Raw genomic sequence first — 55,539 nt, 5'->3', positions numbered from 1 at the left:
GTCGGGCGGCCGTGCAGGAACGTCGCGAGGCTGCTCGAGCAGAGCGCCACCAGCCCGTTGGCGGACGCGAACGCGGCGATCAGCAGCGAGCCGAGAAACAGCGACTGGCCGAACACGCTACCTTGCCCGTAATCGATGAACTGCGGCAGCAGCGACACGAACAGCATCGCGAGCTTCGGGTTCAGCACGCTGGTCGTCGCGCCCATCGCGAGCAGCCGCAGCGGTTGCTCGGTGGGCAGCGCCTTCACCTCGAACGGCGAGCGGCCGCCGGGCCGCACCGCCTGCCATGCGAGGTACAGCAGATAGGTTGCCCCGACCGCGCCCAGCACGCTGCCTGCATAGGGCACGCTCATGAACAGCGTCGTGATGCCGAATGCGGCGGCGAACATGTAGAACAGGTAGCCGATCATCACGCCGGCGAGCGAAATGAGCCCGGCCGCCCGCCCCTGTGCGATCGAGCGCGACATCACGTAGACCATGTTCGGCCCCGGCGTGACCGCGAGCATGCCGCCGATGACGAGAAACCCGTAGAGCGATCCGGACGTGTGCATGTTTTCCGCTTCCTGCATCGAATGAGTGCTGATGGCGTCGATTGTCCGGCGATGGAGGTGAACAGTAAAACGGGATAAACTGAATCGATTGATCAGTTTTTCTGAATCGACATGAAGAAGCTCGACCTCGATGTGCTCGCGATGGTGGTGGCCGTCGCGGAATCCGGATCGTTCGCGCAGGGCGCGCAGGCCGTGCACCGGTCGCCGTCGGCGGTGAGCATGCAGATCAAAACGCTGGAAGATGCGCTCGGCAAGCCGCTGTTCATCCGCGACACGCGTAACGTGACGGCGACCGACGACGGCAGGATGCTCGCCGATTACGGCCGCCGGATGCTCGCGATGCGCGACGAGGCGTGGGCGTCGGTCGTGCGTCCGGAGATGCGTGGCCGCGTGACGATCGGCGTGCCCGACGACTACATCTCGTCGCTGCTGCCGCAGGTGCTCGGCAAGTTCGCCGCGATGCATCCGCGCGTGGAAGTGCGCGTGATCGGCCAGCCGAGCAGCGCGCTCGTGCCGATGCTGAAGGACAACACGGTCGACCTCGCATGCCTCACGCGAATCAAGGGCGTGACGGGCGAGCTGATCCGGATGGAGCCGCTCGTCTGGGCCGGCTCGGCGAAACGCGACGTGTGGGAAGAGCGGCCGCTGCCGGTGGCGTTTTTTACGCACGGCGGCAGCATGGCCCGCGATCACGCGGTCAGGGCGCTGAACCGGCGGAAGATTCCGTACCGGATGTCATACGAAAGCCCGAGCTTTCTCGGCCTGCTCAGCATGGTCGAGGCCGGCCTCGCCGTCGCGCCGCTCGCACGCTGCTGCGTGCCCGATCACCTGTTGCAGCTGACGGAGAGCCACGGGCTGCCGTCGCTCGGCGAACTCGAGGTCGTGCTCGCCCGCAGCGCGCAGTCCGCGCGCCCGCCGTGCGATTATCTCGCCGAGCAGATTCTCGGCGAATGGCGCACCTGACCGGCCCGTCGCCCGCGGCGCGTCAGCACGACGTCAGCAGCCATTCGCGGAAGGCGACGAGCGACGGCAGCGTTTCGTTGCCCGGCGGGTAGACGAGGTAATAGCTGCGCTGGCTGGTAATCGCGTCGCCGATCGAGTCGAGCTCGCCACGGCCCAATTCGTCCTCCACGAGCACCTTCGGCACCAGCCCGATCCCCATTCCGGCATGCACGGCCTGGATCAGATGCGACGTCAGCTCGAAACTCGGGCCGATGCGCATCTTGCGATGATCGAGCCGATAGTGCGAGAACCACTCGGCCCAGGCCTGCTGATTGCTCGTCACGCCCAGCAGCGTCTGCTTCGCGGCCCAGGCCGGCGTGCGCGCGTCGGCCTTGCGGCCGCTGCCCGTGGCGGGCGGCGCGATCGCGATCAGGAACTCGTTGTACAGCCGGTGCGCATGCAGGCCCGGCCAGTCGCCGGCGCCGACGGTGATCGCCGCGTCGAGGTCGTCGTTGAGGAAATCGATCGCGCCGATTCGCGAATGAAGGTGCACGGTCACGCCCGGGTGCGCGGCATAGAAGCCGTGCAGGTGCGGCAGCAGCCATTTCGATCCGAAGGTCGGCAAGGTGGCCAGCCGGAGCGAGCCGGCGCCCGCCCGATGCGACATCGCCTGCAACGTCGCGCCGCGGATGCGCCCGAGCGCGCCGGTCAGCTCGCCGAAGTAGCGGCGGCCGACGTCGGTCAGCTTGACCGAGCGGCCCTCGCGCCGGAACAGCGGCACGCCGAGCTGATCCTCGAGCGTCTGGACCTGCCGGCTGATCGCGCTCTGGCTCAGCGACAGCTCCTCGGCCGCGCGCGTATAGCTTTCATGCCGCGCGGCGGCCTCGAACACGAGCAGCAGCGACATCGAGGGGGTGAGGCGGCGGTAATTCATGAGTTTTATGCAAGATTCGCCGAGGGAGAATTCGTTTGTTTATGACGGATTATCGAAAGATACTGGAATTCCCGGTTGCACGGAAACTTGCCAAAAAATCATGTTTCGGTGCACGCGAACCGGCCTGCTCCACCCACATTGCGTTTGTGCCCCATGTCGATCGTCCCGTTGCCTCGCCCCGCCAGCCCGTCCGCGAACGTTTACAGCGATTTTCTCGCCGCGCTGCAGGCGGCCGGCTTCGCCGGCGAAATCCGTACGGATCACGCGAACCGCACCGTGCAGGCCACCGACAACTCGATCTACCAGCGCCTGCCGCAGGCGGTGATCTGCCCCGTGCATACGGACGACGTCCAGCTGCTGGCCCGGCTGCTGGCCGAGCCCGCGCACCGCGACGTCGCGGTGGCCGCGCGCGGCGGCGGCACCGGCACCAACGGGCAGTCGCTGACCGACGGCATCGTCGTCGACCTGTCTCGGAACATGAACCGGATCCTCGAAATCGACGTCGCGCAGCGCTGGGTGCGCGTGGAGGTGGGCGTCGTCAAGGATCAGCTCAATGCGGCGCTGAAGCCGCACGGGTTGTTCTTCGCGCCGGAGCTGTCCACGTCGAATCGTGCGACCGTCGGCGGGATGATCAACACCGACGCCAGCGGGCAGGGTAGCTGCACGTACGGCAAGACGCGCGATCACGTGCTCGAGCTCGATTTCGTGCTGATGGGCGGCGAACGGCTGCACAGCGGCGCGCTCGACGATGCGGAGCTGGAACGCCGCTGTGCGCGGCAGGACCGCGTCGGCAACGTGTATCGCACCGCGCGGCGCATCCGCGACGACAAGGCGGCGCTGATCGACGCGAAGTTTCCGAAGCTCAACCGCTGCCTGACCGGCTACGACCTCGCGCACCTGCGCGAACCGGACGGCCGTTTCAACCTGAACAGCGTACTGTGCGGCGCGGAAGGGTCGCTCGGCTTCGTCGTCGAGGCGAAGCTCAACGTGCTGCCGATCCCGAAGTTCTCGGTGCTGGTCAACGTGCGTTATGCGGGCTTCATGGACGCGCTGCGCGACGCGCGCGCGCTGCTCGAACACCGGCCGCTGTCGATCGAGACGGTCGACTCGAAGGTGCTGATGCTCGCGATGAAGGACTTCGTGTGGAGCAGCGTGGCCGAGTATTTTCCGCAGGACGACGCGCGCCCGACGCTCGGCATCAACCTGATCGAATTCAGCGGCGACGACGAACACGATGTCGATGCGCGCGTGCGCGCGTTCGTCGAGCATCTGCGCACCGATACGAGCGTGGAGCGTCTCGGCCATACGCTGGCGGCCGGCGACGATGCGGTGAAGCGCGTGTATGCGATGCGCAAGCGCGCGGTCGGCCTGCTCGGCAACGTGCAGGGCGAGGCGCGCCCGCAACCGTTCGTCGAGGACACCGCGGTGCCGCCCGAGAACCTCGCCGCGTACATCGCCGAATTCCGCGCGCTGCTCGACGGCCACGGGCTGCAGTACGGGATGTTCGGCCACGTCGATGCGGGCGTGCTGCACGTGCGCCCGGCGCTCGACATGAAGGATCCGAAGCAGGCGGCGCTGGTGCGGCCCGTGTCGGACGCGGTGGCCGAACTTACGCAGCGTCACGGCGGCTTGCTGTGGGGCGAGCACGGCAAGGGCGTGCGCTCCGAATATGCGCCGGCGTTTTTCGGCGAGCTGTATCCGTCGCTGCAGCAGTTGAAGGCCGCATTCGATCCGCACAACCAGTTCAACCCGGGCAAGATCGCGACGCCGCCGGATCGCACGCTGCGATTGCTGAAGATCGACGAGGTGCCGACGCGCGGCGATCACGACCGGCAGATCGACGAGCGCGTGTGGCAGAGCTACGGCACCGCGATGCATTGCAACGGCAACGGCGCGTGCTACAACTTCGATCCGGACGACGCGATGTGCCCGTCGTGGAAGGCGACGCGCGAACGCGTACAGTCGCCGAAAGGGCGTGCGTCGCTGATGCGCGAATGGTTGCGCCTGCAAGGGCAGGCCGGCGTCGACGTCGTCGCGGCGGCGCGCACGCGGCAACCGGTCCTGCGCGGCCTGGTCGAGCGCTGGCGCAATAGCCGCAACGCCCGTCGTGGCGACACGGATTTCTCGCACGAGGTGTACGACGCGATGGCCGGATGCCTCGCATGCAAGTCGTGCGCGGGACAGTGTCCGGTCAAGGTCAACGTGCCCGAGTTCCGCTCGCGCTTTCTCGAGCTGTATCACCAGCGCTACCTGCGACCGCTGCGCGACTACCTGATCGGCTCGCTCGAATTCACGATGCCGTGGATGGCGCGCGTGCCCGCGTTGTACAACGGGCTGATGGGATCCGGCTGGGTGCGGGCGCTGCTCGAGCGTCAGGTCGGCATGGTCGACAGCCCGCTGCTGAGCCGTTTCGATCTCGCGGCCGTGATCCGCGCGTGGCGCGTGAAGCCGGCCGACCCGCATGCGCTCGCCGCGCTGAGCGATGCGCAGCGCGCGCGCAGCGTCGTCGTCGTGCAGGATACGTTCACGCGCTATTTCGATACCGAGCAACTGGCGACGCTGATCGAGCTGGCGGCGCGCCTGGGCTATCAGGTGTGGCTCGCGCCGCTCGCGCCGAACGGCAAGGCGCTGCACGTGCAGGGCTTTCTGCAAGCCTTCGCGAAGGCGGCGATCCGAAACGCGACGCAACTGGCCGCGCTGGCGCGCTCGGGCGTCGCGCTGGTCGGCCTCGATCCGGCGATGACGCTCACGTATCGGCAGGAATATCTGAAGGTGACGGGGCTCGCCGACGTGCCGAAGGTCGCGCTGCCGCAGGAGTGGCTGCTGGATGCGCTACCGCAAGCCGGTGCGGGTGGGGCGACGGTTTCATATCGGTTGTTGCCGCATTGCACCGAGAAAACCAATGCGCCGGACAGCGGCAAGCAATGGGCGCAGGTGTTCGCGCGTCGCGGGCTGCGCCTGCAGGTTCAGGCGGCCGGGTGTTGCGGGATGTCGGGCACGTACGGGCACGAGGCGCGTAATCTCGCGACGTCGAGGACGATCTATGCGCAGTCGTGGGCCGCGCACGTCGATGCACCGGACGAGGAGGGTGAAGCGCTGGCGACCGGGTATTCGTGCCGCAGCCAGGTGAAACGCCTGTCGTCGAAACAGGTGCGCCATCCGTTGCAGGCGCTGCTCGACCATGTGCGGGCGGTGGGGTGACGACGGGGCGGTGCGGGCCGAGCGGCCCTTGAGGCGGCGACGATCGAGCGTCGAGCGGCAATCCCCGTGCCGCTGTCGACCTTCGCCGGCGCTGGTCAGGCGTCGGCTTTCGCCGCTTTCCGCGACCGCGATTTGTCCGCTGCGGGAAGCACGCCGACGCCGCGCGGCCGTTTCGGCTCGATCCGCATTTGCCGGATCACGCGCCGGAAGTCGATCTCGTGCGCGGCCAGCGTACCGATCAGTTTCGCGATGACCGCGAGGTGGGAAGGGACGGTGCCCTTGCTCGAATAGTTCGTGATGGAGCTTTCGTTCATCCGGATCAGGCGGGCGAACTCGCGCGCCGTCAACTGCGCCTTCTTCAACTCCTGCTGGAATTCCGCATACGCCATTGCACACATGATGCTTCGTCTCCGTGAATCAGAATTCGTCCCGCGCGGCGCCGGCGCCGACGGGTGGCGTTCCCGTCGTGCCGGCGCCGCGTCGGGTTACATCTTCACCTGGTCGAGGAAGGTCTTCTTGCCGCTCTTGTAACCGTAGATCGAGATGACCCCGTGCGTCAGGTCGCCCTTCGAGTCGAACGTCGTCGTGCCGATCACGCCGTCGTACTTCGTCGCCGGCATCGCCGCGAGGATCTTCGCCGGGTCGGTCGAGTTCGCACGCTTCATCGCGTCGACCGCGATATAGACCGCGTCATACGCGAACGGCGCGTCGAACTTGATGCCCTGGTTGAAGCGCTTCTGGTACTTCGCGAGGAAGCTCGCGCCGCCCGGCATCTTCTCGAGCGCAGCGCCTGCTTGCGAGCACAGCACGTTGTCGGCCGCCGGGCCGGCCAGTTCGGCCAGCGAGTCGGTGCACACGCCGTCGCCGGACAGGATCTTCGCGCGCAGGCCCAGCTGCTTCGCCTGCTTGGCGAGCGGGCCGCCGGTGGCGTCCATGCCGCCGTACATGATCGCGTCGGGGTTTTCGCCCTTGACCTTCGTCAGGATCGCGCGGAAGTCGACCGCCTTGTCGTTGGTCGCGTCGTGCGACAGCACCTTCAGGCCGAGCGCCTTCGCCTTCTTCTCGAACTCGTTCGCAAGGCCCTGGCCGTATGCGGTCGAATCGTCGATCACCGCGACGCTCTTCACGCCCTTCGACTGCGCATAGCTCGCGAGCGCCGGGCCCTGCTGCGCATCGGTTGCGACGACGCGGTAGGTCGTCTTGAAACCCTGCTGCGTGTAGGTCGGGTTCGTGGCCGACGGCGAGATCTGCACGATGCCCGCATCGCTGTAGATTTTCGATGCCGGGATCGACGTGCCCGAATTCAGGTGGCCGATGACGGCGACGACCTTGTCGTCGACGAGCTTCTGCGCAACCTGCGTCGCCTGGCGCGGGTCGGCCGCGTCATCCTGCGCGTCGAGTTGCAGCGTGATCTTCTTGCCGCCGATCGTCAGGCCCTTCGCATTGATTTCCTCGACCGCGAGGCGCGCGCCGTTCTCGTTGTCCTTGCCGAGGTGCGAGATGCCGCCCGTCGTCGGTTCGACGCTGCCGATCTTCACGACCTGGTCGGCCATCGCGCTCGACGCGGCCGCGAATGCGGCGGCAGCCAGTGCAACGGTGATCAGGGGTTTGCAGCGCATGCCGACAGTGCTTCGTTCCATCTGCCATCTCCGAATTGAATGTCTTTCTATTGACGTCTCGACCGGCCGGCCGCGGGCCGGGGCGATCGGACGATTTTCCATACCCGTCACGGGCGTCGCTTGCATGGTGTCCGGCCGGGTGACCTGCCGCCCGGGCGAGCGGGCGGGTGCCGCACGCCATGCAATTCGTATGAATATATCGGAACCCGCTTCTGCGTGCTGCGGCGCACCGCATGGCGGACCGTTGCGGCATGCGCCGGCGCGCGGATGTCGAGGCTTCCGGATACCGGAAATCATGCGCCGCAGCGGCCCCCGGATTGCGGTTCGCTGTCGTCGGCCTTACGGCCGCATCCATTATTCGGCCGGTCGCCACGGCGAAGCCATGGACACTGGCGCACGGTCAATCGGGAACTGTTCGGTCGATTTGTCTGCACAGTTTGGTCAATGGCGAATGCCGTATCCGGTTTCATGGTCGTCTCGATCGAGTGCGATCGCCGTCGTTATGCAACTAACGGTCAAGTTCGGCCGCGCCGGCGAGTGGGTGCCGATTACACCGACCGAACCGTCCATCGAGATCGGCAGAAACCGGGGCGTTTTGGGGCCGGCGTCGCGGCAAATCCGGACCGTCGCGTCGGCCGCGCGCAATTCGCCGCACGCGCAACCTTACGACCGTCCGCGCAATGCGACGACGATCACGCCTGCAATCGCCAGCAGGCCGCCGCACGCCGTCGCGATGCCCGGCCGCTCGCCGGTCAGCACCACCGACAGCAGCGTCGCGACCGCCGGCGTCAGGTAGAGAAAGTTGGCCGCGCGCGCCGCGCCGAAGTAGCCGAGCGCGAAGGTCCAGGTCGCGTAACCGAGCGCGGCGGGAAAGACGCCGAGTACGACGACGGCCAGCGCCGTGTCGCGCGACCCGCCGCCGAGCGACACGAGCGCGCCGGGCAGCCAGGGCACGAGCAGGATCGCGCCGGCCAGCAGCGTGTAAGCGGTGCACGGCAGCGCGCCGTACACGGGAATCAACCGCCGCTGCAACACGAAATAGCTGGCCGAACACAGCGCCGCGCCGAGGATCAGCGTGCTCCCCGAGCCGAGGACGAGGCCGCCGGGCTGCCCTTGCGCGATCACCGCGATGCCGGCGAGGCTGACGAGCGAACCGAGCCAGCCCCAGCGATTGAAGCGCTCGCGCAGAAACACGGCGGCCAGCAATGCGGTGAAGATCGGCAGCGTGTTCACGATGAAACTTGCCGCGCCGGCCGACACGGTCTGTTCGCCGGTATTGAGCAGCGCGTTGTAGAGGGCGATGCCGAGCAGGCCGCACGCGAGAAAGCGCCACGCATCGCCTTTCGCCGGCAGCGGCGGCCGTCGCCATGCGAGCCACGCGATCACGAGCAACGCGGCGGTCGCGAAGCGCGCGGCCGCGAGCTGCAGCGGCGCGAGGCCGTGCAGGCCGATCCGGATGAACGGGAACGCGGACGCCCACGAAACGATCGTGAACGCGACCGCGGCTGCCGCGACGAGCGGTTGTCGCGCGCCGCGCGACGTCGGTGACGAAAGGGTATTCATGCGGCAATGATGCGGCGTGGCGAGATGTTAAGCTAGCGCACAGATCAACACCCGGATATGAATATGGCTCACAGCTCGGGGCCGCGGCGGCCCGACGGCTCGGCGCGTGCGCGTCAGGCGGCCGGCGGGCTGTCGGTCGCCGCGCCGATGCCGGGCCTGCGGCCGCCGCTCGCGAGCCTGGAGACGGTCTGCACGGTGGCGCGCGAGGGTTCGTTTCTCGCGGCGGCCAACGTCTCCGGCGTCACGCACGGCGCGATCAGCCGACGGGTAGCCGCCGTGGAAAACTGGCTCGGGATGGCGCTGTTCGAACGGCATGCGCGCGGCGTGCGCCTGACGCCGGACGGGCAGCGCTTCGTCGGCCGCATCGAGCAGGCATTCGCGATCATCGACGGCGCGGCCGATCAGTGGCGCACGCCGCGCACGCCGCGGCTGGTGCGAATGAGCGTGGTGCCCGCATTCGCGCAGCTGTGGCTGCTGGAGCGGCAGCAGGCGCTCGAGAGCGAAGCGCCCGCGTTGCGCATCGAGCTCGGCATCGAACTGCGCAACGTGGATATCGCGGGCGGCGAAGCGGATCTGTCGATCCGGTACGGGCGCGGCAACTGGCGTCGGCTCGACACCCGCCCGTTCATGCCGGAGCGGCTCTATCCGGTCGCGCATCCGCGGCTCGCCGCGCAACTGGCCAGGATGCGCCGCGCAACGGGCGACGCCGCGCTGCTCGACATGCCGTTGCTGCACGATTCCGACGTGACCGGCTGGCGCACGTGGTTCGATGCGCTCGGCGTTCCGTTCAAGCCGCGTGCGCAGGATCGCCGGTTCGAGGATTACAACCTCGTGCTGGCGGCGGCCGAAGCGGGGCTGGGCGTGGCGCTTGCGCGAACGCCGCTGGCGGATGCGTATCTGCAGCGCAGCGCGCTCGTGCGCGTGAGCCGTCACGAGGTCGATTCGCCGCTCAGCTATCACTTCGTGCATGCGAAAGGCGAGAATCGGCCGGAGGTCCTCGCGTTGATGGAACGGATGGTGAAGGCGCTGCGGTAGCGCGCACCCGGCGGTTCGCGGAGGCGGCCGCCCGTTCCGTTCGTTCGGCCCCGGACGCCGAATCGTTACAATGCAGCCGCGGAAAACGGCGAGATCGCCGCAGTGAAGCGGAATCGCGCCTTTGCCCGACGGCAGGGCAATCACCAACCATTGCAGTACGGGTTCAAATTTGCACAAAAGGGAACCGATGAATAGACCAGACAAATCGTCGAAAGCGCGTGCGGCGCTGGATCAACTTTTTTCCGGCCTGGCGCCCGCGGACGCGAAGCGCGCATCGCCGCGTCCGGGCAATCCGTTCGAAGCGGACGACGAGGTGTCGAGTGCATCCGGCGGTCGCGGCGGAGTGGAAGTCACGCTGTCGACCCGCATCCAGCTGCGCGGTTATCCGAGCGCCGACGCGTTCATGAAACGCATGGCCGAAGCGTGGGGCCTCGAGTGGGGCACCTACGACAGCGTCCGCGCGGTGGCGACGCTGCCTGCCGGATGGCGCTCCCGCCGGCTTCCGGAAGTCACGCAGATCGTCGACGAACGCGACGTGCTGCGCGCCGAGAGCAGCCTGCAGGGCGGCGAGATGTCGTATCTGAAGGTGTATCCGCGCTACTACATCGATGCGCGCAAGCGTTTCGGCTGGACGAAGTCGTCGAAAGCATCCGACGATCCGGATCTCGACGGCCCCGACTGGAACTGCTTCGTGGTCGATCGGGAAAAGTCCGTCGAAGTGCATGAGCTGACGACGTCGTCGTTGAAGGCCGACATGGACAATGCCAGGGCGACGCTGCTGAAATGGCTCGACGAGCACTATCCGAAACATCGCGACCCGTTTGCGTACTGGTCGGACTGCGAAGGGGCGTCGTAAACCGCTGCACGGCGGCTCGTTCGACGCATCGACGGGGCCGCCACGAGGACGACCATTGAAACAAGCGAGTGTGATCCGGATGCTCTGGGCAGCGTTCGGCGCAGCGATCGGATCGACCGTCGTCGAGTTGCTGCTCTGGGCAATCGCCGGCGATGACGCCGTCCGGAATCTGTTGCGCGACGCGCGCCTCACGGCCGCGATCGTGATGGGGCGAAGCGTGCTCGGTACGTCCGGCGGTTTCGATCCGCTGGTCATGGGCGTGGCGACGCTCGTGCACGCGGCGCTTTCGCTCGTCTATGCGGGCGCGCTGGTACGGCTGGTCCACGGGCTGTCGTGCGTGGCCGCCGTGTTCGCGGGCGGCGCGTTCGGGCTCCTGCTGTACGGCGTGAACCTGTACGGCTTCACGGCGATCTTTCCGTGGTTCATCCCGGTTCGCGGCGCGATCACGCTGATCGCACATCTGGTATTCGGGATCACGGCCGCAGTTGTCTACTGCGTTGCCGGACGCCACGCTACACGCTGATCCCGGCATCGATCGCCGCGGGCACTGCCACCGTCGTCCGTCTTGTGATCCCTGGAATGACCTGCGGCGATCGTCCTGCGACGTGACGATCAGAACTTGTGGCGAATGCCGACGATCGCGAGTTCCTGTGTATCGGTGCCGGCGTTCACGCCGTACGAGCCGACCGATGCGGCCGCCTTCACGGTCGCCCCGCTCGCGTTGAGCGTGTCGCCGCTCGCCTTCTGATAGCCGAACAGCGCATACAGGTCGGTGCGCTTCGACAGGGCGTAATCCGCGCCGAGGTTGACCTGGTTGTAGTGCGCGGAAGCCGGGCCCGTCAGCGACGTGTAGTTGTAGCCGACGCCCGCGCGCAATGCCGGCGTGAACTGCCAGTTGAAGAATGCCGAACCGTTGTTGAACTTCGCGTTCTGGCTGAATGCCGATAGCGTGTCCGCGCCGTACTGCGTATTCGAATACGCGAGGCCGAAGGTCGCCGGCCCGACCACGTACTGGCCGGCCACGCGCACGATCTGGATCGACTTCGCACTCGAGAAGCCCTGGTTGATCACGGTATTGAACAGCGTGTCCGAACTGCTCGACCACGTGCGCACGCCACCCGCAACCGTCGTGCCGCCGTTCGCGTAGAAGTAGCCGGCGCCGAGCGACAGCGGGCCGTTCGCGTAGCTCGCGCCGAAGCTGTACGTACGGCCGCTGCCGGTCGCGCCCGCGACGCCGCCGAAGCCGTACAGGGCCGCGAACTGGAAGCCGGAGATCAGCGGGCTCGTGTATTTCACCGAGTTGCTGACGCGCAGGCTGTTGTCGTAGTTGTCGAGATCGCCCGGCGTCGCAAATACGCCGCCGAAGTAGTTGTCTTGCGTGAGGCCCTGCACGAGATCCACGACCGGGTCGTACTGGCGGCCGAGCGTCACGGTGCCGTACGTGCTGCTCGCGAGGCCGACGACGGCCTTGCGGCCGAATTCGCGCTGGCCCTGGCCGAGCGCGCCGGTGCCGATGTTGAAGCCGTTCTCGAGCTGGAACAGTGCGGACAGGCCGCTGCCGAGATCCTCGACGCCGCGCAGCCCCCAGCGGCTGCCCGACAGGTTGCCGCTGCTGAACTTCACGAGGCTCGCCGCGTTGCTGCCGTTCGCGTTCTGCGCGTTGTGGACGTACGCGATGCCCGCGTCGGCGATGCCGTACAGCGTGACGCTGCTTTGTGCGTGGGCGCCCGCGGCGACGAGCGCGGCCGGCAGCGCGAGCAGTGCGAATGACCGGATCTGTTTCATGGTTGGATTCCCCCGTTGGTCGATTGGTCTGACGAGTCGGTGCACGATACGGACGGCACGGCGTCAAGGGAACCAATAAATTGTCGGATCGTTATGAGGCGGCGCGGCGATGGATGCGCGCGCAACGGATCGACGAGCGGCTCGCGGATAGCGTGTGCATCGCACACGTGCCGCGCGATCCGGCGCGCCAGATCAGTGGTGCGCGTCGCCCGGTGCGAACAGGCGCGGCTGCGCCGCGTTCAATGCGTCGTCCGCCTCTGGCTGCCACGGAAAAATTCCGTTGCGGTCGGGCCACAGCAACTGCACGCACGGGAAGTCGTCGTTGCCGTAGAACCAGCGGTTCCAGCCGAGATGGGCTTCGTAGTGTTTCTTCTCGACCGGCATCAGCAGCGCGTTCGCGTTGCCGTAGACGGCGGCCGTGACTTCGCCGACCGGCGGCGGCGTGCCGGCCGCGACCTTCCGGTAGACGTCCCACAGCACGTCATGGACGATGCGTGGCGGCAACGAGAAAACGATGATTTCGGGGAAACCGTGGTTGACCCACAGTCCGGTCGTGAACGAGAAACCCGGCGCGTCGCCTTCTGCAAATACTTCCGTACGGAACCATCCGTGCTCGCGAATCTGATGCACGAAGCGCTGCTCGTCTTCCTCGAGCACCGAATCGGGCGCATCGAGCGCGGTCGCGATATCCGGTCGCGTGGTCATGGGAGCTCCTTGGGCCGGTCTATTGCACCACGTCTTCCGCTTCCGCCGTTTCGCCGAGGAACCCGCCGCTCTGGTGCGCCCACAGCGCCGCGTAAATGCCGCCCGCCTGCAGCAACTGCTGGTGCGTGCCTTCCTCGACGATGCGGCCTTCGTCGAGCACGATCAGCCGGTCCATCGCGGCGATCGTCGACAGCCGGTGCGCGATCGCGATCACCGTCTTGCCGCGCATCAGACTGTCGAGGCTGCGCTGGATCGCGACTTCGACCTCGGAGTCGAGCGCGCTGGTCGCTTCGTCGAGCACGAGGATCGGCGCGTCCTTGAGCATCACGCGCGCGATCGCGACGCGCTGCCGCTGGCCGCCCGACAGCTTCACGCCGCGCTCGCCGACTTCGACGTCGTAGCCGCTGCGGCCATGGCGGTCGCGCAGCCGGCCGATGAACTCGGCCGCTTCCGCGCGCACGGCCGCATCCTGCATTTCGCGTTCGGTTGCGTCGGGGCGGCCGTACAGCAGGTTTTCGCGCATCGTCCGGTGCAGCAGCGACGTATCCTGCGTGACCATCCCGATCGCGCCGCGCAGGCTGTCTTGCGTCACGTGTGCGATGTCCTGCCCGTCGATCCGGATCGTGCCGCCGCCGACGTCGTAGAAGCGCAGCAGCAGGTTCACGAGCGTCGACTTGCCGGCGCCCGAGCGACCGATCAATCCGATCCGCTCGCCGGGCCGGATCGTCAGGTTCAGCCCGTCGAATACCGCGCGATCGTTGTCCTCGTGTGCGAACTGCACGTTGTCGAACACGATTTCGCCGCGCTGCACCGCGAGCGGCTTCGCATCGGGCGCGTCGACCACGCTGCGCACCTTCGTCAACGTGTTGATGCCGTCCTGGATCGTGCCGACATTCTCGAACAGCTCGGTCATTTCCCACATGATCCAGTGCGAGTAGCTCGACAGGCGCAGCGCCATCGCGATCACGGCGGCGACCACGCCCGCGCTCGCCTCGCCGTGCATCCACAACGCGAGTGCGAGCCCGGCCGAGCCGACCAGCAGCAGCGTCGACAGCAGGTGGTTGACGATCTCGAACGCGCTGACGAGCCGCATCTGCGCGTCGCCGGTCGCCTTGAACGCTTCCATCGCGCGCCGCGCGTGGTCGGCTTCGCGCCGCGTATGCGAGAACAGCTTCACGGTCGTGATGTTCGAATACGCGTCGGTGATGCGGCCCGTCATCAGCGCGCGCGCGTCGGCTTGCCGGCTGCCGACCGCGCCCAGGCGCGGCACGAAATACGCGCACGCCGCGCCGTAGCCGAGTGCCCACAGCGCGAGGGGAATCATCAGCCGCCAGTCGAAGCTGGCGGCGAGCACGAGAATGCCGATCAGGTAGGCCGTGACGCCGATCACGACGTCGACCGACATGAACAGCGCGTCGCGCACCGCGAGCGCGGTCTGCATGATCTTGGTCGTCACGCGGCCCGCGAACTCGTTCGCGTAGAACGACAGGCTCTGGTCGAGCATCAGCCGGTGAAACAGCCAGCGCAGCCGCATCGGGAAGTTGATCGCGAGCACCTGGTGCTTGACCATCGTATGCAGCGCGATCAGCAGCGCGCTGCCGACGAGGATCGCCGCGAAACCGGCGAGCGTGGCGAAGTGACGGCCGCCGAATTCGGTCGGTGTCGACGACGACAGCCAGTCGACCACGTGCCCCATCATCGCGAACAGCGCGGCTTCGTACGCGGCCAGCGCGGCCGACGTCAGCGCGATCAGCAGGATCCAGCCGCGCGCGCCTTTCGTGCACGCCCAGACGAACGAGAAGAATCCCTTCGGCGGCGTGACGGGATCTTCGAGCGGGAAAGTCGGCAGGCGCCGTTCAAACCACGAATACATCGACTTGTTCTCCTGATGCGGCCCGACGCGACGGGCGGGCCGATGGTGCCGGACCGGATGCGATGCGGTCATCGTGTGCCGATACGTTCCTTTCGGCCGACGGACGTTATGCCGCGATCGCGTGGCCCGGCTCGAAGTGTCGCATTGATTCGACCGCGCTGCAGGCGGGTTGTAAGCCGCCGCCGGCCGCGCGAACGGCGCCGTACTCGCGCATCGGGTCCTCAGGAATGGACATCGCGCCCCTAAAAAAACCGCTTGACTATCTATCTATTAGTAGATAAAGTTCGATCCATGGAAACGAAACCGACCGTCCGCGAACAGATTCTCGACCACGCGATCACGCTGATGATGCAGCGCGGTTACAACGGCTTCAGCTATCGAGACCTGTCCGACCTGGTGGGCGTGAAGACGTCGAGCATCCACTACTACTTCCCGTCGAAGGACGATCTCGTGCTGGAAGCGGTGGCGGCGTACAGCGACGAAGTGCTCGCGGCCGTGCGGGCGATCGATGCGGCCTTGCCGGCCGACGTGAAGCTGAGCCTGTACACGAAGATGTTCGGTCGCACGCTCGGTGACGGCAATCTGATCTGCCTCTGCGGGATGCTCGCGGCCGACATCGAAACGTTGCCGGAGAACGTGCGGCAGGCCGTGCAGGCATTCTTCACGGCCAACGAACGCTGGCTGGCGGAATTGCTCGCGCAAGGCGCGAAGGAAGGCACGCTGCAGTTCAGCGGCGAGCCCGACACGGCGGCGCGCACGTTGTACGCGGCGTTTCAGGGCAGCGTGCTGGCCAGCCGGCTGTTTCACACGCGGGCGCGTCTCGAGGACGTCGAGGCCGTCTGGAAAACGCGGCCCTGACGGGCGGCGCAAGCAGTGGGGCGGTTCGCCGCCCTTTTAATGAATCTCGCTATCTATCATGTAGTAGATAGATGGCTCGCGCAGATGGATCGACCATCTGCATTTTTTGGGGAAGTTTATCTATCTATGAGTAGATAAATTGATGCGATGCCGGCGGAGAAGCCGCCGGCACGCGGTCCCCGGTTCGAAGGCTGTTTCATTCATTTGCTGAAAAGGAGTCTGTCATGTCGATCGAAAAAGTGCTGTACCGCGCTCATGCAAAAGCCACCGGCGGCCGCGACGGCCGTGCGACGGTGCCCGAAAGCGGTCTCGACCTGAAGCTGACCACGCCGCGCGAGCTCGGCGGCGCGGGCGGTGCGGGCGCGAACCCCGAGCAACTGTTCGCCGCCGGCTACAGCGCGTGTTTCATCGGTGCGATGAAGTTCGTCGCGGCGCGCGACAAGATCGCGATGCCCACGGACGCCGCGATCGAAGGCAGCGTCGGTATCGGCGCGATCCCGAACGGGTTCGGCATCGAAGTGGAACTGAAGATCTCGCTGCCCGGCCTCGATCGCGACATCGCGCAAACGCTGATCGACCGCGCGCACGTCGTCTGCCCGTACTCGAACGCGACGCGCGGCAATATCGACGTCACGCTCACGCTCGTCTGATCGATCGCACTGCAAAACATTCATCGCCATTCGTAGAATCAACCAAGGAGTCGCACCATGAAGATCGTCAAGCCGCTGCTGATCGCCGCCGCCGTTGCAGCCGCGTTGTCCACCGCACCTGCCGCGTTCGCCGCCGGCGCCGACACCGTCCGTCCCGATGCGAAGACGAGCGCGTTCCTCGCCGCGCTGAACGGCCAGAAGGGCCCGGGCCTCGAAACGCTGAGCCCCGCGAAGGCGCGCCAGGTGCTCGTCGACGCGCAGAATGGCGTGAAGGTCGATCTGTCCGGCATCGACGTGTCGAACCGCACGATCGAGCAGGACGGCCTGTCGGTGCCGGTCACGATCGTGCGTCCGCAAGGCGCGACGGGCACGCTGCCGGTATTCGTGTTCATCCACGGCGGCGGTTGGGTGCTCGGCGATTTCCCGACGCACGAGCGCCTCGTGCGCGATCTCGTCGTGCAGTCGGGCGCCGTCGCGGTGTTCGTGAACTACACGCCGTCGCCGGAAGCGCGTTACCCGGTCGCGATCAACCAGGCGTATGCGGCGACCAAATGGGTGGCCGCGCACGGCGCGGAGATCGGCGTCGACGGCAGCCGCCTCGCGGTGGTCGGCAACAGCGTCGGCGGGAACATGTCGGCCGTCGTCGCGTTGATGGCAAAGGACAAGGGCGGCCCCGCGATCCGTTTCCAGGGGCTGATGTGGCCGGTCACGGATCACGACTTCGACACGGGCTCGTACCGCGCGTATCAGCAGGGCCACTTCCTGACGCGGCCGATGATGAAGTGGTTCTGGGACGCCTATACGAAGAACGAAGCGCAACGCAACGAGATCTACGCGTCGCCGCTGCGCGCGAGCCTTGCGCAGTTGAAGGGGTTGCCGCCCGCGCTGATCCAGGTCGCGCAGTTCGACGTGTTGCGTGACGAAGGCGAAGCGTACGGTCGCAAGCTCGACGCGGCCGGCGTGGACGCGACGACCACGCGCTACGACGGCACGATCCACGATTTCGGTTTGCTGAACGCGTTGGCCGACGATGCACCGACGAAGGCCGCGATCAAGGCGATGGCCAATGAAATCGCGACGCGGCTGAAGTAACGCGATCGAGGTCGTTCGAACCTGAACGGCAGGACGGCGGGCACATGCCCGCCGTTCTTGCGTGCGGGCGTTTCGTTCATGCCCGGCCGTGCGCCGAGGGAAACGGTCGAATGGCGAGCGCGAAATCGCACGATCGCGCCCGGCCGCCGGCATTGTTGGTACGATCGCGCGTATCGTTCACGCCGGCGTCGCAAGCCGCCGGCTCATCGGCCGTGCGGCTGCACGGCAGCGCGGCCACGTTCGGGAGAAGCGGTTCATGTTGCAGGCGTTCGCGGTCTTGCTGATCTTCCAGTGTCTCGGGGAAGGGGTGTCCTATTTGTTCGGCCTGCCGGTGCCGGGCCCGGTGATCGGCATGCTGCTGCTGTTCGGCTTCGTGATGCTGCGCCCGCAGGTGGCCGATGCGATCGAGCCGACCGCGCTCGAGCTGCTGCGTCACCTGTCGCTGCTGTTCGTGCCGGCCGGCGTCGGCATCATGGTGTCGGCCGACCGCGTGCGCGGCGACGCGGTCGCGGTCGTCGTCGCGCTGGCCGTCAGCACCACGCTCGCGATCGCGGTGACGGCGCTCGTCACGCGTGCGTTGCTGCGACGCCAGCGCCGCGCGGGCGGCACTGCGGAGGGCGCGCAATGACGGCCTTCCCGAAGCTCGGCGCGATCTGGGTCTATCTCGCCGCGAGCCCGCTGCTCGGCCTGACCATCACGCTGGTCGCGTATCTGTTCGCCCAGGCCGTCTATGCGCGGGCACGCTTCAACCCGCTCGCGAATCCGGTGCTGATCGCGGTCGCGGTGATCGTCGTGCTGCTGACGCTCACGCATACGCCGTATCCGACGTATTTCGAAGGCGCGCAGTTCGTCCATTTCCTGCTCGGCCCCGCGACCGTCGCGCTCGCGCTGCCGCTGTACCGCCAGTGGTCGAAGCTGCGGCGCACCGCGCTGCCGTTGCTCGTCGGCCTGCTCGCGGGGTCGCTGACCGCGATCGTGTCGGCGGTCGGTATCGCCGCGCTGTTCGGGGCGTCGCACCAGACGATCGCATCGCTTGCGCCGAAATCGGCGACGACGCCGATCGCGATGGCCGTCGCCGCCGAGATCGGCGGCATTCCGTCGCTCACGGCCGTGCTCGTGATCTCGACCGGGATCTTCGGCGCGGTGTGCGCGCGTGGGATCCTCAATCTGCTGCGGGTCGACGAGCCGGCCGTGCGCGGCTTCGCGCTCGGCGTCGCGTCGCACGGCATCGGCACCGCGCGTGCGTTCCAGGTCAGCGAGGAAGCCGGTGCGTTTGCCGGGCTCGGGATGGGGTTGAACGGCGTGCTGACGGCGTTCGTCGTGCCGATCCTGCTGCCGGTGCTGTCGCGCTGGATCTGAGCGCGCGGCCGCCGGGGTATCGGTTTCCCCGATGGTGCGGACGACAGGCCGACAGGATGGCGCTCACGGCGCGCATGTATCGTCGGCGTTATCAGGAGAATTCAGGAACGCCCAAGGACATTTGCGCAGCGATCGGCTAACGTTGCATCGGCGCCGTTGTCGCAAGCCGTCGCGTGCACGCCGGTGTCCGACCCACACTCAACAATCGACAAGGAGATCGGCCATGAAGCAGTCTCGCGTGGTTTCGGTGGCAGTAGCGGTAGCGGCGTCGTTCGGTCTGTTGTTGACCGTCGCGCCGACGGCATACGCGCAGGACCCGGCATCCGCGCCGGCGCAAAAGCAGCTCGACAAGGCACAGAAGAAGGCGGCGCGCAAGGCGGCCCGCGCGCGGCACGCGTCGGACCTGAAGGCGATCGGCACCGGCAGCGGCTACCGGTTGACCAACGACCAGAGCAACTATCCGCAGAACGCCGTGCAGAAGGCGCCCGCGACGAAGGCGGCGCCGGCCGCACCGGCTTCGGGCCAGTAACGGTCGAACGCGTTGCACAAGACGAACGGCGCCGGTCGACCCGGCGCCGTTCGTTCATGTGCGGAACTGCGGGGCCGCGGAGCCGCCGCGTTACGACGCGAGCTTGCTCGCGAGTTCCGCCACGTGCTTGCCCTGGTAGCGCGCGATGTCGAGCTCGTTCGCGCTCGGCTGGCGGCTGCCGTCCGCGCCCGCGAGCGTGGTCGCGCCGTACGGCGTGCCGCCGGTGATTTCGTTCATGTTGACGAGCCCGCTGCACGCATACGGGACGCCCACGATCACCATCCCGTGATGCAGCAGCGTCGTGTGGAACGACGTGATCGTCGTTTCCTGGCCGCCGTGCTGGGTGCCGGTCGACGCGAACACGCTGCCGATCTTGCCGACGAGTGCGCCTTTCATCCACAGGCCGCCGGTCTGGTCGAGGAACGTGCGCATCTGGCCGGCCATGTTGCCGAAGCGGGTCGGCGTGCCGAAGATGATCGCATCGTAGTCGGCGAGTTCGTCCACCGTGGCGACCGGCGCGGCCTGGTCGACCTTCACGCCGATCGCGCGGGCCTGGTCGACGGGGATCGTTTCCGGCACGCGCTTGAGCGTGACCTCGACGCCGGGCACCGATTTCGCGCCCTCCACGATGTGCTGCGCCATCGTTTCGACGTGCCCGTAGGACGAGTAGTAAAGAACGAGAACCTTGGCCATGTTGCGAATCTCCGATTAAAGGGGCCCCGCGGTCAGCGGAGCCCGGTTTCCCGAACGGGCGTCACGCCCATTCGGCCGTCACTTCGACCGGACGCAGGTCGAACACCAGCACTTCGGCATCCTTGCCGTCCGCGATCGTCAGCGCCTGTTCGCCGCGGATGCGCGCGCCGTCGCCTTCGCCGAGCGTCACGCCGTTGACCGTCACGCTGCCGCGCGCCACATGCACGTAAGCAAAGCGGTTCGGATCGAGTTCCAGCGTAGTGCTTTCGTCGCCGTCGAACAGGCCCGCGTAAATCCGGGTGTCCTGCCGGATCTTCAGCGAACCGGCGTCGCCGTTCGGCGACACGACGAGGGCGAGCTTGCCGCGCTTGTCGTCGGCCGCGACATTCGTCTGCTGATAACGCGGCTCGGCACCCTTTTCGGCCGGCCCGACCCAGATCTGCAGGAAGTGGACCGGCGCGTCCGGCGAGTGGTTGAACTCGCTGTGGCGCACGCCCGTGCCCGCGCTCATCAGTTGCACGTCGCCCGGCACGATCACCGAACCGGTGCCCATCGAGTCCTTGTGTTCGAGCGCGCCTTCGAGCACGTACGACAGGATTTCCATGTCGCGGTGCGGGTGCGTGCCGAAGCCGCGGCCCGGGGCGACGCGGTCGTCGTTGATCACGAGCAGATCGGAGAAGCCGACTTGCTTCGGATCGTAGTAATTGGCGAACGAAAACGTATGACGGGAGCTGAGCCAGCCATGCTCCGCACGGCCACGTTGGTTTGCTGCACGGATGTTGATCATGATTTTTTCCTCAAGTCGCCGGACCTCGGAAGTGGGCCCGGCCGTTCGTTGAGATGAATCTTAGGTCAATCGATTTGACAAATAAATCGCTGTAGAGATAATGACTGTCGCTCTGGAGTGGACAATATGGAACTCAACGACCTGAGGATCTTCGTCGCGACCGTCGACGCAGGCAGCTTCACCGCGGCGGCCGACCAGTTGATGCTGTCCAAGCAGTTCGTCAGTCGGCGCACGATGGCGCTGGAGGCGTCGCTCGGCGTGCGGCTGCTGCATCGCAATACCCGCAATCTCGCGGTGACCGAATCGGGGCAGGAGTTTTATGTGCGCGCGCAGCGCATCCTCGCGGAGATCGCCGACGCCGAGCAGGCGATGTCGGTGCGCAGCACCGAGCTGCATGGCTCGCTGAAGATCAGCGCGCCGCTGTCGTTCGGGATCACGCACGTGTCGCCGCTGATCGCCGAATTCCTGTCCGCGCACCCGGCCGTGCGGCTGAACCTCGACCTGACCGACCGGCGCGTCGACCTGATCGGCGAGGGCTTCGACCTCGTGCTGCGGATCGGCTCGCTCGAGGACTCGACGCTGATCGCGCGACCGCTCGGCGCGTGGCGGATGATCGCGTGCGCGAGCCCTGCTTACCTGAAGCGGCATGGCGCGCCGCAGACGCCGACCGATCTGGCCGGCCATACGTGCGTGCTGTACGGGCGCGAGCGGCGGGTGGGCTGGGAATTTCGCGTCGACGGCGCGGCGCGCACGTTCGACGTGCAGGGACCGCTCGTCGCGAACAACGGCGAAGTGGTGCGCGACGCCGCGATCGCGGGGCTCGGTATCGCGCTGCTGCCGCACTTCATCGTCGGCGCGGCGCTCGACAGCGGTGCGCTCGTGCCGGTGCTCGACGCGTACGCGCCGCCGCCGATCATGCTCAATGCCGTGTTTCCGCAGCACCGGGAGGGGTTCGTCACGCTGCGCACGTTCATCGGGTTTCTCGCGGAGCGGCTCGGGCAGCCGGCGCCGACGGACGCGAGCGGGGCAGGCCGGGTACGGTAGCCGGCCGCTTTGCGGTGAATGAGGTGATTAATCTCCGCAGAATTTGCGGAGATTGTTGAGGCATGCGGCGTATCGGTGGATAATCTCCGCATCATGAGCGGAGATTACACCTTTATCTGGGAATCGGCCGACTGGCCGGCATGGCGCTTCGATCTTCCGACCCTCGCCACGCCGCTCGCCGACGTCAGCCGTGCGCAAGGCATGCTGGCCGGGCGATTGGCGGATCTCGGCCTGGCGTTGCGCGACGAAGCGAGCCTGGCCGCGCTGACCGATGACGTCGTCAAGACCAGCGCGATCGAAGGCGAGAACCTCAATGTCGCGTCGGTCCGGTCGTCGATTGCGCGCCGGCTCGGCGTCGACATCGGCGCGCTCGCGTCGGTCGATCGCCACGTCGAAGGCGTTGTCGACATGGTGCTGGATGCGACGACCCATGCGGCCGCACCGGTCACCGAAGCGCGGTTGTTCGGGTGGCATGCCGCCCTGTTCCCGACCGGCTATTCGGGGCTGTCGCGGATCACGGTCGGCGGGTGGCGCTCGGACGCGAGCGGGCCGATGCAGGTGGTCTCCGGGCCGATCGGCCGGCAGCACGTGCATTTCGAGGCGCCGCCGGCCACACGCCTGACGTACGAGATCGAGCGCTTTCTCGCGTGGTTCAACGCGCCGCCGGCCGAGCCCTTGCTGATCCGGGCCGGCCTGGCCCACCTGTGGTTCGTTACGCTGCACCCGTTCGACGACGGCAACGGTCGCATCGCGCGCGCGCTCGGCGATCTGGTTCTGGCACGCGCGGACCGAAGCCCGCAGCGTTTCTACAGCGTGTCCGCGCAGATCCAGCGCGAGCGCAACGCGTATTACGACGTGCTGGAACGTACGCAGCGCGGTTCGCTCGACGTCACGGAGTGGCTCGCGTGGTTTCTGAACACGCTGGGCCGGGCCATCGATCATGCGCACACGACACTCGATGCGGTGCTGATCAAGGCGCGCTTCTGGCAGCGATGCGCGGGCGTCGCGATGAACGAACGCCAGGTCAAGGTCATGAATCGCCTGCTCGACGGCTTCGAAGGGAAGCTGACGACCACCAAGTGGGCCGCCCTTGCGAAATGCTCGCAAGACACGGCGCTACGCGATATCACGGAGCTCGTCGAGCAGGGCATGTTGCGTCGCTCGGCGTCCGGCGGGCGGAGCACGAGTTACGAGCTGGTGCCGTTCGACGGCTGACGTCATTGCCGGCTCGTCTCGTCCCGCGCGCGAAGGCGCCGTGTGCATGTCCGATGCGGCGGATGCGATTGCGACACGCGTGGGGCAGGTCGCCGCGCGGCGCATCCGGCTCCGGTCGATGAAAGACGACGGGCCGACCAGGCGTGACGGCGCTCGGGCGATCGTGTTCATCGGGATCGTCGATGCAGTAAGCGGGGCGCTGGCCCGCTATTTCTTGCGCGTCGCGTGCGCCTGCGTCCGCGCGGGCGGCGCCGCCGATTCCCGTATGCGCAGCTCGGGCAGGACGGCATGGCCGGGCCCCGTGGCGCCGTTCTCGAGCGCGTCGAGCAACGCGCGCGCGGCCTGGCGGCCGATCGCGTCGGTGTCGACCCACATCGTCGTCAGCGACGGCCGGATCTCGCGCGCGAGCGCGACGTCGTCGAAGCCGGTGATCGACAGCTGCGCTGGCACGTCGATGCCGAGCGCCTGCGCTTCGAGCAACGCGCCGAGCGCGAGCGCGTCGTTGCCGCAGATCACGGCGGTCGGCCGCGTCGCCGCATCGCTGCCGACGATCGCGCGCAGGCTTACTCGCCCGAACGCGATCGTGGCCGCGCCTTCGTGCTGATGCACGGGGCGCACCGCGAGCCCGTGCGCGGCCAGCGTGTCGTGAATGCCGCGCAGCCGGGCCTGCACGCGGTCGTTGTCCGTCGACGGCTGCATGACGATCGCGAAATCGCGGTGGCCGAGGTCGAGCAGGTGCGTGGTGAGCCGGGCGAACGCCGCGCGGTTGTCGAAGCCGATGCAGCAATGCGGGCTGTCGTCGCGGTACGCATACGTGACGACGTACGGCACGCGATGCATCGCGAGGAGTTCGAACAATTCCGGCGGATACGCTTCGCCGACCAGCGACACGGCTTCCACGCCGCGCGACAGCATCGCGCGCACCTGCGCGAGCGCTTGCGCGGGGTCGTAGTTCGAGCAGCCGAGGAACAGCGTGATGCCGTGCTCGGCCATGACCGTCTGCATGCCGGCGACCTGCGACGCGAACACCTGGTCGTCGAGGGTCGGAATGATCGCGCCCGTGATGTGGGTGCGCGTGGATGCGAGTGCGCGGCCGGCCGCATTCGGGATCCAGTTCAGTGCGAGCGCCGCGTCGCGCACGCGCTTCTGCACGTCGGCCGACACCTTGCCGGGATCGTTGTACACGCGCGAGACGGTCGCGGTCGATACGCCGGCCAGTTTCGCGACGTCGCCGAGCACCGAGCGGCCGCTGCCGCGGCGTGCCCGAGGCGTGCTCATCGGCCGTCTCCGTGCGTGGCGGCCCCGTCGCTACCGTGTGCCGTCAAAAGCGTCATTGTTTACCCTCGATTCGTGATGGCCCCGCTTGCATTCTCGAGCGAGCCTGCGAGAATGTAAGCGCTATCTTGCTACCGCTTCTTATTATGTCAGACACCTGCTCGATCCGTATGGCGAAATTTTCCGAGACGACGACCTTTCCGGTCATTTTGTCGACCGAAAATGTAAGCGATTACATCAAGCAATGAACGGTCTCCGGTCACCGCGTATCGCCGTCGTCGGCAGCGTCAACATCGATCTCGTCACGCGCACGCCGCGCCTGCCGGTGCCGGGCGAGACGCTGCTCGGTACGACGTTCGAGACCGTTCACGGCGGCAAGGGCGCGAACCAGGCGGTCGCGGCCGCGCGCCTCGGCGCATCGGTCGCGATGATCGGCTGCGTCGGCGACGACGCGTTCGGTACGCGCCTGCACGGCGCGCTGGCGGCAGAGCGCATCGACGTGACGCACCTGCACCGGATCGGCGGCACGACGACCGGCGTCGCGACGATCACGGTCGACGACGGCGGCGCGAACAGCATCGTCGTCGTGCCCGGCGCGAATGCGTGCGTCGACGCCGACCGGATCGACGCGGCGCGTGACGCGATCGTCGGAGCCGCGCTGCTCGTGTGCCAGCTCGAAATACCGGTCGCCAGCGTGGCGCGCGCGATTGCCTGCGCCAGCGCGCACCACACGCCGGTGTTGCTCAATCCCGCACCCGCGCAGCCGCTCTTCGATGCGTTGTTGGCGCGGGTCGACTATCTCGTCGTCAACGAAACCGAGGCCGAGTCGCTGACCGGCATCGCCGTGGGCGACGATGCATCGGCCGCGCGCGCCGCCGATGCGCTGTGCGCGAAAGGCGTCGGCAACGTGCTGGTCACGCTCGGCGCGCGCGGCGTCTGCTGGCGCGGTAGCGCAGGAAGCGGCCGTCATCGTGCGATGGCGGTGGTGGCCGTCGATACGACCGCGGCCGGCGACACGTTCGTCGGCGGGTTCGCGGCCGCGCGGGCCGGCGGCGCGTCGATGGACGACGCGATCGGCTTCGGCCAGCGTGCGGCCGCGATCAGCGTCACGCGTCACGGCGCGCAGACGTCGATTCCGACGCTCGACGAAGTAAACCGTATGGATACCTGAATTCCGCACACGACGGAACGGCCGAACCCGGCCGAGACAGTGACATGGAGACAATCGACATGAACGACAACCAACCTGTTCCGCACGCGCCGCCACGGATTCGGCGCGGTCAACGCATCGCGCTCGCGCTGTTGATGGCGAGCGGGATCGTCAACTATCTCGATCGCGGCACGCTGGCCGTCGCGAGTTCGGCGATCCGCGGCGATCTCGGCCTGTCGCTCGCGCAGATGGGGCTGCTGCTGTCGGCATTCTCATGGAGCTATGCGCTGTGCCAGTTTCCGGTCGGCGGGCTGGTCGACCGCATCGGCCCGCGCCGGCTGCTCGGCATCGGGCTGATCGTCTGGTCGTTCGCGCAGGCGGCCGGCGGCATCGTGTCCACTTTCGGCTGGTTCATCGTCGCGCGCATCGTGCTCGGCATCGGCGAGGCGCCGCAATTCCCGTCGGCCGCGCGCGTGGTGAGCAACTGGTTTCCGCTGCGCGCGCGCGGCACGCCGACGGGCATTTTCAATGCCGCGTCGCCTCTCGGTACCGCGCTTGCGCCGCTGCTGCTGTCGGTGCTCGTTGCGTCGTTCCACTGGCGCTGGGCGTTCATCGTGACCGGGGCACTCGGCCTCGTCGTCGCCGTCGTGTGGTTCGCGCTGTATCGCGATCCGGTGCGCGCGCAACTGTCCGCCGTCGAGCGCGGTTACCTCGATGCCGATGCGCAAAGCGTCGTCGCGGCGCCGAAGCTGACCTTCGCCGACTGGCGCAGCCTGTTCTCGCACGGCACGACGTGGGGGATGCTGATCGGCTTCTTCGGATCCGTGTACCTGAACTGGGTCTACCTGACCTGGTTGCCCGGTTACCTGACGATGGAGCGGCACATGAGCCTGATCCGCACGGGGTTTGCCGCATCGGTGCCGTTCCTGTGCGGGTTTTTCGGTTCGCTGGCCGCCGGCTGGCTGTCGGATTTCGTCACGCGCCACAGCCGGTCGCCGGTCGTGAGCCGGCGCAATGCGGTGGTGGCCGCGATGCTCGGGATGGTCGCATTCACGATTCCGGCCGCGCTCGTGCAGAGCAATACGGTTGCGCTCGCATGCATTTCGGTGGTGATCTTTCTCGCCAACGCGGCGTCGGCGTGCTCGTGGGCGCTCGCGACGGCGGCCGCGCCGCCGAGCCGCATCGCGTCGCTCGGCGCGATCCAGAATTTCGGCGGCTTCATCGGCGGCGCGCTTGCCCCGATCCTGACCGGCGTCATTGCGCAGAAGTGGTCGTTCGTGCCCGCGCTGCTCACCGCGGCGGCGATCGCGTTCGCCGGCGCGATGGCCTACCTGCTGCTCGTGCGCAAGCCGATTCCCGAACAGGCCACGAACGCCGCACCCGGACCGTTGCCGGCGTAATCGTGCAGCCTGCATTCGCATTCACTGAAGGAAGGAGAAACCGATGCAACACTCGCAGCAATCGAACGTGACCGTCGAGGGGATCGTGCCGGTGATGCTGACGCCGTTCGACGACGCCGGCTCGATCGACTACGCGGGGCTCGAGCGGCTCATCGAATGGTATCTGGCGCACGGCTCGGATGCGTTGTTCGCGGTCGCGCAATCGAGCGAGATGCAATTCCTGAGCCTGGCCGAACGCGCGGAACTCGCGCGCTTCGTGGTCGAGCGGGTGGCCGGGCGCGTACCGGTCGTCGCGTCGGGCCATATCAGCGACGATATCGACGCGCAGGTCGTCGAACTGTGCGCGGCGGCCGAATCGGGCGCGCAGGGCGTCGTGCTCGTGACCAATCGTCTCGATCCGCAACGCAAGGGCAGCGCCGCGTTGCTCGATCATCTTCACAGGCTGCTCGCGCGACTGCCGTCGGATCTCCCGCTCGGCCTGTACGAATGCCCGGCGCCTTACCGGCGGCTTCTGTCGGATGACGAGCTGCGCGCGTGCATCGACACCGGCCGGTTCGTGATGCTCAAGGATGTGAGTTGCGATCTCGCCACGGTGAGGCGGCGCGTCGCGCTTGCCGCGGGGTCGCCGCTGAAGATCCTGAACGCGAACGCCGCGATTGCGTGGGATGCGATGAAGGCCGGGTCCGCCGGTTTCAACGGCGTGTTCACGAACTTCCATCCCGATCTCTATCGGTGGCTGCGTACGCGAGGCGAGTCGAATCCGGCGCTCGCCGACGAACTGTCGACGTTCCTGGTCGTCTCGGCGGTATCGGAGGCGCTGGGCTACCCGGCGCTCGCGAAGCTCTATCACCAGCGGATCGGCACGTTCGGATCGATCAAATGCCGTGCGATCGACTACGACGTGCGCGAACGCTTCTGGGCGCTCGACGCGGTGCTCGACAAGATCGTGGCCGGCACCGAACATTTCCGCCGGCGGATCGCTGCGTCGTGACGGAGGACGCGCGCCGCGCCGCGCCGGCAGCGCGGTGCGGCGCGTGATCGCATCGCGTGCCGTGCGTGCGGCCGGCTCGCCGATTGCCTGCTGAAACGATCCACGTTGCGCGATGCATGCGATTGCGGCGAAATTGTCGCAGCTCCTGATCCGTCGATGGCGGCACCACGTGCCGCCGCGCTCTCCGGCCATCACTCGGCGGCCATTCGCTACGTCACGAACTCTAACCGCCCGCGATTCGCGAGCGCGGTGCCGACGCTCGTCCGACCATCCTGCCGCGCGTCGCATTGACGATGTCTGACGGACCGTCGACATGTTCTCGCATACGGCGAGAAAAGCGCACAAATCTGCGCAATTCCGCGGTCATTCGTCATAGCGGTTCGTAATACCATGCCGCGGAGTGATCTTTACCGACGAACCGCTGAAGCCGCATTCGCCCATGCAACACGTGACGACAAGCCAGCCGCCGATCCTGGCGGCGCCGGTTGATGCCATGCTGCACGCCGTGATCGACGAGGTCGTCCATCGGAGCGTGTCGGAGGCGACGACGCGCAGCGGCTACATGCGCTGCGCCGACTATGCGATCGTCGGCGCGCAGGTGCTGACGCTGCTGACCGGGAAACCTTATCGGCCGTTCGCGGGCGGCGAGGTGATGGACTTCGGCGGCGGCAACTTGTATGCGCTGTGCACGACGCGCGCGCGGCGCCGCACCGCGCGGCATCTGTCGCAGCTCGCGCGGTATCACTGCTGGGTCGAGGCGCGCCACGACGACGTGGGCGGGCGCACGCGCAAGGAGATCGTCGACTTCACGCTGCGCCACGACGAGACCGTTGCGAACCAGCTGGGCATGCCGTTCACCCGTGCCTACCAGGCTTATTTCTGGGGCTGGGAAGACGAGCACACGGTGCCTGCCGAGTTGCACGACCATCCGGTATTCGCAAAGCGGGGCCCGGTGTGGCGCTGGGCCGAGCGCGAATGCACGTCGCTGCTGCGCGCGTACGAGCACGAACGCCCCGGCTATTTCGGGCGTCAGGTATCGCGTGCAATCGATTTGTTCGCCGACCGCGTCGAAGGTCTCGGCTGACGCGTGCCTGTTTCAAGGACGGCTGCGGGCCGGTTGCCGGCCGCGACGATGCGAAGCCGGCGGGCGCTGGCGCGCTGCCGGGCATGAACGATGTCGCCCGAGCCACGCGCACCGCGCGACCCGCTCACTTCCTGGACAGCGTGCCGCTACTGTTCGCACCGCCAAACAATCGCGTCAGGTATTGCGAATGGGTGTTCATCCGGGTCATCAGGGTGTTGAGTGCGGTGAACTGCGCCTGATACTGCCTGGTCAGTTGCACGGCATAGTCGGACAGATCCGACTGCTGTTGCGCGACACGTTTCAGATCGGCGCTCAGTGCGGTCGTGCGCACGTCGATCATCCCGTTCTTCTTCGTGAACTGCGTGACCTGCTCGGCCAGGCGCGTGCCGATCCCGTTCTCCGGATTGAACAGGCGCGCGACCCCGGACGGGTTGGCGGACAGCGCGCTGTCGAGCTTCGCGCCGTCGACGTTCAGCGTGCCGTCTCGCTCGAGCTTGATGCCGATCGACAACAGGTTCGCGTGTCCGTTGCCCTTCTCGGGGGCGCCGCCGCTGTCCACCCCGCGCGCGACGATCGACGCCAGCGCGTTGCGGATCGTGTTCAGCGTCGAATCGCCGATCAGCGCGCCCTGCGAGCTTGCGCCTGGCGTGTAGCTCGACAGCGCGCCCATCGTCTTGACGACCGTGTTGTACAGACTCACGAAATTCGCGATCGTCGCGGCCTGCGACTTCGTGTCGGCGCTGATCGTCAGCGTCTGCGTATCGGTTGCGCCGACCGCGGCCGCCGACAGGTTCAGCGTGATGCCGGTCAGCACGCCCGACACGGCGTTGCTCGCGCTGGTCGATGCGATCCCGTTGAGCGTGAACTTCGCGTCCTGCGCGACGGCGCTCTGCCGCCAGGCGGCCGCGCCGTTCGCCGAATCGATCGTCGATGCGCCGCCGGACGGGGCGACCGTCGACGTGACGCCGAGATTCGACAGGCCGCTGTCGTTGGACACGTTGCCGACCGCGACGCTGATCGCGTTCGCTGCGCCCGTCTTCGACGACGCGAGCACGAGGTGCGCACCGTCCGTGCCGTTGATGACCGTCGCACCGATTCCCGGGTTGCCGGCCGCGCCGTTGATTGCCGCCGCGATGCCTGCCAGCGTGTTGTTGGCGCTGCCGATTTCGACCTTGAACGACTGGCTGCCGAGCGACAGCGTCAGCGTGCCGGTGCCGAGCGCCTTGCTGCCGTTGAAGCCGGCGGACGACAGCGCCTGCGCGGTCGCGATCTGCGTGACGCCGACGGTGTAGGTGCCGGCGACCGCGCCCGCGCCGGCCGTCGCGGTCAGGCCCTTGCCGCTCGCGACGGCGTTGAACGTCGACTGCAGTGCGCCATTCTTCAGCGGCGTCAGGCCTGCCTCCAGCGCGCCGAGTGCCGACGACAACGCGCCGAATGCGGAGATCCGCGTGTTGCCGGTCGTTTGCGAAGCGGCAAGCGCCGCGGCGCGCCCGGCCGTCTTCGCGTTCACGAGCGTCTTGACGAGCGAGCCGACGTCCATCGCCGGATTGCCGGTCGAGCCGTTGATGATCGATTGCGCCGCCTGTTGCATCAGGCTGTTCGCGTTCGCGCCGCTGTTGACGGGCGTGTTCGTTGGCATGGGTGAACTCCGGTTGAAAGACGATTCAGTGGCGAACGGCGGTCGAGCCGGCCCGCGGCAATTGGGGTGGTCGCGTGGCGATTCGCGTGCATGCCGCTTTCTCGTATGGCGCGGGGCGTGGATCGCGGAAGTGTCGGGAAAACGGACGAACGAATCGGTGCGCTATCGTATTCTTAAATCGGTATTGGTTAGTAATTTGTTGTAGTGATTCCTGGGGAAAGCGTGGTTGGGTGATGGAAATGTGTGATGTTTCCTATTCGCGCATGATATTTGTTGTATTTGTTAAAGGATTTTCGGTAGAGCGAAAAGTGCGGAAGCGTAAAGATTCGATGACATGCCTTTCGTTGATTTCTCTAAATGACAGGCGGATGGGCAGCGTGAAGACGGACGCGTTTCGATCGAAAAGTCCATTTCGACGCCATGTTCATGACTCGAAAAATGATACTGAGTGGCGCGGATAAAGAGGGTGAGTAACCAGAAAGATTGTATCGGGGCGTTACGTGCTGATGGGTGCTGGTGAGTAAATGGCGCAATGTGCCAATTCGATGATGCGTTTTGATTCGATTCAAAAATATCAACTGATTCCCGTAACGTAAAGAAACGAACACCTTTCGCGTTGCCGAAACAGGGAGGCCGGTGGCTTGCATGGCCGCCCAGGCGTCGGATAAGGGATCGGCGTTCCTTGATTGTCAACTAATTTGAGACGGCGAATCATATTTAGACGGATTGATGATTTGTGGCAGGACAGTAGACTGCACCCGTGCTTCGCCAGAACCGATCCGGAGCTCGCCGCCACTCGCGGCGTGACCGGACGGATGCTTCGGCGGCAGGCCACGTGGCTTGCCGTCCGATTGCGCGAAGAGTGGTCCGTGCCGGCATGGCGTGCCGATTGGGCGCGCCGCGGCACCGGATGCATCAAACCGTCAATTCAAGGGTGATTGCTATGCGTTACGTTTCGCTGGAGTCGAAGAAGGACGAGCTGCTGCTGGCGGCTCGCGTACTGATGATGATTCTGTTCGTGCTGTTCGGCTGGCAGAAGCTGAACGGTTTCTCGGGCACGGTCGCGTATATGGCGTCGACGGGGAACCCGGCGCCCGAGCTGGCGGCCGCGATCGCGGTGGCGGTCGAACTGGTGGGCGGCGTGCTGATCGCGATCGGCTTCTATACGCGTCCGCTCGCACTGGTGTTCGCCGCCTATACGCTCGCGACCGCGCTGATCGGCCATCGCTACTGGGCGCTGCAGGGGATGGAGCAGTACATGGCGATGATCAACTTCTACAAGAACGTGAGCATCATCGGCGGGCTGTTGTTGCTCGCGTTGATCGGGCCGGGGCGGTATTCCGTTGACCGGAAGTAACGCGGGACGGCGTTTCCGTTCGGTATCGGGAGCCCGGTGCGCGCACGCGTGCCGGGTTTTGTTTTTTGCGGGTGCCGGTGCGTGTGCCGAAGCACGGTGCGCGACGCACCCGTTCGCGGCCGGAATCCGCGTCGCGGATCACGCACTGCGCGAAACCGTCGGTCGGCGCGAAATGGACGACGAACGGGGCGAAGAACGGGGCGAAGAACGGAGGTCGATCCGGTTCCCGACCGGATGCGAGCCGTTCATGTCATCCAATAGGGCCGATAATCCAGACGTTTCCGTGATTCATCGCCACCATGTCAAACCAATCCCCGGTACGCAAAACCATCCTCCTCATCGGCGCCTCCGGCCTGCTGGGCCGCGCGGTCGCCGCGTCTTTGTTCCGCGAACCGTCGCTGACGCTGCTCGCCACCATCCGGAACCCGCAAACCGCCGGCGCGAAGCTGCTCGCATTGCCATCCGCAAACATCGCCGAACTCGATGTTCTCGACCAGCCGTCGCTCGAACGCGTTTTTGAAATCCACCGGCCCGCAGTGGTGATTCTCTGCGCCGCCGAACGCCGCCCCGACGTCTGCGAACGCGACCCGGCCGCGGCCCGCGCAATCAACGTCACCGCACCGGCCCGCATCGGTGCGCTCGCCGCGCGATATGGCGCATGGACGCTCGGCATCTCGACCGACTACGTCTTCGACGGCCGGGCCGCCCCCTACGGCGAAGACGCCATCCCGAATCCGCTGAACATCTACGGCCGCACCAAGCTGGAGGGCGAGGCCGCGCTCCTCGCCGCGTCGCCACTGTCGTGCGTGCTGCGCCTGCCGTTGCTCTTCGGCCCGATCGCCGACTGGAGCGAATCGGCCGTCACGAGCCTCGTGCCGGCCGTCGTCGCGTCGGCGCGACCGGGCGCCCATGCGGTCGGCATGGACGCCTGGGCGATTCGTTACCCGACCTATACGCCCGACGTCGCGCAGGTCATCCGCGACCTGACGCTGCGTCATCTCGCGGGTGAAACCGTCACGGGCATTCGACACTGGTCGAGCGAGGAGCCGATGACGAAGTACGAGATCGCGCAGCGCATCGCCGGCGCGCTCGGCATCGCCGCGTCGCTCGTGCCGATCGATCAGCCGACCGACGCGACGCCGCGCCCGTACGACTGCCATCTGGACGCCGCGCGCGTACGCGCGCTCGGGATCGACTACGCGACGCCGTTCGATACTGCGCTGCGAACCGTGCTGCGCGATGCGCCGCAGTCGCCGTAGGATCGACACCGTGCGCGGCTCGCGGCGTCTCGCCGAGATCGACGTGCCCGTTCGCCGAGGATCGTACAGCCGCTTGCCGCCCGCTCGGGAGCCAGGCCATGCTCGACAGCGCCGCGCGCTTCGTGCTGCAGGCGGGCGCCGTCGCGCGCGGCGATGTCGCGGCGTTCGTGACGCAAGCCGCGCCGGCGCGGCGGAAGTCCATCGAGATCACGGAGCCGGTCGTCGCGCGCTCGATGCATTTTCGATTCTCGCAGCCGTTCACGAGGCTCGAAGTGATTGCGAAGGCGGCACCGAGATCGCCCGCCACGGCGACGACGCGATCGTCACGCCTCACGACGACTGCACGATCGTGCAGTTGTCGATGCGCCACCTCGACGAGAACGTCGCGATGAGGCGGCTTGGGGGGATGCAGCCATCCGTCCCGGACGAACCGGCGGACATCGACGCGTGCGTGAAACGCAAACGACATGACCCACCTGGCGATCGAATTCCGAATTTGTCTAGTCATCTTTGAAATTTGGCCTGCCGAATTGCACCAAACATGTGCTGAAATTCCCTGCAACGATGCACGTCAGAACCCTTTAATTAGGGGATTTCCCGCGTTTTCCGTGTTTTTATTGATCGCTGCTTGTCTCGCTGTTTTTCTTCTTGCATGCTTGTATAGACAAATTCCTGAGGCGGCTTGCTGGCACCGAAGGGATGGCGAACTTCAACGCAAGGAGAAACCTCGTGAACGGCAAGCGCATCAAATGGGCAATCAGGACGATCGGCGTCATCGCGGCTGCGGCGGCAACGCTTGCCGCACCGGTGCAGGCAAAGGAATGGAAGACGGTGACGGTCGCGCTAGAAGGTGGCTACGCGCCGTGGAATCTCACGCTGCCGGGCGGCAAGCTGGGCGGTTTCGAACCGGAACTGCTCGCCAACGTGTGCGAGCGCATCAAGGTGCAGTGCAACATGGTCGCGCAGGACTGGGACGGGATGATTCCCGGCTTGCAGGCCGGCAAGTTCGATATCCTGATGGATGCGATTTCCATCACGCCGGAGCGAGAAAAGATTCTGCTCTTCTCGCGACCGTATGCGGCGACGCCGGCGACGTTCGCCGTCACCGATACGAAGATCCTGCCGAAGGCGGCGCCCGGCGCGCCGATCGTCAAGCTGACGGGTGACGCCAACGCGGACAAGCCCACCGTCGACACGCTGCGCAAGCAATTGAAGGGCAAGACGATCGGTATCCAGTCGGGCACCGTCTATACGAAATTCATCAACGACAGCTTCAAGGACATCGCGTCGATTCGCGTGTACAAGACGTCGCCGGAACGCGATCTCGATCTGGTCGCCGGGCGCATCGATGCGTCGTTCGACGACGTCACGTACTACGCGGCGAACAACGCGAAGAAGGACAACGCATCGATCGTGCTCGCGGGGCCGAAGCTCGGCGGCCCGATCTGGGGGCCGGGCGAGGGGCTCGCGTTCCGCAAGCAGGATGCCGACCTGAAGACCAAATTCGATACGGCGATCGCCGCGGCGCTTGCGGACGGCACGGTGAAGAAGCTCGCCGACAAGTGGTTCAAGACCGACGTCACGCCGTAAGCGCGCGTTCGGCCGCCGCCGCGTAAGTTCGTCGAACGACGCGCGGCGGCACGCATCCAGCGGTTTCACTCAACGCATGCCGGGAGGCACGCATGGCGATTCTTGAAATGCTCGGCTTCGGTACTGAAGGCTGGGGTGGCGTGCTGCTGCTCGCCGCGCTGATGACGGTCGCGCTGACGCTTGCCGCGCTCGCGGTCGGCGCGGTGATCGGTGCCGCGATCGCGGCCGCGAAGCTGTCGCGCTATCGCACCGCCCGCCTGCTCGGCGATCTGTATACGACGGTATTTCGCGGCGTGCCCGAACTGCTCGTCATCTATCTGTTCTACTTCGGCGGCTCGACGCTCGTGACGACCGTCGGCCAATGGTTCGGCGCGGAAGGGTTCATCGGCGTGCCGCCGTTCGTGATCGGCGCGCTCGCGGTCGGGATGATCTCGGGCGCCTATCAGGCCGAGGTCTATCGCGCGGCGGTGCTCGCCGTATCGAAAGGCGAGCTCGAAGCGGCACGCTCGATCGGCATGCCGCGCGCGATGGTGTTGCGGCGCATCCTGGTTCCGCAAGTGCTGCGCTTCGCGCTGCCCGGTATCGGCAACGTGTGGCAACTGAGCCTGAAGGACTCCGCACTGATCTCGGTCACCGGTCTTGCCGAGCTGCTCCGCACGAGCCAGATCGCCGCCAGTTCGACGCACCAGTACTTCGTATTCTTCGTCGCGGGCGGTGCGTTGTATCTGCTGATGACGGGCTTGTCGAACCGCGTGTTCAACCGGGCGGAAGCGATCGTCGGCCGGTCGTTCCGCCGCAATTTCGCGCGCAACTGACGGAGAACGGGCATGTCCATCGATTTCGATTTTCTCGTCGATACGCTGCGCCAGCTGCTCGCGGCCGTGCCGACCACGCTCGGCCTGTTCTTCGCCTCGCTCGTGCTCGGCGGCCTCCTGTCGCTCGTGATCGTCACGATGCGCGTGTCGCCGCACTGGCTGCCGAACCGCTTCGCGCGCGCCTACATCCTCGTGTTTCGCGGCTCGCCGCTGCTGATCCAGATGTTCCTCGTGTATTACGGGCTCGGCCAGTTCGGCGTGATCCGCGAGAGCTTCATGTGGCCGGTGCTGCGCGAGCCGTACGTATGCGCGGTGCTGTCGCTTGCGCTGTGTACCGCCGGCTACACGGCCGAAATCCTGCGCGGCGGGTTGATGGCCGTACCGGTCGGGCAGATCGAGGCCGGGTATTCCATCGGCCTGTCGGGCTTCTCGCTGCTGCGGCGCGTGATTGGCCCGATCGCGCTGCGCCAGTGCCTGCCGGCGTACTCGACCGAGGCCGTGCTGCTCGTCAAGTCGACCGCGCTCGCGAGCCTCGTCACGGTGTGGGAGGTGACGGGCGTGGCGCAGCAGATCATTCAGCAAACCTATCGGACGACCGAGGTGTTCGTCTGCGCGGCCATCATCTATCTGTGCCTGAACTTCATCGTCGTGCGCCTGCTCGGCGCGCTCGAATGGCGACTCTCCGCGCACCTGCGTGCGCCGAAGCCGTCCGGTGCGCCCGCCGCGGCGACGCCCAATCCCCGGCGCGCCGCATCCTGAGCGTCCCCGTCCTTTCAGAGAGAATCCGATGAACACCCCTGCTCCCGTTGCGCTGTCGGTCAGAAACATCCACAAGTCGTTCGGCGATCATCATGTGTTGAAGGGCATTTCGCTCGACGCGCACGAGGGTGACGTCATCTCGATCCTCGGCGCGAGCGGCTCGGGCAAGAGCACGTTCCTGCGCTGCCTGAACCTGCTCGAGACGCCCGACGACGGCTCCGTCGCGCTCGCGGGCGAAGCGCTGGCGATGAAGCGCGCGCGCGACGGCAAGCTGCATCCGAGCGACCGGCGCCAGGTCGACCGGATCCGCTCGCAGCTCGGGATGGTGTTTCAGAACTTCAACCTGTGGTCCCACATGACGGTGCTCGACAACCTCGTCGAGGGGCCGCTGCGCGTGCAGAAGCGCAGTCGCGCGGAGGCGGTGGAGGAAGCCGAGGCGCTGCTCGCACGCGTCGGTCTCGCGGACAAGCGCGGCCACTATCCCGCGCACCTGTCGGGCGGCCAGCAGCAACGGGTCGCCATTGCCCGCGCGCTGGCGATGCATCCGAAGGTGATGCTGTTCGACGAACCGACGTCGGCGCTCGACCCCGAGCTGGTCGGCGAGGTGCTGCGCGTGATGCGCTCGCTGGCGGAGGAGGGGCGCACGATGCTGGTCGTCACGCATGAAATGGGTTTTGCGCGCCACGTGTCGAACCGCGTGATGTTCCTGCATCAGGGCGAGGTCGATACGGACGGGACGCCCGACGAAGTGTTCGGCGGGCAGACCTCCGAGCGCTTCCGGCAATTCGTGTCGAGCCACCACGACCGCACCGCGAACTGAGGCTGCCATGACCGTATTCCGTGCGGCGCAGCCGCTCGACTGGCGACAGGTTGCGGCCGTGGCGGCCGGCGAGCCGCTGGCGTTGGCCGACGATGCGCGCGCGCGCGTCGTCGCCGCTCGCGAACTCGTCGACGAGATCGTCGCGCGCGGGATTCGCGCATACGGCGTCAATACCGGCGTCGGCGCGCTATGCGACGTGATCGTGTCGCCGGCACAGCAGAGCATGCTGTCGCACAACATCCTGATGAGCCACGCGGTGGGCGTCGGCATGCCGCTCGGCGCAGCCGAAACGCGCGCGATCATCGCGGCCGCGATCAACAACTATGCGCACGGGCATTCGGGCGTCCGCGCCGACGTCGTCGAACAGCTCGTCGCGCTGCTCGAGCACGATTGCCTCCCCGAAGTGCCGGCGCACGGCTCGGTCGGGTATCTGACCCACATGGCGCACGTCGCACTCGTGTGCGTCGGGCACGGCCATGCGCGCCATCGCGGCGAACGCGTGCGCGGCGACGAGGCGCTGCGGCGCATCGGCCGCGAACCGCTGGTCCTCGGCGCGAAGGAAGGGTTGAGCCTGGTCAACGGGACGCCGTGCGTCACGGGGCTGGCGGCGTTGGCGCTGGCCCGCGCCGAGCGGTTGCTCGACTGGGCCGACTGGATCGCGGCGATGAGCTTCGAGAACCTGGGCGGGCAACTCGCCGCATTCGATCCCGCTTCGCTCGCGTTGCGGATTTCGCCCGGTATCGGGCAGGTCGGCGCGCGTTTGCGTGCACTGCTGGCGGACAGCGGCATGCTTGCCGCGGCGAGCGGCCGGCATACGCAGGATCCGCTCAGCCTGCGCACGATTCCGCACGTGCACGGCGCGGCGCGCGACGTGTTCGACGTCACGGCGGAGGTCGTCGATCGCGAACTCGCGTCCGTCACCGACAATCCGATCGTTGCCGGCACGCGAGAGGCGCCGGCCGTGCATTCGCAGGCGCATGCGGTCGGCGCGGGCATCGCGCTCGCGATGGACAGCCTCGCGGCGGCGATGGCCCAGGTCGCGGCGATCGCCGAGCGGCGTCTCGACCGGCTCGTGAATCCGCTCGTCAGCGGGCTGCCGGCATTTCTTGCCGCGCCGGGAGGCAGTTGTTCGGGTTTCATGATCGCGCAGTACACGGCGGTCGCGCTGGTTGCGCAGAATCAGCGGCTTGCCGCGCCGGCGAGCCTCGACGGCGGCATCACGTCGGGGCTGCAGGAAGATCACCTGTGCCATGCGACGCCGGCCGCGCTGAAGGCGCTCGACATCATCGAGAATACGACGCGCGTGCTCGCGATCGAGCTGCTGGCCGCCGCGCAGGCGTACGACCTGCAGCCGGACGAAACGGGGCGGGCCGCACCGACCGACGCGCTGTGGCGGCACGTGCGCGCACGCGTGCCGGCGTATCACGACGACCGGCCGCTTGCGGACGATATCGCGATCGCGGCCGGCATCGTCGCCGGTGTGCCGCCGCCGTTGCAGTGACGACGGTCGAGGACGGGCCGATCACCCACCATTCATTCGGTCGAGGGCGCATGAGCGAAACGGAACGCAGACTTTCCGCACGGCAGGCGTTGACGTCGGCCGACACCGTACCGGCGCGGGCGTTGCCGGCCTATCAGCAGATCAAGCGCTACGTCGTCGAGCGGATCGCGAAGGGCGACTGGAAGCCCGGCGCCGCGATCCCGACCGAGGCCGAGCTGGTCAAGGAATTCGGCGTGGCCCGGATGACGGTGTCGCGCGCGCTGCGCGAACTGACGGCCGAGCGCGTGCTGACGCGCATCCAGGGGGCCGGCACGTTCGTCGAGCGCCGGCATTACGAATCGACGGTGCTGGAGATCCGCAACATCGCGGACGAGATCGCCGAGCGGGGCCATCGGCACAGTGCGCGCGTCCTGCTGATCGAGCGCAGCGTCGATCCGGACGCGATCGATGCGCTCGGCCTGCGCGCCGGGCCCGTGTTTCATTCTCGTATCGTGCATTACGAGGAGGGCGAACCGATCCAGTTCGAGGATCGCTACGTCAATCCGGCCTTGTTTCCCGCGTATCTGGAGCAGGACTTCACGATCGAGACGCCGAATCATTACATGGTGCGCCTGGCGCCGATCCAGCGTGCGGAGTTCCGGATCTACGCGGAGAAGCCCAATGCGCAGGTGCGTCGGCATCTCGTGATGGAAATCGGTGAACCGTGCTTGCTGCTGCGACGCCGTACGTGGGTCGGCGAGCAGGTCGCCACGTCGGTCAGGCTGTGGCATCCGGCGTCGCGGTTTCATCTGGCGGGCACGATGTAGGGAAACAGGGCGGGCTTGGGCGGAGCGGACCGTATGCCGCTTCAGCGGGCGATGGCCGATGCAGTCGCATGGGTCGTGATGGAGCCCTGCCGTATCTGCATCGAAAGGCGATACACTGCGCGGGTTGCCGGCGCGCATAAGCGCGACGCCGCCGCGCATCGCGCATCGTCCGGCTCGATTTGACACCTGGCGGCGCCGGCCGTTAAAGTCGCCGACGCGGGGCGGTGGGTCAAGCACACGCCCGGAACAGGCAGCCGATGTTCCAGGACTACGGGGCTACCCCGTGGATCAGATCGATACTCCGATGCGTCGCAAGGGGATCCGTTGCGCGTCGCGCAACGCGGCCCCTCGCAGTACCGGCCACGTTGACTCATCGTCCCGCCCATCTCGATCCATGCATTCATTCCTGCGCGACACCACCCGCACGATTGCCGAGGCGATGCTCGCCGGTCCACCCGAACGCGACGGCGTCGTCGCCCGGCTGGCCGCCGTGCTCGGCGAAGCGCCGTCGTGGGTGCACGAATGCGCGAACCTCGCGCTCGTCCGCTTCGGCACGCACTGGGCCGATACCGACACCGACGTGCTCGCGGCGGTCCTGGCCGAGGCGCCCGCGTTCGTGCGCGCATGGTATGGCGACCGTCGGCCGGTGGTGATCCGCATCGTGCGGCGGCCGCTGGTGCAGCGACCGTTGCCGGCACCGCTCGCCGGCTGCGACGTGCCGCAATGGTCCACGCCCGGCGATCTCGCCGGCTGGCTCGGGGTGAGCACGCCGGAACTCGACTGGCTGTCCGATCATTGGCGCGTCGACGCGCGCGGCAGCGCCTCGCCGCTGCATCACTACACGTACGTCGCGGTCGACAAGCGCAGCGGCGGATGCCGCCTCGTCGAAATCCCGAAGGGGCGGCTGCGCGAAGCGCAACGCCGCATCCTGCACGGGCTGCTCGATCGCATTGCGCCGCACGGCGCGGTACACGGTTTTCGCAAGGGGCACGGGATCGTGTCGTTCGCGGCGCCGCATGCGGATCGCGATGTCGTCGTGCGCTTCGATCTCGCGGATTTCTTCGTGTCGGTGCGCGCCGCGCGCGTCCATGCGCTGTTCGCGACGCTCGGGTATCCGGCCGAAGTCGCGCGTACGCTCACCGGGCTGTGCACCAATCGCGTGCCGTCGGCGCGGCTGCTCGCGCCGGACTTGCGCGACCGGTTCGACTGGATCGGCCGCCAGCGCTATCGCGAACGGCATCTGCCGCAGGGGGCGCCGACGTCGCCGGCGCTCGCGAACCTGTGCGCATTCCGGTTCGACATGCGGCTTGCCGCGCTCGCGCGTTCGCTCGATGCGACCTACACGCGCTATGCGGACGACCTCGCGTTTTCCGGCGGCGGCGCGCTCGCGCGCGACATCGGGCGGTTGCAAGTCCGGGTCGCCGCGATCGCACTCGAGGAAGGCTTCGCGCTGCAATTGCGCAAGACCCGTGTGATGCGGCGCGGCACGCGGCAGCAACTGGCCGGCGTGGTCGTCAATCGTCATCCGAACCTGCCGCGCGACACGTTCGATCACCTGAAGGCCATCCTGACCAACTGCATCCGGCGCGGCCCGGCGTCGCAGAATCGCGACGCGCATGCGGATTTTCGTGCGCATCTGGCCGGGCGCGTCGCGCATGCGACGGCGCTGAATGCGGCGCGCGGCGCGAAGTTGCGCGCGCTGTTCGACCGGATCGCATGGGAGGCCGGCGGCGCGGACCGCTGAACCGTCGGGCCCGCGTCGATTCCGGTCGGCAACTTCTGCATCGCGACGCCGCGCACTGCTATCATTCGCGCCATGCCGCGCCCGTGCCATGGAGCGGCGAATCATTTGCCGCCACCGCTCGCCCGTGCATGCGTCGCGGCGTGCCGCCCGCTGCCGGCCTGGTCCTGTCTGTCGGTGACGCACGACGTCGTTTCGTGCGCATCGCGCAAATCTTGCCGGCTCAGGTGGACGATTCACCTATTTGACAGCCCCGATCGGTGAGACTTCATGGTAGGTTCGGCCATCGGAGCTTTTTGCAAAAACATGCCCAAAGAGGATGAATACATGACCCAGGCCCTGCAGGAACTCGAAGCACAACTTCGGGACCTGAACATCAAGCTGTCAGAGGCAAAGCAGAAGGAGAAGCAAGCTGCGCTCGCGGCTTTCAAGGAACAGGTCGAGCTGTTGGGAATTTCGCAGCAGGAAGTGCTGAGCGCGCTCGGCTACATCGTTCAGCGCAAGCGCAAGGCGCCTGCCAAGTACTACGATCCGTCTACCGGCCGCTCATGGTCGGGGCGCGGCCCGCGGCCGAAATGGCTCGATGGCAAGGATCTCGAAGCGCTCGCCGTCGACCGCGGGGCCAAGACCTGGTGGCCGGGGGACGATCAGGGCTGAAGCCCGCCACGCCGCAAGGCCATCCGGCGCCGTCCGGTTCGCGTACGCGGGCCGGACGGCAATCCCCCGCCGGCCGGCCGTCTTTCATCCGGTGTCCGGCCTGATCGCGACATCGCCGGCCTCGCCGCCGCACCGGATCCACGTTTTTCCTTTCCCTTTTCTCTTTTTCCACGCGTTTTCCGCCGTTTTCCCGCCAGCCGTCCGGCCAGCGCGGGCAGGACGCGTCGCCTCCGTCGTTCGCGGGCACAGGCCTTAGAATGTCGCCGGACATTCGTGGCAGGACACCATGGCAGCAAACATGAAATCTTCGGCGCTCGGCGGCCCGTCGGCCCCGCGCGTGGAGCCGGTCGGCGCGTACGCGTGGAAAGCGCTGGCCGGGTCGGCGATCGGCTATGCGATGGACGGCTTCGACCTGCTGATCCTCGGCTTCATGCTGCCGGCGATCGCGGCGGCGCTGCACCTGACGCCCGGGCAGGCCGGCGCGCTGGTCACGTGGACGCTGATCGGCGCGGTTGCGGGCGGCATCGTGTTCGGCGCGCTGAGCGACCGCTACGGGCGCGTGCGCGTGCTGACCTGGACGATCCTGCTGTTCGCGGTCTTCACCGGCCTGTGCGCATTCGCGCAAGGCTTCCAGGATCTGCTCGTCTATCGCACCATCGCGGGCATCGGCCTCGGCGGCGAGTTCGGGATCGGCATGGCGCTCGCGGCCGAAGCGTGGCCGGCCGGCAAGCGCGCCCGCGTGTCGTGCTACGTCGCGCTCGGCTGGCAGGCCGGCGTGCTGCTGGCCGCGCTGCTGACGCCGTTTCTGCTGCTCCACATCGGCTGGCGCGGCATGTTCGTGGTCGGCGTGCTGCCCGCGCTGCTCGCCTGGGTGATGCGCAACAAGCTGCACGAGCCGGAAGCGTTCGTGCAGCGCGCGACGCAGCCGAAGCCCAACGCGTTCCGCATGCTCGTCGCCGACGGCCGCACCGCGCGCACGAGCCTCGGCATCGTGATCCTGTGTTCGGTCCAGAATTTCGGCTACTACGGAATCATGATCTGGCTGCCGACCTTCCTGTCGAAGCAGATGGGTTTCTCGCTGACGAAATCGGGGTTGTGGACGGCGGCGACCGTCGTCGGGATGATGATCGGCGTCTGGGTGTTCGGCCAACTGGCCGACCGCATCGGCCGCAAGCCGACGTTCCTGCTGTATCAGCTCGGCTCGGTCGTGACGGTCGTCGCGTATGCGCGGCTGTCGGACCCGACGGCGATGCTGTGGGCCGGCGCGCTGATGGGCATGTTCGTCAACGGGATGGTGGGCGGCTACGGGACGCTGATGTCGGAAGGCTATCCGACGGCCGCACGCGCGACCGCGCAAAACGTGCTGTGGAACATCGGCCGCGCGGTCGGCGGCTTCGGTCCGGTCGCGGTCGGCGCGCTCGCCGCGCACTATTCGTTCCAGACGGCCATCGCGCTGCTCGCCGGCCTCTACGTGCTCGACATGGTCGCGACGCTGTTCCTGATCCCCGAGCTCAAGGGCGTCGAGCTCGAATGAGCGCGGTGCGCGCATGCGCCGCCACGATTTCACCGCAAACCACGATGCAACGGAACAACAGGACGATCGGCGTGATGGGTTCGGGCAAGGAGCCGTGGCTCGCGTTTTCGGAGCCGCTCGGCGCGTGGCTCGCGCAGGCCGGGTTCAACCTGCTGACGGGCGGCGGGCAGGGCGTGATGCTGGCGGTCGCGCGCGCGTTCGCCAGCGTGCCCGGCCGGGCCGGCCGATCGATCGGCATCCTGCCGACGCAGGCCGATCCGGTCGCGGGCTTCGTGCCGCTCGACGGCTATCCGCATCCGTTCGTCGACATTCCGGTCCTCACGCCGCTGCCGCGCCGCGAGCCGGGCGCGGCGCCAAACACGATCAACCGCAACTACGTGAACGTGCTGAGTAGCGACCTGATCGTCGCGCTGCCCGGCGGGCACGGTACGGCCGAGGAGATTGCGCTCGCGCAGCGCTGGCGCAAGCCGCTCGTCTGCTTCGGGCCGGACGGTGCGTTTCGCTCGCTTGCCGCGGACGCGGTGTGCACGTCGTCGCTCGACGACGTGATCCGGTTCGTCGGCGATACGTTTGCGGCGGAGCAGGCGCAAGCAGGCCGGTAGTTCACGGGATCGCCGCGATTGCTTTCGTCGGGACGCGCGTGTGCGGTGATCGGCCTGCCGGGCGGCCCCGTCGGGGAAATCGCTGCGCGGATGTTTCCGGTTTTTTTCCTGCAATTCGCGGGTCGAACCTGTCACGCGGCGCGGGAACGACGGCGACAGACGACGCGACGACTGGCCGCCGATTTCAACGGCCGGACGGCCCGGGCCGGCTGAAGCGCTGCTCGACCACCTCGGTCCCCCACTGCGTACCCGGGCACTCGCTCGTCAGCGCAAAGCCGAACGACTCGTACAGATGGCGCGCGGCATCGAGCCCCTTGAAAGTGCACAGATAGGTCTCGCGAAACCGGTGATCGTCGACGAAGCGCATCGCCAGCGTCATCAACTGGCGTCCGACGCCCGAGCCGCGCAACGCGTCGTTGACGATGAACCAGCGCAGGTGCGCGACGCCCGTCGCCGGGTCCCCGTCGATCGCGAGCGACGCGAGCGTGCGGCCGTCTTCCTGGCACAGCCACAGCGCCTTGCCGTCGGCCGGCAGCGCGCCCGCGAAGGCGGCCAGCTCGGTCGCCACGCGTTGTTCGAAGAAGGCGCCGAAACCCCAGTGTTCCGCGTAGAAGCGTGCATGCAGGCTGGCGATGTCGCCGATGCAGCCCGGCTGGTAGCCCTCGCGAATCGACGGCGCGTCGGCGGGCGCGACGGGCGCCCTGGCCGCGTTGTCCTGGGCGAGCGCATCGGCATACAGCGCGAGCGAACGCAGCAGCACCTGCTGGTCGGCCGGCATCATGCGACGCAGCGCATTCGACACCTGGTCGGTCGCGAACGTGTCGATTCGTTTCCGAAGCTTTTTGCCTTCGGCGGTCAGGTACAGCTCGATCGCGCGCGCATCCTCGCTCGACACGCGCCGCTCCACGATCCCGGCCGCTTCGAGTCGCGCGAGTTGCCGGCTCGTGTTCGATTTGTCGAGCCGCAGGATGGCGCCGAGATCCTTCGCGTTGATGCCGGGTGCCATCCCGATCTCGAGGATCGCGTGCACGGCCGACGGCGCCCAGTCGCTGTCGGCCAGCGTCGCCCGCATGAAGCCGAGCTCGCGCACCAGTTTGCGCGAGAAGTCGCGCAGCTCGAGGATGGTCGCGTCGCGCGGCTTGGCCGGCGCGTCGATGAGGTCCATGAACGGCTCCTGAAAGTTGCGTATCGCAATCAATAATAGTTGCGGGTCGCAACCTTGGCAAGGCGGATTTTGAGAGGGCGCCGCTTTTTCGGGGTGGTGCTTCCGTGCGGTCGACGGTCGCGCGGGCGAGGTGCGGGCGACGAACCGGGACGGGGCGACTGGTATCGAAGCGGATGGCCGGGCGTGGAGAAGCGGCCGCATACTGGGCGGAGCGGACCACCCGCAAGCAGGGGCGTCGACCGATCGTCGATCGACGACTGCGGACCACGGAGATCACCATGAACAAGCTGTTACCGATGACGATCGCGTTGCTTGCCGGGGGCGGTATCGGGCCGGCGCCGCTCCACGCGGCCGACACCATGGATGCGCCGCCGTGCAGCGCCGCGCATTCGGCGGCTCGGGGTGAAGGGGGCGCCGCGATGCCGGGCGCGTCGGTTCGCAGCTTCTCGACCGCCGGCTGTTCGGGCGCGGTGTTGCAGGGCGACCGGGCCACTGCGACCGTCGACGGCGACAAGATCGAGTTGCGCGACGGCGTCGTCTATGTGAACGGCCGGTCCTACGGCGCGCTCGCGCCTGGGCAGACGGTCGAATACGAGGCCGCGCGCGAGCGGCGCACGTTGAAGGTCGACGGAAAGATCCGTGCGCCGCTGCGCTGACGTTTGCCGGTTCGGCACGCCGGCATGGGGTTTCCCGATCGGCGTGCCGGCGCCTTCAACTTGCTAATGTGCGCCTGTTCGATCCGCGTCAGCCGGCCGTCGCTGAGCCGCACTTTGCGCTCGACCCACGCCGCGTCGACGCACGGCAGCACGGCTTGAGCAGTTCGCGCAGCGGCGTCAGGCCGCACGACAGCCGATCGCTCGTGTCGATTCAATTCAATTCCCGATTCGTTTCGGGCTACCGATTTTTCGACGCACGATCCGAACGAACACGATCGTCGTTTTCTGCAACGGGCGGCATCGATTCGGTTCGTTTCCCGAGACCGGTGCGACGAAGCGCCGGCCCGGGCGCGACTCAGGGCGAGGCGACCGCGGCCGCCGCATCGGCCGGACTGCCCGGCGGCTGGCCGGTTTGCCGGCGCGACCGGCCGGAGCTCAGGTATGCGGCGATCGAATCCTGCGTGATCTCGCCGAGCCATGCCCCGTCGGCGTCGAGCACCGGCATCCACGACACACTGTACTGGTACATCTTCGACAGCACGATGCGCAGGTTGTCGTCCGCTGCGACGCCGGCCGGGAACGGCGTCACGCGTTCGCCGCACACGCCGCCGTCGGTGCGTGCCGCGCGGCGCGTCACGTAGCCGAGCGCCCGGCCCGCGTCGTCGAGCACGGTCAGGTAGCGGCAGTCGGTTTCGTCCATCACCGCCAGCGCGTGCGCGAGCGGCGTATCGACGCGCGCCGTTTCGGGCTGCGTCGCGGCGTCGCCGGCCTTCACGAGCAGCAGGCGTTTGAGCGTGCTGTCCTGACCGACGAACTGCGCGACGAACTCGTCGCGCGGGCGGGCGAGCAGCGTGTCGGGGTGATCGTACTGAACGAGCTGGCCGCGCCGGAACACGGCGATGCGATCGCCCAGCTTGATCGCTTCGTCGATGTCGTGGCTCACCATGATCACGGTCTTGTTCAGTTGCCGCTGCATCTGGAAGAACTCGTTCTGGATCGATTCGCGATTGATCGGATCGACCGCGCCGAACGGCTCGTCCATCAGCAGCACGGGCGGATCGGCGGCCAGCGCGCGAATCACGCCGATGCGCTGCTGCTGCCCGCCCGACAACTCGCGCGGATAGCGTTTCAGGTACAGCTTCGGATCGAGCGCGACCATCGACATCAGGTCGCGCGCGCGTTCGGCGCAGCGCTTCTTGTCCCAGCCGAGCAGGCGTGGCACCACGGTGATGTTCTCCTCGATCGTCATGTTCGGGAACAGCCCGATCTGCTGGATCACGTAGCCGATGTGGCGCCGCAGGTCGACTTCGTCCAGTTGCGCCGTATCCTCGCCGTTGATGAGCACGCGGCCCGACGTCGCGGGGATCAACCGGTTGATCATCTTGAGCGTGGTGGTCTTGCCGCAGCCCGACGGGCCGAGGAACACGCAGATTTCCCCTTCGGGCACCGACAGGCTCACGGAGTCGACCGCGCGCACGGCCTGGCCGTCCTTGCGTGTGAAGGTCTTGGTCAGTTTGTCGAGTTCGATCATGTCTTCTGCACTCCCTTCGGTGTCAATGCACGTTGCAGCATCTGCAGCAGCCGGTCGGCGACGATCGCGAGCAGGCTCACGAGCACCGCGCCCACCAGTAGTTTCATCATGCTGCTCTGCCCGATTGCACGCAGGATCAGCGTGCCGAGGCCGCCCGCGCCGATCACGGCGGCGATCGTCATCACGCCGATGTTCATCACGACGGCGGTGCGCACGCCCGCGAGAATCACGGGCACCGCCAGCGGCAAGTCGACGAGACGCAGGCGTTGCCACGACGTCATGCCGATGCCGGTGCCGGCTTCCTTGATTCCCGCATCCACGTTGTGCAATGCGAGGTAGGTGTTGCGCATGATCGGCAGCAGCGAGTAGAGGAACACAGCGGTGATCGCGGGCGCGGCGCCGATGCCCTGGCCGAAGCGGGAGAAGAACGGGATCATCAGGCCGAACAGCGCGATGGACGGCAGCGTGAGCACGAGCGTGGCGAGGCCGAGCAGCGGCCCGGCCAGCCAGTCGTGACGATTGATCAGGATACCGATCGGTACGCCGGCGACGATCGCGCAACCCACGGCGATCGCGACGAGCCATACGTGCTGCAGCGTGAGCTGCAGCAGCTCGGGCCAGCTCGAAGCGAGATAGTCGAATACGCTCATCGGTCCTCCTTCAAGGTAGCGGGTGGGCGCGCAGGAACGCATCGGCGACGTCGCGCGGCGATCGGCCGTCGAGGTCGACCGCCTTGGCCATCGCCTGCATCGCGTCGTTGTCGAGCACGGCCGACAGTGCGTTGAGTTGCGTCGCGAGCTTCGGATTGCGCTCCAGCGTGGCCTTGCGGACCACGGGCGTCGCGTTGTACGGCGGGAAGAAGTGCCTGTCGTCCTCGAGCGGCACGATGCCGAAGCCCTTCACGCGTCCGTCGGTCGTGTAGACGAGGCCGATCTGCAACTGGTCGTTGTGCAGGGCCGTATAGACGAGCCCCGGATCCATCTGTTTCAGTTGGGCGCGGCTGAACTGCATGCCGTAGGCGGCGAGCAGCGGCTTCAGGCCGTCGGGGCGGTTCGCGAATTCCGCGTCCATGCCGAATACGTAATGCTTCGCGGCCGGATCGGTCTTCAGGTGCTCGGCGAGCTGCGACACCGTCCGGATGCCGGTAGCCTGCGCGAGCCGGCTCGGCAGGCCGATCGCGTAGGTGTCGTTGAGCGGCGAAGCATCGAGCCACACGAGCCCGCGCGGCACGTCGAGCGCCTTGACGCGCCGGTACATTTCGTCGGGCGACAGCTTGTCCTGGATCTTGTTGTAGACGAGCGCCGCGGTGCCCGTGTAATCCCACATCAGGTCGAACTGGCCGTTCTCCAGCGCGCTGCGTGCGAGCGTACTGCCGAGGCCGGCGCGGACTTCGACGTCATAGCCGCGCGAGCGCAGGTATTGCGACGTGAGTTCCGCCAGCACGTATTGCTCGGTGAAGTTCTTCGCGCCCAGCACGAGCTTCGCGGCGAATGCCGGGGTGCCGGCTGCGACGCACAGCGCGCCGGCGATGCCTAGCCGCGCGATCGATCGAAGGATGCGTTGAAGCGTCATGCGGCGCCTCCGTGGCGTGCGAGCCAGCGACGGCTGCCGGCCGCGACGACGCCGTCCAGCACCAGTGCGAGGATTGCGGTGAGCGACGCGCCGAGCAGCAGCAGCGGCTGGTTGTCGAGGTAGATGCCGGGGAAGATCAGCGAGCCGAGACTATCCGCGCCGATCAGATACGCGAGCGGTGCCGTCCCGACATTGATCGCGAGCGCGGTGCGCACGCCGCCGACGATGATCGGCAGCGCGTGGGGCAGTTCCACGCGGACCAGCGACTGCCAGTCGGTCATGCCGATGCCCTTGGCGGCTTCGCGCAGCGCGGCCGGCACGTTCTTCATGCCTTCGTACGCATTGCGCGTGACGGGCAGGAGCGACGCGAGGAACAGCGCGACGATCGCGGGCACGTCGCCGATGCCGAAGATGCCGAGTGCGATGGCCAGCACGGCGAGCGACGGGATCGTGTTGCCGATGTTGAAGACCTGCATGAAGCGCTCGGCCTGATGCCGGAATCGCGGCCGGCTCAGCAGCACGCCGGCCGGCACGCCGACGGCGATGGCCAGTGTCATCGAATAGACGACCAGCAGCATGTGCTGGCCCGCGTAGTAGGCGAGATCGTCCGAGCGCTGATGGAACGTTTCGGCGCCGATGCCGCGCGCCAATGCCCATCCCGCTGCGACGATTGCCACCAGGCTGCCCACCAGTTGGACAGTGCGTCGAGTCATGAAGATACGCCTCCTCAATCCGGTGCGGCGCGCGCACGCGCACGCCGCGATGACGCCGAATGGCGTCGCGATGGAAGTTCGTGATCCCGGCATGGCCGCGATTGAACTGACGGAAACAGTGCTGCCGGCTGCACCGAGATGCGGCTGGCGGTCGGGTGAACGCGACGACGCGTTCGTCTGATTGTCAGGTTCAGCCCGGCGGCGCCGTAACGGCGAGGCGCGTTCGAGCAGGGCGCCGCCTTGCGAAGACGGCATGGATGCGGGCGGCTCGATGCCGACCGCTGGGGCCGGTGGCCCCTTTGACGTGGCGAAACGGATGCATGCGCACCGAAGTGCGAAATGACATCACGTTGCGCACGAGATCATGCGTTTTGTGATGAAGTTGAGGCGAGTATAGAGCAATCAAATAATTGCGTCTACCGTGGGGAACGATCGCGGCGATGCGTCGCCGGTCGTGCGATGGGGAAGCGCGACCGACATGGAAATTGATTCGAAGACCGAATCAATTAGTAAAGCCGTCGTCGTGGTGCGCGCGTGTCGCTCATGTTGGTCGGCAGTCGCACGATCGACGAGCTGACGGAAACGGGGCGCAAGACGCCGGGCGCGCGCGCTTTCGGGCATCATGCGATGGCGCCGGCCCGTCGGGCAGCAGGGTCGGGCAATCCATTGCGTCCGCAACCGATCCGGAGAACCGACCGCCATGCATTCGAATCCCTTCCGCCCGCGCAGCGCGCGCCTGCTCGCCGCGCTGGCCCTCGCCACGACGGCCGTTGCCGTACACGCCGCCGACTGGATCGTGTCCGGCAACGACGGCAAGTACCAGCGCGTCGAGGGTCGCGACACCTATCTGCCGTCTCCGCCCGCGGATACGCTAACGCTGCTCGACGCGAACACCTTCCCGCCGAAGGTCGCGCTGCAGGTCGACGTCGAGAACGGCATCCAGGGGCCGCCGCAGGCCGTCGCGATCACGCCCGACGCGAAGCTCGCGCTCGTCGGTGCGCCGACGCGCTATGACACGGCCGCGAAGCAGCTCGTGCTCGACACGTTCCTGCAGGTCGTGAATCTCGACACCGTGCCGCCCGCGATTACGCGCGTCGAGCTCGGCACGCATCCGCAAGGGATCGCGATCGACCGCTCGGGCCGGCTCGCGCTCGTCGCCAACGTCGACGGTAGCGTGTCGATCCTGCGCATCGACGGCACGCACGTGACGCTCGATGGCACCCTGAAAATCGGCAAGAAGCGGCTGGCCGGGATCAGCTTCACGCACGACGGCAAGCATGCGCTCGTGTCGCTGCGTGACGAGCAGGGCATCGCAGTGCTGAACGTCGACGACGGCAAGGTAACCGACAGCGGCACGCGCCTGAGCACGGGCGTTGCGCCGTACACGATCGACGTGTCGAGCGACAACCGCTGGGCCGTCGTCAGCAACGTCGGGCTCGCCGGGCTGCCGGGTTACGCCGGCACGCTCGCGGGCGACGCCGATTCGGTCGCGTTGATCGACGTATCGCGCGTGCCGTTCCGCACGGTCCAGTATTTGACGGTGCCGTCGCTGCCGGAAGGCGTCGCGATTTCGCCTAACGGCAAGTGGATCGCCGTGCAGGCGATGGACGGCTCGAACCTGACGGCCGACAACCCGGGCCGCCACAAGCTCGGCAAGGTACTGCTGTTCGAAATCCGCGACGGGCAGGCCGTGAAGGTGAGCGAGGCGCCGGGCGGCGAAGCCGCGCAGGGTATCGTGTTTACCGCCGACAGCCGGCACGTGATCGTGCAGTTCAACGTCGAACGGCAGCTTGCGCTGTATGCAGTCGAGGGCGGCAAGCTGCGCGATACGGGCAAGCGGATCGCGCTGACGGGCGGGCCGTCTTCGTTGAGGACGTTGCCGCGCTGACGGGCCATCGCAGGCGCTGTTCACTCACGGCTTGTCGATCGGCCACGAGATGGCGGAAAACATCGTCGCGCGGCTAGACGAAGCGTTGTCGATCGCGCAAGCCGGCGACGCGTGCACGAGAATGCCGGGGAATGAAGCGCCCGATACGGCCGCACCGGGCAGCACGGCCGCGCGGTCACGGACGCAGCAGATCGAACCCGCCGAATACGACGACACCGCTGAGCACGATCATCGCGACGGAGTGCTGGCCGAAGTAGAGAATCGCGGCGGCGAGCCACGTCGTGATGCAGAAGGCGCCGATGCGGGCCATCGTGTGTTCCTCGAATGCGTGATGAAGTGAATGCGTGCCGCGCGGCGTTTGCCGCTCGAGCGGTGAGCGAGGCGTGCACGCAGGCGACGGAAAAGGCGACCCGGGAAGCCGCGGTGGCGGCGTCGGCACACGTTGCATGCCGGCCGGGAGTCGAAGCCGGCGATATCACGCGGTCGGGTCTGGAATAGACATCCGACATGCGCGTTCCGCGCCGACGAAGCGCCGATTTTACCAGCGCCATCGTGCCGCCAATCTGGCCCTTTCGCGATCAATGGCGGTCATCATCCGGCAATCCACCCGCCCCCCGATATTCAAGTTTCGTGTGACGAATGCCGTCAACAATTGAAAGGCGATTCTCGCCCCTGTCATTTCGCTTACCGACGACACACGGACCGACACGATGCAGATCGATTTCTCCACGACCCCGCAATTCCCGCTCGCGGACAGCGGCGTGACCGCGAACCCGCCCGCCGCGACGTCGTCCACCGGTGGCGCGACGGATGCCGCGAGCGCCACGGGTTCGACCGGCACTTCCGGCACCACTGGCACGAAGGAGTCGACGGGCGCCACCGGCGCCGCGCCCGGCACGGCGGGCGCATCGTCGCAAGACCCGGCAGTCGCCCAGTTGAAGGCGCTGATCGAGCGGCTGCAAAAGCAGCTCGCGACATTGGAGCGGCAGATGGCCACCGCGGCCCAGCGCGCGAAGGACGACCCGGCCGCGGCCGTCGAACAGCAGTCGCTGAGTGCGGAAGCCAGCGCGATTTCAGCCGCGCTGGCGACGGCGATCTCGCAACTTGCCGCGGCGCTCGAAAAATCCGGCGGCTCGCCGTCGGGCGGGCTGGTGTCGACGCAAGCCTGAGCGGCGACGGCGGCGTCGGCCGCACGCATTACAATCGCAAGCGCGTCTCCCTCTCGAGGACGGCTGAACGATGAATGCGGAATTCGACGACGACGAACTCCTTCGCTTCGACGCGCACGGCGGCACGCCGCTGCCGGCGGCCGATGCCGAAGGATGGATCGACCACGACGGTGCGCGTATCCGGCATGCGTCGTTCGGCCAGGGGCCGGCGGTCGTGCTGTTGCACGGCGGCCTCGGCCATGGCGGCAACTGGGGCAACCAGGTACCGGCGCTGCTCGCGGCCGGCTATCGCGCGATCGTGATCGACAGCCGCGGTCACGGCCGCAGCACGCGCGACGACCGACCCTATTCGTACGAACGCATGGCATCCGACGTGCTGGCCGTGCTCGATGCGCTGCAGGTCGACCGTGCGCGCTTCGTCGGCTGGAGCGACGGCGCATGCATCGCGCTCGTGCTGGCTGCCCGCGCACCGGAACGCGCGGCCGGCGTGTTCTTCTTCGCGTGCAACATGGATCCGGGCGGCACGAAGGACATGGTGCCGAGCCCGCTGATCGACCGTTGTTTCGCGCGACATCGCAAGGACTATGCGCAACTGTCCGCGACACCGGACCAGTTCGACGCGTTCGTGGCCGCCGTCAGCGAAATGATGCGCACGCAACCGAATTACAGCGCGCAGGATCTCGCGGCGATCGCCGTGCCGGTTGCGATCGTGCAGGGCGAGCACGACGAATTCATCCGGCCCGAGCATGCGGCGTACCTCGCACGAACGATCCCCGGCGCGACGCTGACGATCCTGCCCGGCGTGAGCCATTTCGCGCCGCTGCAGCGGCCCGCGCGGTTCAACGCGGCGATGCTGGCGTTTCTCGACCGGCTGCCGGGGTGACGCACGCACGGGCCGCCGACGCGCAGGCGTGCGTCGGCCGCGTTCTCGCATGTCGAGCGCCATCGCGCAGGTGACGCGTTGCAGTTGCCGGGCGAGCCGCGTGCCGGCGCGCGAGCGCAGGAATTCGGCGAGCACGCGTTCGCGGGCGATCGGCTGCATGTGCCCGGATTCGATGCCGTCAAAACCGGCCGGTTTTCCTGAAAAAATCAGGCATGCGGCGCCGACGGAGTCGCGGCCCCGTCCGGCATGTCGCGCATTTCATAAGTTTTTCTTTCGGCTCGCGCAACATATCGTCGATTGTTGGCGGCCGGGCGGTAGCGGATAGTCCTGCTTCGACAGGCCGGCCGCCGTCCGCTCCGCGCGGCGCGGCCAGATCTGTTGTCCATGCAACCATCTGGAATCGAAAGGAACCGCACTCATGCGATTCAATGCGACACGCTTCGCCGCGACCCTGTTCGTCGCCGCATGCGCGACCGCCGCGGCCGGTCGTGCGGCCGCCGTCACGCAGGACGACCTCCACGACACCGTCACCCGCCATATCGCGCCGCTGATGAAGCAGTATGCGATCCCCGGCATGGCGGTCGGCATCGTCGCCGACGGCAAGCCCTACGTGTTCGACTACGGCGTGATGTCGAAGCAAACCGGCAAGCCGGTGACTGGCGACACGCTGTTCGAAATCGGCTCGGTGAGCAAGACGCTGACCGCGACGCTCGCCGCCGACGCGCAGGAGGGCGGCGAATTGTCGCTCGCGGACCCCGTGGCCAAATATCTGCCCGAGGTGCAGGGCAAGCCGTTCGGCGTCGTGACGCTGCTCCAGCTCGGCACGCACACGCCCGGCGGGACGCCGCTGCAGGTACCGGACAGCATTCGCGACGACGCGGGCCTGATCCGCTATCTCGACGCGTGGCGGCCCGACTATGCGCCTGGTACGCAGCGCAAGTATTCGAACGTCGCGATCGGCATGCTCGGCTGGCTCACCGCGAAGGCGATGCACCAGGATTTCGCGACGCTGATGGAGCAGCGGCTCTTTCCCGCGCTCGGGATGACGCATACCTACATCGACGTGCCCGATGCGCACATGGCCGACTATGCGCAGGGCTACACGAAGGACGGCAAGCCGACCCGGATGACGCAAGGCATGCTGTGGCAGCAGGCGTACGGCGTGCGGACCACGGCGGCCGACCTGCTGCGCTTCGTGCAGGCGAACATGGGGATGATCCAGACCGCGCCGCGCCTGCAGCGCGCGATCGAACGCACGCATACCGGCTACTTCCGCGCAGGCCCGCTGACGCAGGATTTGATCTGGGAACAGTATCCGTACCCGGTCGCGCTGCCCACGCTGCTCGCGGGCAATGCGCCGAAGATGCTGTTCGATGCGGTGCCGGCCAGCGCGATCCAGCCGCCGCTTGCGCCAAACCCCGCGACCTGGATCAACAAGACGGGTTCGACCGGCGGCTTCAGCACGTATGTCGCGTTCGTTCCCGCGAAGCGGATCGCGATCGTGATGCTCGCGAACGGCAGCGTGCCGATCGAGGACCGCGTGAAGGTCGCCTACCGGATCCTCGGATCGCTCGGCGACGGGCGGTAAGGTCGCCGTGCCCGCCGCGTCGGGAAATGGGCATGTACGGCGGATTCGGTTACGCGCAGCGCACCGACGGCGATGCCGCGGTGCTCGTGTCCGAGAGCTGGAG

General features: G+C 67.1%; 55 protein-coding genes (2 of these 55 cut by a window edge). 37 read left to right on the top strand and 18 right to left on the bottom strand.

Annotated elements, in window-relative coordinates:
- Positions 1 to 551: the 5' portion of a LysE family translocator gene (locus tag WS89_RS07355; RefSeq protein ID WP_059790299.1), read on the bottom strand. The gene continues 97 nt to the left of window position 1, outside the view; 551 of the gene's 648 nt are visible here — the first part of the coding sequence; its start codon is at positions 549 to 551; its stop codon lies off the left edge, out of view.
- Between the two features lie 111 nt (positions 552 to 662).
- Between WS89_RS07355 and WS89_RS07350 the strand changes: the two genes are divergently transcribed.
- The gene (locus WS89_RS07350; RefSeq protein ID WP_059790226.1) at positions 663 to 1,514 is read left to right on the top strand and encodes a LysR substrate-binding domain-containing protein; all 852 of its coding nucleotides are present in this window, start codon (positions 663 to 665) and stop codon (positions 1,512 to 1,514) included.
- Positions 1,515 to 1,536: 22 nt separating this feature from the next.
- Here WS89_RS07350 and WS89_RS07345 read toward each other — a convergent pair whose 3' ends face one another.
- The gene (locus tag WS89_RS07345; RefSeq protein WP_059498767.1) at positions 1,537 to 2,427 is read right to left on the bottom strand and encodes a LysR substrate-binding domain-containing protein; all 891 of its coding nucleotides are present in this window, start codon (positions 2,425 to 2,427) and stop codon (positions 1,537 to 1,539) included.
- 153 nt (positions 2,428 to 2,580) lie between these two features.
- On the opposite strand from WS89_RS07345, the gene ydiJ reads away from it, so the two are divergent.
- Positions 2,581 to 5,628 carry a D-2-hydroxyglutarate dehydrogenase YdiJ gene (gene ydiJ, locus WS89_RS07340; RefSeq protein ID WP_059790224.1) on the top strand — a complete coding sequence of 1,016 codons (3,048 nt, stop codon included), beginning with the start codon at positions 2,581 to 2,583 and terminating at the stop codon, positions 5,626 to 5,628.
- A 95-nt stretch (positions 5,629 to 5,723) separates the two neighbouring features.
- Here ydiJ and WS89_RS07335 read toward each other — a convergent pair whose 3' ends face one another.
- The 3 genes from WS89_RS07335 to WS89_RS07325 form a co-directional block, all read right to left on the bottom strand.
- On the bottom strand, positions 5,724 to 6,026 hold the full coding sequence (locus WS89_RS07335) for a hypothetical protein (RefSeq protein WP_059498765.1): 303 nt from the start codon (positions 6,024 to 6,026) through the stop codon (positions 5,724 to 5,726).
- A gap of 87 nt (positions 6,027 to 6,113) precedes the next feature.
- Positions 6,114 to 7,268 (bottom strand): branched-chain amino acid ABC transporter substrate-binding protein, encoded by a 1,155-nt coding sequence (locus WS89_RS07330; RefSeq protein WP_059498764.1) that lies wholly within the window; start codon positions 7,266 to 7,268, stop codon positions 6,114 to 6,116.
- A 642-nt stretch (positions 7,269 to 7,910) separates the two neighbouring features.
- Positions 7,911 to 8,810, bottom strand: a complete 900-nt coding sequence (locus tag WS89_RS07325) for a DMT family transporter (RefSeq protein WP_059790223.1) — start codon at positions 8,808 to 8,810, stop codon at positions 7,911 to 7,913.
- Positions 8,811 to 8,867: 57 nt separating this feature from the next.
- Here WS89_RS07325 and WS89_RS07320 point away from each other — a divergent pair, with 57 nt between their 5' ends.
- The 3 genes from WS89_RS07320 to WS89_RS07310 all read left to right on the top strand — a co-directional run bounded on the left by WS89_RS07320 (position 8,868) and on the right by WS89_RS07310 (position 11,224).
- Positions 8,868 to 9,845: a LysR substrate-binding domain-containing protein gene (locus WS89_RS07320; RefSeq protein ID WP_059790221.1), complete on the top strand. Its 978-nt coding sequence runs from the start codon at positions 8,868 to 8,870 to the stop codon at positions 9,843 to 9,845.
- 187 nt (positions 9,846 to 10,032) lie between these two features.
- The gene (locus WS89_RS07315; protein WP_059790219.1) at positions 10,033 to 10,701 is read left to right on the top strand and encodes a hypothetical protein; all 669 of its coding nucleotides are present in this window, start codon (positions 10,033 to 10,035) and stop codon (positions 10,699 to 10,701) included.
- 79 nt (positions 10,702 to 10,780) lie between these two features.
- A complete protein-coding gene (locus WS89_RS07310; protein ID WP_373558381.1) occupies positions 10,781 to 11,224 on the top strand; it encodes a sodium:proline symporter in 444 nt (147 codons plus the stop codon).
- 89 nt (positions 11,225 to 11,313) lie between these two features.
- On the opposite strand, the gene WS89_RS07305 is transcribed toward WS89_RS07310, so the two are convergent.
- The 3 genes from WS89_RS07305 to WS89_RS07295 form a co-directional block, all read right to left on the bottom strand.
- Positions 11,314 to 12,486 (bottom strand): porin, encoded by a 1,173-nt coding sequence (locus tag WS89_RS07305; protein WP_059790215.1) that lies wholly within the window; start codon positions 12,484 to 12,486, stop codon positions 11,314 to 11,316.
- Positions 12,487 to 12,678: 192 nt separating this feature from the next.
- Positions 12,679 to 13,191 carry a DUF4262 domain-containing protein gene (locus tag WS89_RS07300; protein WP_059790213.1) on the bottom strand — a complete coding sequence of 171 codons (513 nt, stop codon included), beginning with the start codon at positions 13,189 to 13,191 and terminating at the stop codon, positions 12,679 to 12,681.
- 19 nt (positions 13,192 to 13,210) lie between these two features.
- Entirely contained in the window at positions 13,211 to 15,064 is a 1,854-nt protein-coding gene (locus WS89_RS07295) for an ABC transporter ATP-binding protein (RefSeq protein ID WP_059498817.1), read from the bottom strand.
- Between the two features lie 291 nt (positions 15,065 to 15,355).
- On the opposite strand from WS89_RS07295, the gene WS89_RS07290 reads away from it, so the two are divergent.
- From WS89_RS07290 to WS89_RS07265, 6 genes are all read left to right on the top strand, one after another.
- A complete protein-coding gene (locus WS89_RS07290) occupies positions 15,356 to 15,922 on the top strand; it encodes a TetR/AcrR family transcriptional regulator (protein WP_059498758.1) in 567 nt (188 codons plus the stop codon).
- Positions 15,923 to 16,146: 224 nt separating this feature from the next.
- Complete coding sequence (locus WS89_RS07285) at positions 16,147 to 16,572, top strand: organic hydroperoxide resistance protein (protein ID WP_059790211.1); 426 nt, start codon at positions 16,147 to 16,149, stop codon at positions 16,570 to 16,572.
- Positions 16,573 to 16,629: 57 nt separating this feature from the next.
- Positions 16,630 to 17,664, top strand: coding sequence for an alpha/beta hydrolase (locus WS89_RS07280; RefSeq protein WP_059790209.1), 1,035 nt, complete (start codon positions 16,630 to 16,632; stop codon positions 17,662 to 17,664).
- 256 nt (positions 17,665 to 17,920) lie between these two features.
- Positions 17,921 to 18,292, top strand: a complete 372-nt coding sequence (locus tag WS89_RS07275) for a CidA/LrgA family protein (protein ID WP_011549311.1) — start codon at positions 17,921 to 17,923, stop codon at positions 18,290 to 18,292.
- Positions 18,289 to 19,023 (top strand): LrgB family protein, encoded by a 735-nt coding sequence (locus WS89_RS07270; protein WP_034208881.1) that lies wholly within the window; start codon positions 18,289 to 18,291, stop codon positions 19,021 to 19,023. Before WS89_RS07275 ends, WS89_RS07270 begins: the two co-directional genes overlap by 4 nt.
- Before the next feature lie 223 nt (positions 19,024 to 19,246).
- Entirely contained in the window at positions 19,247 to 19,552 is a 306-nt protein-coding gene (locus WS89_RS07265; RefSeq protein WP_059498754.1) for a hypothetical protein, read from the top strand.
- Between the two features lie 90 nt (positions 19,553 to 19,642).
- Here the strand turns inward: WS89_RS07265 and wrbA are convergent, their stop codons facing one another.
- Together wrbA and WS89_RS07255 are read right to left on the bottom strand one after the other, a co-directional pair.
- Positions 19,643 to 20,245, bottom strand: coding sequence for an NAD(P)H:quinone oxidoreductase (gene wrbA, locus WS89_RS07260; RefSeq protein ID WP_012337108.1), 603 nt, complete (start codon positions 20,243 to 20,245; stop codon positions 19,643 to 19,645).
- Positions 20,246 to 20,306: 61 nt separating this feature from the next.
- Positions 20,307 to 21,032 carry a pirin family protein gene (locus tag WS89_RS07255; RefSeq protein ID WP_059790207.1) on the bottom strand — a complete coding sequence of 242 codons (726 nt, stop codon included), beginning with the start codon at positions 21,030 to 21,032 and terminating at the stop codon, positions 20,307 to 20,309.
- A gap of 126 nt (positions 21,033 to 21,158) precedes the next feature.
- On the opposite strand from WS89_RS07255, the gene WS89_RS07250 reads away from it, so the two are divergent.
- Both WS89_RS07250 and WS89_RS07245 read left to right on the top strand, forming a co-directional pair.
- Positions 21,159 to 22,076 carry a LysR family transcriptional regulator gene (locus WS89_RS07250; protein ID WP_059790297.1) on the top strand — a complete coding sequence of 306 codons (918 nt, stop codon included), beginning with the start codon at positions 21,159 to 21,161 and terminating at the stop codon, positions 22,074 to 22,076.
- 93 nt (positions 22,077 to 22,169) lie between these two features.
- Positions 22,170 to 23,291, top strand: a complete 1,122-nt coding sequence (locus WS89_RS07245) for a Fic family protein (RefSeq protein WP_179949854.1) — start codon at positions 22,170 to 22,172, stop codon at positions 23,289 to 23,291.
- Positions 23,292 to 23,498: 207 nt separating this feature from the next.
- Here the strand turns inward: WS89_RS07245 and WS89_RS07240 are convergent, their stop codons facing one another.
- On the bottom strand, positions 23,499 to 24,569 hold the full coding sequence (locus WS89_RS07240; RefSeq protein ID WP_059790205.1) for a LacI family DNA-binding transcriptional regulator: 1,071 nt from the start codon (positions 24,567 to 24,569) through the stop codon (positions 23,499 to 23,501).
- 241 nt (positions 24,570 to 24,810) lie between these two features.
- Here WS89_RS07240 and rbsK point away from each other — a divergent pair, with 241 nt between their 5' ends.
- From rbsK to WS89_RS07220, 4 genes are all read left to right on the top strand, one after another.
- The gene (gene rbsK, locus WS89_RS07235; protein ID WP_059498750.1) at positions 24,811 to 25,737 is read left to right on the top strand and encodes a ribokinase; all 927 of its coding nucleotides are present in this window, start codon (positions 24,811 to 24,813) and stop codon (positions 25,735 to 25,737) included.
- A 59-nt stretch (positions 25,738 to 25,796) separates the two neighbouring features.
- On the top strand, positions 25,797 to 27,116 hold the full coding sequence (locus tag WS89_RS07230) for an MFS transporter (protein ID WP_059790203.1): 1,320 nt from the start codon (positions 25,797 to 25,799) through the stop codon (positions 27,114 to 27,116).
- A gap of 43 nt (positions 27,117 to 27,159) precedes the next feature.
- Positions 27,160 to 28,107 carry a dihydrodipicolinate synthase family protein gene (locus WS89_RS07225; protein WP_059790201.1) on the top strand — a complete coding sequence of 316 codons (948 nt, stop codon included), beginning with the start codon at positions 27,160 to 27,162 and terminating at the stop codon, positions 28,105 to 28,107.
- A 439-nt stretch (positions 28,108 to 28,546) separates the two neighbouring features.
- On the top strand, positions 28,547 to 29,191 hold the full coding sequence (locus tag WS89_RS07220; protein ID WP_059498815.1) for a hypothetical protein: 645 nt from the start codon (positions 28,547 to 28,549) through the stop codon (positions 29,189 to 29,191).
- A 124-nt stretch (positions 29,192 to 29,315) separates the two neighbouring features.
- Here the strand turns inward: WS89_RS07220 and fliD are convergent, their stop codons facing one another.
- A complete protein-coding gene (gene fliD, locus WS89_RS07215) occupies positions 29,316 to 30,830 on the bottom strand; it encodes a flagellar filament capping protein FliD (protein WP_059790199.1) in 1,515 nt (504 codons plus the stop codon).
- 943 nt (positions 30,831 to 31,773) lie between these two features.
- Between fliD and WS89_RS07210 the strand changes: the two genes are divergently transcribed.
- From WS89_RS07210 to WS89_RS07150, 13 genes are all read left to right on the top strand, one after another.
- A complete protein-coding gene (locus tag WS89_RS07210; protein WP_059498746.1) occupies positions 31,774 to 32,187 on the top strand; it encodes a DoxX family protein in 414 nt (137 codons plus the stop codon).
- 299 nt (positions 32,188 to 32,486) lie between these two features.
- Positions 32,487 to 33,446 carry a dTDP-4-dehydrorhamnose reductase family protein gene (locus WS89_RS07205; protein ID WP_059790197.1) on the top strand — a complete coding sequence of 320 codons (960 nt, stop codon included), beginning with the start codon at positions 32,487 to 32,489 and terminating at the stop codon, positions 33,444 to 33,446.
- Positions 33,447 to 33,544: 98 nt separating this feature from the next.
- Positions 33,545 to 33,838 carry a hypothetical protein gene (locus WS89_RS07200; RefSeq protein ID WP_059790195.1) on the top strand — a complete coding sequence of 98 codons (294 nt, stop codon included), beginning with the start codon at positions 33,545 to 33,547 and terminating at the stop codon, positions 33,836 to 33,838.
- A 337-nt stretch (positions 33,839 to 34,175) separates the two neighbouring features.
- On the top strand, positions 34,176 to 35,036 hold the full coding sequence (locus tag WS89_RS07195; RefSeq protein WP_050016577.1) for a transporter substrate-binding domain-containing protein: 861 nt from the start codon (positions 34,176 to 34,178) through the stop codon (positions 35,034 to 35,036).
- A 92-nt stretch (positions 35,037 to 35,128) separates the two neighbouring features.
- Positions 35,129 to 35,851: an ABC transporter permease gene (locus WS89_RS07190; RefSeq protein WP_059790192.1), complete on the top strand. Its 723-nt coding sequence runs from the start codon at positions 35,129 to 35,131 to the stop codon at positions 35,849 to 35,851.
- A 12-nt stretch (positions 35,852 to 35,863) separates the two neighbouring features.
- Complete coding sequence (locus WS89_RS07185; RefSeq protein ID WP_034208896.1) at positions 35,864 to 36,610, top strand: ABC transporter permease; 747 nt, start codon at positions 35,864 to 35,866, stop codon at positions 36,608 to 36,610.
- A 28-nt stretch (positions 36,611 to 36,638) separates the two neighbouring features.
- Positions 36,639 to 37,430 (top strand): ABC transporter ATP-binding protein, encoded by a 792-nt coding sequence (locus tag WS89_RS07180; RefSeq protein WP_059498742.1) that lies wholly within the window; start codon positions 36,639 to 36,641, stop codon positions 37,428 to 37,430.
- A gap of 7 nt (positions 37,431 to 37,437) precedes the next feature.
- Positions 37,438 to 38,931 carry an HAL/PAL/TAL family ammonia-lyase gene (locus WS89_RS07175; RefSeq protein ID WP_059790189.1) on the top strand — a complete coding sequence of 498 codons (1,494 nt, stop codon included), beginning with the start codon at positions 37,438 to 37,440 and terminating at the stop codon, positions 38,929 to 38,931.
- A gap of 50 nt (positions 38,932 to 38,981) precedes the next feature.
- The gene (gene hutC / locus WS89_RS07170; protein ID WP_059498740.1) at positions 38,982 to 39,737 is read left to right on the top strand and encodes a histidine utilization repressor; all 756 of its coding nucleotides are present in this window, start codon (positions 38,982 to 38,984) and stop codon (positions 39,735 to 39,737) included.
- Positions 39,738 to 40,131: 394 nt separating this feature from the next.
- On the top strand, positions 40,132 to 41,481 hold the full coding sequence (locus WS89_RS07165; protein WP_059790186.1) for a reverse transcriptase family protein: 1,350 nt from the start codon (positions 40,132 to 40,134) through the stop codon (positions 41,479 to 41,481).
- Between the two features lie 324 nt (positions 41,482 to 41,805).
- Complete coding sequence (locus WS89_RS07160; RefSeq protein ID WP_034208901.1) at positions 41,806 to 42,135, top strand: H-NS histone family protein; 330 nt, start codon at positions 41,806 to 41,808, stop codon at positions 42,133 to 42,135.
- A 286-nt stretch (positions 42,136 to 42,421) separates the two neighbouring features.
- Positions 42,422 to 43,669 carry an MFS transporter gene (locus tag WS89_RS07155; protein ID WP_059790184.1) on the top strand — a complete coding sequence of 416 codons (1,248 nt, stop codon included), beginning with the start codon at positions 42,422 to 42,424 and terminating at the stop codon, positions 43,667 to 43,669.
- The gene (locus tag WS89_RS07150) at positions 43,666 to 44,271 is read left to right on the top strand and encodes a hypothetical protein (protein ID WP_059790182.1); all 606 of its coding nucleotides are present in this window, start codon (positions 43,666 to 43,668) and stop codon (positions 44,269 to 44,271) included. Before WS89_RS07155 ends, WS89_RS07150 begins: the two co-directional genes overlap by 4 nt.
- Before the next feature lie 184 nt (positions 44,272 to 44,455).
- On the opposite strand, the gene WS89_RS07145 is transcribed toward WS89_RS07150, so the two are convergent.
- Positions 44,456 to 45,436 carry a bifunctional helix-turn-helix transcriptional regulator/GNAT family N-acetyltransferase gene (locus tag WS89_RS07145; RefSeq protein ID WP_059790180.1) on the bottom strand — a complete coding sequence of 327 codons (981 nt, stop codon included), beginning with the start codon at positions 45,434 to 45,436 and terminating at the stop codon, positions 44,456 to 44,458.
- Between the two features lie 173 nt (positions 45,437 to 45,609).
- Between WS89_RS07145 and WS89_RS07140 the strand changes: the two genes are divergently transcribed.
- On the top strand, positions 45,610 to 46,092 hold the full coding sequence (locus WS89_RS07140; RefSeq protein WP_257128147.1) for a sugar ABC transporter ATPase: 483 nt from the start codon (positions 45,610 to 45,612) through the stop codon (positions 46,090 to 46,092).
- A 355-nt stretch (positions 46,093 to 46,447) separates the two neighbouring features.
- Here WS89_RS07140 and WS89_RS07135 read toward each other — a convergent pair whose 3' ends face one another.
- Genes WS89_RS07135 through WS89_RS07120 form a run of 4 tightly spaced genes read right to left on the bottom strand, consistent with a single transcriptional unit; the run spans position 46,448 to position 49,908 of the window.
- Positions 46,448 to 47,623 carry an ABC transporter ATP-binding protein gene (locus tag WS89_RS07135; protein ID WP_059790176.1) on the bottom strand — a complete coding sequence of 392 codons (1,176 nt, stop codon included), beginning with the start codon at positions 47,621 to 47,623 and terminating at the stop codon, positions 46,448 to 46,450.
- Positions 47,620 to 48,273 (bottom strand): ABC transporter permease, encoded by a 654-nt coding sequence (locus WS89_RS07130; RefSeq protein WP_059790173.1) that lies wholly within the window; start codon positions 48,271 to 48,273, stop codon positions 47,620 to 47,622. Before WS89_RS07130 ends, WS89_RS07135 begins: the two co-directional genes overlap by 4 nt.
- A 10-nt stretch (positions 48,274 to 48,283) precedes the next feature.
- A complete protein-coding gene (locus WS89_RS07125) occupies positions 48,284 to 49,195 on the bottom strand; it encodes a glycine betaine ABC transporter substrate-binding protein (protein ID WP_059790171.1) in 912 nt (303 codons plus the stop codon).
- Positions 49,192 to 49,908, bottom strand: a complete 717-nt coding sequence (locus tag WS89_RS07120) for an ABC transporter permease (RefSeq protein ID WP_059790169.1) — start codon at positions 49,906 to 49,908, stop codon at positions 49,192 to 49,194. The genes WS89_RS07125 and WS89_RS07120 overlap by 4 nt, the downstream gene beginning before the upstream one ends.
- Here WS89_RS07120 and WS89_RS07115 point away from each other — a divergent pair.
- A complete protein-coding gene (locus WS89_RS07115; RefSeq protein WP_257127588.1) occupies positions 49,895 to 50,089 on the top strand; it encodes a hypothetical protein in 195 nt (64 codons plus the stop codon). The two genes, WS89_RS07120 and WS89_RS07115, sit on opposite strands and share 14 nt — an antisense overlap.
- A gap of 519 nt (positions 50,090 to 50,608) precedes the next feature.
- Positions 50,609 to 51,796, top strand: a complete 1,188-nt coding sequence (locus WS89_RS07110; protein WP_059790166.1) for a YncE family protein — start codon at positions 50,609 to 50,611, stop codon at positions 51,794 to 51,796.
- Between the two features lie 175 nt (positions 51,797 to 51,971).
- Here the strand turns inward: WS89_RS07110 and WS89_RS34580 are convergent, their stop codons facing one another.
- Positions 51,972 to 52,106: a hypothetical protein gene (locus WS89_RS34580; RefSeq protein WP_006767081.1), complete on the bottom strand. Its 135-nt coding sequence runs from the start codon at positions 52,104 to 52,106 to the stop codon at positions 51,972 to 51,974.
- Positions 52,107 to 52,506: 400 nt separating this feature from the next.
- On the opposite strand from WS89_RS34580, the gene WS89_RS07105 reads away from it, so the two are divergent.
- The 4 genes from WS89_RS07105 to WS89_RS34420 all read left to right on the top strand — a co-directional run.
- Positions 52,507 to 52,965, top strand: a complete 459-nt coding sequence (locus WS89_RS07105) for a hypothetical protein (RefSeq protein ID WP_059498729.1) — start codon at positions 52,507 to 52,509, stop codon at positions 52,963 to 52,965.
- 70 nt (positions 52,966 to 53,035) lie between these two features.
- A complete protein-coding gene (locus WS89_RS07100; protein ID WP_059790164.1) occupies positions 53,036 to 53,848 on the top strand; it encodes an alpha/beta fold hydrolase in 813 nt (270 codons plus the stop codon).
- Positions 53,849 to 54,266: 418 nt separating this feature from the next.
- Positions 54,267 to 55,436: a class C beta-lactamase gene (ampC, locus tag WS89_RS07095; RefSeq protein ID WP_059790162.1), complete on the top strand. Its 1,170-nt coding sequence runs from the start codon at positions 54,267 to 54,269 to the stop codon at positions 55,434 to 55,436.
- 32 nt (positions 55,437 to 55,468) lie between these two features.
- Positions 55,469 to 55,539, top strand: partial view of a hypothetical protein gene (locus WS89_RS34420; RefSeq protein ID WP_257128146.1) — the 5' portion only. Its footprint extends 79 nt past the window's final position; the window shows 71 of its 150 coding nt (coding positions 1–71); the start codon lies at positions 55,469 to 55,471; its stop codon lies beyond the right edge, outside the window.

The sequence above is a fragment of the Burkholderia sp. MSMB1072 genome, from assembly GCF_001524725.1.
Classification (GTDB): Bacteria; Pseudomonadota; Gammaproteobacteria; order Burkholderiales; family Burkholderiaceae; genus Burkholderia.
Note: the sequence above shows the minus strand (reverse complement) of the source record. Positions and strands in the feature narration are given on the sequence as shown.

Coding starts and splice junctions, on each gene's coding strand:
- WS89_RS07190 (WP_059790192.1), top strand. CDS start 35,129: ATGGCGATTCTTGAAATGCTCGGCTTCGGTACTGAAGGCTGGGGTGGC.
- WS89_RS34580 (WP_006767081.1), bottom strand. CDS start 52,106: ATGGCCCGCATCGGCGCCTTCTGCATCACGACGTGGCTCGCCGCCGCG.
- WS89_RS07300 (WP_059790213.1), bottom strand. CDS start 13,191: ATGACCACGCGACCGGATATCGCGACCGCGCTCGATGCGCCCGATTCG.
- hutC (WP_059498740.1), top strand. CDS start 38,982: ATGAGCGAAACGGAACGCAGACTTTCCGCACGGCAGGCGTTGACGTCG.
- WS89_RS07200 (WP_059790195.1), top strand. CDS start 33,545: ATGCTCGACAGCGCCGCGCGCTTCGTGCTGCAGGCGGGCGCCGTCGCG.
- WS89_RS07245 (WP_179949854.1), top strand. CDS start 22,170: ATGAGCGGAGATTACACCTTTATCTGGGAATCGGCCGACTGGCCGGCA.
- WS89_RS07225 (WP_059790201.1), top strand. CDS start 27,160: ATGCAACACTCGCAGCAATCGAACGTGACCGTCGAGGGGATCGTGCCG.
- WS89_RS07230 (WP_059790203.1), top strand. CDS start 25,797: ATGAACGACAACCAACCTGTTCCGCACGCGCCGCCACGGATTCGGCGC.
- WS89_RS07290 (WP_059498758.1), top strand. CDS start 15,356: ATGGAAACGAAACCGACCGTCCGCGAACAGATTCTCGACCACGCGATC.
- rbsK (WP_059498750.1), top strand. CDS start 24,811: ATGAACGGTCTCCGGTCACCGCGTATCGCCGTCGTCGGCAGCGTCAAC.
- WS89_RS07285 (WP_059790211.1), top strand. CDS start 16,147: ATGTCGATCGAAAAAGTGCTGTACCGCGCTCATGCAAAAGCCACCGGC.
- WS89_RS07325 (WP_059790223.1), bottom strand. CDS start 8,810: ATGAATACCCTTTCGTCACCGACGTCGCGCGGCGCGCGACAACCGCTC.
- WS89_RS07335 (WP_059498765.1), bottom strand. CDS start 6,026: ATGTGTGCAATGGCGTATGCGGAATTCCAGCAGGAGTTGAAGAAGGCG.
- WS89_RS07280 (WP_059790209.1), top strand. CDS start 16,630: ATGAAGATCGTCAAGCCGCTGCTGATCGCCGCCGCCGTTGCAGCCGCG.
- WS89_RS07305 (WP_059790215.1), bottom strand. CDS start 12,486: ATGAAACAGATCCGGTCATTCGCACTGCTCGCGCTGCCGGCCGCGCTC.
- WS89_RS07295 (WP_059498817.1), bottom strand. CDS start 15,064: ATGTATTCGTGGTTTGAACGGCGCCTGCCGACTTTCCCGCTCGAAGAT.
- WS89_RS07265 (WP_059498754.1), top strand. CDS start 19,247: ATGAAGCAGTCTCGCGTGGTTTCGGTGGCAGTAGCGGTAGCGGCGTCG.
- WS89_RS07185 (WP_034208896.1), top strand. CDS start 35,864: ATGTCCATCGATTTCGATTTTCTCGTCGATACGCTGCGCCAGCTGCTC.
- WS89_RS07205 (WP_059790197.1), top strand. CDS start 32,487: ATGTCAAACCAATCCCCGGTACGCAAAACCATCCTCCTCATCGGCGCC.
- WS89_RS07315 (WP_059790219.1), top strand. CDS start 10,033: ATGAATAGACCAGACAAATCGTCGAAAGCGCGTGCGGCGCTGGATCAA.
- WS89_RS07150 (WP_059790182.1), top strand. CDS start 43,666: ATGAGCGCGGTGCGCGCATGCGCCGCCACGATTTCACCGCAAACCACG.
- WS89_RS07145 (WP_059790180.1), bottom strand. CDS start 45,436: ATGGACCTCATCGACGCGCCGGCCAAGCCGCGCGACGCGACCATCCTC.
- WS89_RS07220 (WP_059498815.1), top strand. CDS start 28,547: ATGCAACACGTGACGACAAGCCAGCCGCCGATCCTGGCGGCGCCGGTT.
- WS89_RS07160 (WP_034208901.1), top strand. CDS start 41,806: ATGACCCAGGCCCTGCAGGAACTCGAAGCACAACTTCGGGACCTGAAC.
- WS89_RS07250 (WP_059790297.1), top strand. CDS start 21,159: ATGGAACTCAACGACCTGAGGATCTTCGTCGCGACCGTCGACGCAGGC.
- WS89_RS07125 (WP_059790171.1), bottom strand. CDS start 49,195: ATGACGCTTCAACGCATCCTTCGATCGATCGCGCGGCTAGGCATCGCC.
- WS89_RS07105 (WP_059498729.1), top strand. CDS start 52,507: ATGCAGATCGATTTCTCCACGACCCCGCAATTCCCGCTCGCGGACAGC.
- WS89_RS07165 (WP_059790186.1), top strand. CDS start 40,132: ATGCATTCATTCCTGCGCGACACCACCCGCACGATTGCCGAGGCGATG.
- fliD (WP_059790199.1), bottom strand. CDS start 30,830: ATGCCAACGAACACGCCCGTCAACAGCGGCGCGAACGCGAACAGCCTG.
- WS89_RS07110 (WP_059790166.1), top strand. CDS start 50,609: ATGCATTCGAATCCCTTCCGCCCGCGCAGCGCGCGCCTGCTCGCCGCG.
- WS89_RS07130 (WP_059790173.1), bottom strand. CDS start 48,273: ATGAGCGTATTCGACTATCTCGCTTCGAGCTGGCCCGAGCTGCTGCAG.
- WS89_RS07330 (WP_059498764.1), bottom strand. CDS start 7,268: ATGGAACGAAGCACTGTCGGCATGCGCTGCAAACCCCTGATCACCGTT.
- WS89_RS07140 (WP_257128147.1), top strand. CDS start 45,610: ATGGCCGGGCGTGGAGAAGCGGCCGCATACTGGGCGGAGCGGACCACC.
- WS89_RS07275 (WP_011549311.1), top strand. CDS start 17,921: ATGTTGCAGGCGTTCGCGGTCTTGCTGATCTTCCAGTGTCTCGGGGAA.
- wrbA (WP_012337108.1), bottom strand. CDS start 20,245: ATGGCCAAGGTTCTCGTTCTTTACTACTCGTCCTACGGGCACGTCGAA.
- WS89_RS07210 (WP_059498746.1), top strand. CDS start 31,774: ATGCGTTACGTTTCGCTGGAGTCGAAGAAGGACGAGCTGCTGCTGGCG.
- WS89_RS07155 (WP_059790184.1), top strand. CDS start 42,422: ATGGCAGCAAACATGAAATCTTCGGCGCTCGGCGGCCCGTCGGCCCCG.
- WS89_RS07320 (WP_059790221.1), top strand. CDS start 8,868: ATGAATATGGCTCACAGCTCGGGGCCGCGGCGGCCCGACGGCTCGGCG.
- ampC (WP_059790162.1), top strand. CDS start 54,267: ATGCGATTCAATGCGACACGCTTCGCCGCGACCCTGTTCGTCGCCGCA.
- WS89_RS07135 (WP_059790176.1), bottom strand. CDS start 47,623: ATGATCGAACTCGACAAACTGACCAAGACCTTCACACGCAAGGACGGC.
- WS89_RS07255 (WP_059790207.1), bottom strand. CDS start 21,032: ATGATCAACATCCGTGCAGCAAACCAACGTGGCCGTGCGGAGCATGGC.
- WS89_RS07270 (WP_034208881.1), top strand. CDS start 18,289: ATGACGGCCTTCCCGAAGCTCGGCGCGATCTGGGTCTATCTCGCCGCG.
- WS89_RS07310 (WP_373558381.1), top strand. CDS start 10,781: ATGCTCTGGGCAGCGTTCGGCGCAGCGATCGGATCGACCGTCGTCGAG.
- WS89_RS07175 (WP_059790189.1), top strand. CDS start 37,438: ATGACCGTATTCCGTGCGGCGCAGCCGCTCGACTGGCGACAGGTTGCG.
- WS89_RS07180 (WP_059498742.1), top strand. CDS start 36,639: ATGAACACCCCTGCTCCCGTTGCGCTGTCGGTCAGAAACATCCACAAG.
- WS89_RS07120 (WP_059790169.1), bottom strand. CDS start 49,908: ATGACTCGACGCACTGTCCAACTGGTGGGCAGCCTGGTGGCAATCGTC.
- WS89_RS07240 (WP_059790205.1), bottom strand. CDS start 24,569: ATGAGCACGCCTCGGGCACGCCGCGGCAGCGGCCGCTCGGTGCTCGGC.
- WS89_RS07345 (WP_059498767.1), bottom strand. CDS start 2,427: ATGAATTACCGCCGCCTCACCCCCTCGATGTCGCTGCTGCTCGTGTTC.
- WS89_RS07350 (WP_059790226.1), top strand. CDS start 663: ATGAAGAAGCTCGACCTCGATGTGCTCGCGATGGTGGTGGCCGTCGCG.
- WS89_RS07100 (WP_059790164.1), top strand. CDS start 53,036: ATGAATGCGGAATTCGACGACGACGAACTCCTTCGCTTCGACGCGCAC.
- ydiJ (WP_059790224.1), top strand. CDS start 2,581: ATGTCGATCGTCCCGTTGCCTCGCCCCGCCAGCCCGTCCGCGAACGTT.